We start from the raw sequence: 57,671 nt of genomic DNA, 5'->3' as shown, positions 1-57,671 counted from the left end.
CTGCGCGGGGTATTTGATGTGCAGGAAGCCCATGTTGAGTTGGTCGAGCGGGCAATGGCCAGGCTGAAACCGGGTGGGGTGCTCTATTTCTCCAACAACTTCCGACGTTTCCAGCTGGCCAAAGAACTGGAGCAGAAGTTCAGTGTTGAGGAGATCACTGCTACTACCATTGATCGGGATTTCCAGCGGAGACCGGGTATTCATCGTTGCTGGTGTATTCAGCGCTGAGTACTGAAGATGTGAGCATTTAATTCAGTAATATTTATAGTCCATATTAATCTTTGTGGTTATAAAGCCTCACTCTTATAGTGCATGCTGTTAAGTTATGGATTGATGGGGAAAATAATGAATCTGGAGATGATTAATCAGGATCTGTCGACTCTGAGCCCGCAGGCTATTATCCAGTGGGCCGTCCAGCGTGCTGATAAACCTGTGCTGACCACCAACTTCGGGCCCCATGAAGCGGCCATTATCCATATGGCCACCCGGGTCAAGCCGGATATCCCGGTGGTCTGGATCGATTCGGGCTACGGTACTGACGCGACGTACCGCTTTGCTGATCAGCTGATTCGGCGTTTGCAGCTTAATATCCGGGTTTTTCACCCACAATACAGTCGTGGTTTTCGTGATGCCATTTACGGTGGTGTGCCGGAGGTTGATACCCCGGAACATGATGAGTTTACCCGGCAGGTAAAACTGGAGCCTTTTGCCCGTGCCATGGACGCATCAGCACCGGATTACTGGCTGACCGCCATCCGTAAGGATCAGACTGAATTCCGGCAAAACCTTGATGTGGTCAGTCTGACCAACAATGGCTATTACCGGGTGGCACCACTCCTTAACTGGACGGAACTCGATGTTGAGGAGTACCTGGTTACTCACGATCTGCCCATCGAGGAAGATTACTACGACCCGACAAAAGTATACGGACACCGGGAGTGTGGTTTGCATACTTCTGTGGCGGGTTAGGAACTGGCATTCGGCATTTCTGGTAAGGAATAGTCCTTGAATAATTTACACATTTCGGAGCCTCCGAACTCCGTTCGTCCTGAGCCTGTCGAAGGGCGTTAACTCCGAGGCATGATAGATTGTGCCAGGCACCCTTCAACTCCGCTCAGGATGAACGGAGAGTGAGTTCTGAAAGTCGGAATTATTTAAGGACAATTACTAAGCGCTTCCCGTTACCCGCCACCCGAAAGAGACAGGCCGCTTATTTACTTTTTACTGCCGCCCCGGCAATCCGGTGATGTCGGGGCGGTCTGGTTTCTTGTCTGCCACTCAACGGGGGTGTAAGTGTGTAGCGCCAGCGCATGAATCTGCTCTCGCAGTTCGTCAGCCAGCAGTCCATAGATCATCTGGTGCCGTTTGACCGGCATTTTCCCTTCAAATGCTTCACTGACAATCACTACCTTAAAGTGTGACTCTGAGCCCGGTGGCGTGTTGTGCAGATGGCTCTCATTGGTTACATCGATTAAGTCATTCTGTAAGGACTCATTCAGCTTATCGATGATATTTTCTTTCATTCCCATACATCACCTCTTCAGTCCCGGCCCGAACGACAAGGAGTTTGTCTTACCTGGCAATTTCTTTCTGGCACATTATAAGTAGCTAACCCTGTGAAATCATATATTTCTAACGCCTTGCACTGGTTTATGGATGATTTTTTTTCATGGTCTATGCTCATACCACCTTATTGCAGAAGCCCTCCGCTCAGTTGTTTTCAGGCTATACGGCGAAGTTCTCCTTTTACATGATATTAAAGGTGCAGGTCTTATGGGAAATCCGGATAAAGGTTTTGCTGGCAGAACAGTGAAGTCAGCCATAACCTTTCTGTCTGCTGCAGTGATTATTGCCGCCTCCTCAACCATCGCCCATGCGCAAAAGGCAGAAGCCTCCGATAAGGACAGCGATGATGGTGTACCTCTCTATACGGTGCAGGCTGACGGGGAGTCCGGTGGCAAGCTCCAACAAAAAAGAAGGGCGAATATCAATCCACAAAACCTCAGTGTATCCAGGGATTTTAAATTCTATAACCAGGTTGCCGCCCTTGACCTTACCGACCCGGTGCAGGCAGAAACTTTTCTGAAGTTTATGGATATCCGGTTGGCAGAAAAGAACCTGAATGAAGAGGTGGTACTGGTCGGTAACAATGAGTCCGAAACCAGGGCAAAGGAAGTGGTGGTGCCGGTTGAGCAGACAGTAGTCACAGCAGAGCAGCAAAGAGCCTTAAAACCTGAGGTGGAAAATGAGACAGGTGTTGTACGTCAAATGCCTGTCAACACCGCCATTACCAGAGATTCAAAAGCCCGGGAGTCAAAAGTTGTCAGGCCTGCAAAACTCGATAAGGGGAGGGAACAGCAGGGGCCGCGTTCAAGGAGTGTACAAAAGGACAATAGCAAGGTCAGTGAAGCAAAGTCAGCACTGGTTAAAGAAAAGGACCAGGCAAGATTGGCCCGGGTAAATGAGGCCCGTCAGGCAAGGGAGCAGGCCAGAAAGAAAGCTGAAGAGCAGAGGCTGGCACGGGAAACGGAAGAGAAAGCCAAAGCGGAAGAGTTAAGGTTGGCTGAGGAACAGCGCAGGGCTAAGAGAAAAGCCAAAGCCGAAGAGTTGAGACTGGCTAAAGAAAAGCGAAAAGCAGAGGAAAAGGCCAAAGCCGAAGCGTTGAGAGCGGCTGAAGAAAAGCGGAAAGCGGAGGAAAAGGCCAAAGCCGAAGCCTTGAGAATGGCTGAAGAAAAACGGAAAGCAGAGGAAGAAAAAGCCAAAGCTGAAGCGTTGAGAGCGGCTGAAGAAAAACGCAAGGTAGAGGAAGAAAAAGCTAAAGCTGAATCGTTGAGACTGGCTGAAGAAAAACGAAAAACGGAAGAAAAAGCCAAAGCCGAAGCGTTGAGAGTGGCTGAGGAAAAGCGTAAAGCGGAAGAAAAGGCCAAAGCCGATGAGTTAAAAGTGGCTGAAGAAAAGCGGAAAGCAGAGGAAAAGGCCAGAGAAGAGAAAGTAGCCGAAAAGAAGAAAAAGCACGAAGCTGCCCTGGTGCAACAGGAATCAGATAAAGCAAAACCATCCAAAGAGGCCGCTGTCAGCATTCTACCCAGCCGCCCTGTGGCGTATCAGATTGCAGCAGAACAGGATCCCGGCATCATCAACTTTGATCAGGCCATTACCCGCCGCTTCAAGGTGGCAGGCTCATACCTGGATAAAGGTGAACACGGCAATAATATCGTCAAGGATCATAGAGGCCGGGAGTTTATCAATGTTATGGCCTTCTGGGATGTGCTGGTGGAACACCGGGACAACGGTGAGCATTATTACTACGGCAGCATTCAGTTCCCCCTGGGCAGTCGCCATCCGGCCATTATTAAAAGTACGGTAACCGGTGATGAAATCGCGCTGGGCTGTAAAACTGGTGAAGTTCTGGTATTGAAGGGCTTTGAGACAGAAGGGATTGATTATACCCATGGGCTGGTGGATGCCTACCTTGCCCACTCCGTGGTTATGCCAGATGGAACGATCGCCTTTCAGGAGGTGGTGCGTCAGCCTTCCTTCAGTCTGGTTAATGCAGAAACCGGCTGTATGTCCCGCGATATATTCTCAAGAAATCATGTGGATCCGGAAAGGATGGGGCATGACAAAACCCTTGATGCGTTACCGGTCAGAGAGTAATTAGCCATTCTTGATCACCATCAGGCGGTCGCCTGCTCTTGCCTCAGAGTGAATCCAGGCACTGAATGGGCTGCCCCCTGCGGAGCGAGCAATAATGCACTCCAGTGTTTGTGATTCGTCGTTGACGCCGGTAACCGGGTAAGTGGCTTCAAAACCTTCATTGGATACCAGGGTAATATGTTCGCCAATGGCAACCTCGAAAGGCAGGCGGGTGGATAACTTGATGATGACTTCCGTTGAGCTGAGTGATGTCAGCTCAGTAAGAATGCCGGGTACTTCATCCCGGGTAGGCAGTGCCAGGCTTAAATCACCAGTTACTTTGGTCTGACAGGCGAGAATATAGCCTTTTTTGATTTGCTCAGCAGTCAGTAACGACTGGGCTTCTGTCGGTACAGGCCCGGCTGTCACCCGAAGCATGCAGGAGTGACAGACCCCGGCCCGGCAGGACCAGGGTGCCCTGGCATGCTGGCGCAGTAATCCATCCAGAAGGTTCTCGTTCTCAACCATCGGGTAACTGTTGCCCTGAAATTGAATCTTCGGCACGGAAAAAACCTGACATGTTGCACAGTGAATTTGGTGTGCAAGTTTACAACCTGCAATCGATAATACCAGTTGTACTCATAGTACATGGTTTCAATGAGTTTGACGGGTTGTCGTGCCTCCGCACTCCGTTCGTCCTGAGTGCTGAGCTTGACGAAGCATCGAAGGACCCATAGGGCCTAAAGGCGGAAACTCCGGACTCTGATAGATCGTGCCAAGCACCCTTCGACTCCGCTCAGGGTGAACGGAGATCATACACGTCAAACTCATTGAAACCATGTACTAGGAGGCTGACCGAGAATAGCGCCCGTAGCGAGGATGGCAGAAAATTGAGGATAAAAATTCGGTTTTGTGAGGTGAATAGCGGGGCTATTTGCCGAACAAAAGCGGATTTTTAGACCAATTTGCTGCCACCGCAGTAGGGCAGTCTATTCTCGGTCAGCCTCCTAGGAGCCTGTCGGACTTAAGCGTCCGTAGCGACGCTTTTTGAGAAAACTTTACCTCTCCTGCGGTTAATCAATGTTATTAGCTTTTGGCGTTGGTATAATCCCCGTCAAAATAAGATGAGGTTTGCCTGCCGTTAAAACTGTGCAAATGTGCATAATGCTCTCAGTTTATTGCACAGGTTCAAATCGGCAAGGTCGGATTGCGCAATAAAATCGTAGAACAAGGGGTGAAAACCAATGAATGTTGTGATTCGGGAAGATGATTTAATTCTGAGTGTGGCGGACGCACTGCAGTTTATTTCCTACTATCATCCCATTGATTTTATTGATGCGGTTTATCAGGCCTACCAGAAAGAAGAGTCCAGGGCGGCGAAAGATGCCATGGCTCAGATTCTGGTGAACTCCAGAATGTGCGCCATGGGCAAGCGTCCTATCTGCCAGGATACCGGTATCGTTACTGTTTTTGTCCGTGTGGGTATGAATGTACGTTTTGATACTGACCGCTCCATTGAAGACCTGATCAACGAAGGTGTTCGCCGGGCCTATACCCATCCGGACAACGTACTCCGTGCTTCCGTCCTGGCCGATCCTGCCGGTGCCCGCACAAACACCAGAGACAACACGCCAGCGGTTATCCATATGACCCTGGTGCCGGGAGACACCGTTGAGGTGGAACTGGCTGCCAAAGGTGGTGGCTCTGAAAACAAATCCAAAATGGTTATGCTCAACCCATCCGACAGCATTGTTGAGTGGGTGAAAAAGACGGTACCGACCATGGGGGCTGGCTGGTGTCCTCCCGGCATGTTGGGTATCGGTATTGGCGGTACCGCTGAAAAAGCCATGCTGATGGCCAAAGAAGCCTTGATGGAACCCATCGACATTCATGAACTCCGTGCCCGTGGTCCGCAGAACCGGGTGGAAGAGCTGCGTCTGGAGATTATGGATGAAGTGAACAAGCTGGGCATCGGTGCCCAGGGCCTGGGTGGTTTGACCACCGTGCTGGATATCAAAATCAAGGATTACCCCACCCACGCCGCTTCTCTGCCTGTGGCCATGATTCCCAACTGTGCCGCCACTCGCCATGCCCACTTTACCTTGAACGGCAATGGTCCGGTATATCAGAAAGCACCGAATATTGATGACTACCCGGAAGTCAGCCTGGATATGGGCGAAGGGGTGCGCAAGGTCAATGTCGACAACCTGAGCCATGATGACATCAAAAGCTGGCAGCCAGGTGATACTGTGCTGCTGTCTGGCAAGATTCTCACCGGTCGGGATGCCGCCCATAAACGCATGGTGGATATGATCTCCAAAGGGGAAGAGCTGCCGGTTGATCTGAAAGGGCGCTTTATCTACTACGTAGGCCCCGTTGACCCTGTGCGTGATGAAGCCGTTGGCCCGGCTGGCCCAACCACCTCAACCCGTATGGATAAGTTTACCCGCACCATGCTGGAGAGCACCGGTCTTGCCGGTATGATCGGTAAGGCAGAGCGCGGCCCGGCAGCCATTGAGGCTATCAGGGATAATGAGTCTGTTTACCTGATCGCCGTCGGTGGTGCCGCTTACCTGGTCTCCCAGGCGGTGAAAAAGGCGGAAGTGCTGGCCTTCCCTGAACTGGGAATGGAAGCGATCTACGAATTTGAAGTGGAAGATATGCCGGTGACGGTAGCGGTAGACTGCCGTGGCGAATCGGTACACAACACAGGTCCGCAGATCTGGAAAAAGAAGATCGAAGAGCAGGTGCTGAAGATTCAATAAGCCAGACAATCCCCGCCCTGCCATTACTGGCAGGGCTGCAGGGGAAATTTTTCATTCAGGCGTACATTTCAGAAGTTCTTTTTTCAACAAATAAGGCAAGTTGAAAGAGGACATTGTTTGTTTATCAAACGCAGCCCTCAGCCTTCTCTTGCACAAAGTTTGCAGACCGGGAGGCTTTTCCAGAGGGTCGTAGCCTAATTTCTGAGTGACTGTTCGGATAACATCCGGTGTCGAGCTTCTTTGAGGACAGCCGCCGTGCTGGAGCAGGTCAAAAGCAATTTCATAAAACCTGTTTTCGTTGGCCCAGAACAGGGGGGTACCTTTACCCTGGTCACGGCTATGAACATCTGCCTTATGCTGCAACAATAACTTCACCACCTGGTTATGTCCTTGAGCTGCTGCCAGCGTCAAGGGCGTATACTTTCCAGTGGTCCTGCCGTGAACATCGGCCCCTGATTGCAACAGTAGTTCAACAAATTTAATTCGCCCGGATTGGGCCGCAATAGCCAGCGAAGTGCATGGAAAGGTATCACAATCGATGCAGTCAGGATTGGCTCCCGATTGCAACAGAAGTTTCACTAACTCCATATCCCACTTGGCGATGGCCGCTGAAAGTGGTGGAAATGTTCGGTTTTTAAGGCCGTTTACATCATTCGCATTATGCTGCAACAGCAATTTCACGATCTCGATGGGGGCTTTTTCAACAGCCAGTCTCAGCAGGCCTTTCCACGGGCCTTGCCATTGTGCACTATGTTCCAATAACAGCTTGACTACGTGAACATGCCCGTGCATGACCGCTTTGCTCAGGGAATTCTCCCCATAGCTGTTGTCACAGCTTTGAATGTTGGCTCCATAACTCAGCAGTAGCCTGACAATCTCAGTATATCCCCTGACCGCAGCCTTTCGCAGTGGTGTCCCACTTCCGGACGTTTGGCTATTAACGTCGGCCCCTCTATTTAGCAGCAGGCTTATCGCCCCAATCTGGCCATACTCTGCCGCCAGAGTGAGGGGCGTTGCTGCTCCGCTGGTATGGCTGTGAATATCTGCGCCGTGCTCCAGCAACAGGCTGATCGCTTCAACCTGCCCATATTTTGCCGCCTGAGCCAGGGGCGTTTCCTCTCCTCGGGTATGGCTGTAAATATCCGCGCCGTGCTTCAGCAACAGGCTTATCGCGCCAACTTGTCCATATTTTGCCGCCTGGGCCAGTGGCGTTTCCTCCCCGCTGGCATGGCTGTGAATATCCGCGCCATGCTCCAGCAACAGGCTTATCGCGCCAACCTGTCCCCGCCGGGCAGCCTGGGACAGTGGTGTTTCCCCTCCGCAGACATGGCTGTGAACATCCGCACCATGGGCCAGCAACAGGCTTATCGCCTTAATCTGTCCACGCTTGGCAGCCTGAGACAGCGGTGATTCCGCTGCGTGGGCATAGTAGTAGATATCCGTGTCATATCTCCGCCAGACAGCCATGGGGCGCAGTATTTTCCCCGCGCGGACATGGCGGTCAATATCCGCGCCATGCTCCAGCAGCAGGCTTATCGCCTCAACCTGTCCCCACCTGGCAGCCTGGGTCAGGGGAGTCCGTAAGCCGATGGTATTGCCGTTAACGTTTGCCCGGTAATCCAGCAACAGCTGCATTACTTTGATGTTACCCCGGCCAGCAGCCGTAGCCAGTGGTGTCAGGCCCTTGGCATCGCAGTGGTCAACAGGTGCCCCGGACTCCAACAGCAACCGGGTTATGTCAGATAACCCGTATATGGCAGCCCGGCTTAATGGAGTAAGCCTGGAGGGGGACTGGCAGGCAGGTCGCTTGAGCAATTGTTCGTTGCTGCCATCAACCTCTGCACCATTTTGCAGTTGCCACGCCACCATCCTGATATCACCGGACTCAACGGCGCAATTCAGTGGGAGTATGTTGGCAGAGTAGGCACCCACACAACGGTTGTCGTCGGTAACAGCCAGGCCGTTGGTCCTGACTCCGGACTGCATTGCCACAGACCGTTTGCGACCATTGGGTGGTGGTAATCCATTGCGATCGGATGTTGCCAGATCGCCGGGGCCAGAGCTTGGGGGAATCTGTTTTGCACAAGCCGATAAAGCAGTGTCGACTAATGCCTTTGACGCCGCTGAATTTTCAGCAGCACCGGTTGGTGGCCAGCCAGGATAGCCCCTGGCATTAAGTGGTTGCATGGTAATTACCATCAGTCCGAATATGTTTCAGGATCCTTAGAGCAATCACCCTGAAAAAGGTTCCGGCCTGTTACTCACCAGGCGACAGTTGCCTGATTGCTGGTACTTACGCGCATCTTGCCAACCCCGGGATCTTTTATGCCCAGTGTCAGCCGGATATCGTTGATCACCAACTCATCGATGGCCGTAAGATTGAGGCTGCTATCACCAAGGTAGGAATAATTGGACAGTGTGAAGCTGGTGGCCATTAACTTCCAGGCGCATTGTCGGCTATCCAGGGCTGGATCAAACAATCCTTGTTTTTGGCCGAGGGTAATCACACCTCCAATCAGGTCTGTCAGGCTGACCATGGACTCACAATAGACCGTTTTCAGCTGTTCATTGCGCCACATTTCATCGGCAGCACTGAGCCACACCCGGTTTTCAAACTCACGGTCCGGGAAGTTTGATGGCAGTAACATCTGCAGCAGGGCTTCGTAGGGTGGTAATCCCTTAATGGCCTCCAGGTCGGAGTCAACGGATGATGATATGGCATAACGGATTACTTCGGTTTTCAACTCATCCAGCGACGAAAAGTGATGGTGGATGGTTCCCGTAGCGGCACCCATTTCGGCGGCAACCTTGCGGGCAGTTATGCCGGCAAAGCCACAGGACACCACCAGGGAGAGGGTGGCCTCCAGAATAGCTTTGCGTTTTTCATCCTTTGGCCTGTGTGTCATGATGCTGGTAGGTGGTGCGGTGGTTGCCGGTAAAGCCCTGGGGGCCGGAGATACACGCAGGGCGTCCAATATTTTTACCAAATCCCTGACGGTGATTGTTATCTTTGCCCTCACTGTGTCCAGCCTGGCACACTTTTTCGCCGGGGATATCGCGGCTTTTGTGGGAGCCGACGAGGAAGCACTGCCTTTGACCACGGAATATATCCGTATAATTTCGCCTTTTATGTTGTTCATGGGGCTGGCTTACACCTTATCGTATTTTGCCCGGGTTGATGATGCGCCAAATTATGCCCTGGCCGGGCTGGTGCTTACCGCCTTCACGAACATTGTACTGGATGCGTTGTTTATCAAAATGTGGGGCTGGGGTGTCAGTGGCGCAGCATTTGCCAGTGGTATCGCTTATACGCTGGGTACTGCGTTTCTGATGGTACGTTTCTTTGGCAGGCAGGCCCGCATTCGGTTGATTAAACCCTATGGTTCCTGGTCTGAGTTGTTCCGGGCTGCTTACAATGGCTTTTCCGAGTTTATAAATGAGATGTCCGGTGGACTGCTCATGTTCGTTATTAACTGGATTCTGATTATTGAAGCAGGCACTACCGGCGTTGCCGCCTTTACCATTGTCAATTATATCCTGTGGCTCAGCATCATGGTGGCATACGGCACTGCAGAAGCCCTGGGGCCTCTTGTCAGCGTTAACTTCGGTGCCAGAAAGCCAGAGCGTATTGTCAGCTTTGTGAGACTGGCTGTTGGTCTTGCCATTATGGTGGGTATTACCTTTGCGATGGCTCTGCTGGTTTATCCTGAGGAGCTGGCCAGTGTCTTTATTCAGAGTGACGAAGTGGCCACGCTGGCGCTGACCATGTCGATCATTGCCGTCATCTGGCCGACGTTTCTGTTTAACGGTATCAACATTACCCTGTCCGGCTATTTTACCGGTATGCATGCGGCTACCCAGTCGGCCCTGATTGCTGTCAGTCGCTCTCTGGTATTGCCATTGGTGCTGATCATTCTATTCTGGAAAACCCTGGGGCTTGAAGGTGCCTTTCTTGCCCTGCCGGTGGCCGAACTACTGACGTTTGCCCTCAGTGTCACGCTGTTTTACCGGGCAACACCTGAAATGATGGTGGGTAAAGATGTGGCATCAGCGAATAATAAAGTGGGCAACTCAGGAGTCTGTCGTACTTAATACTGACGTTGTGTTTTGTTTCCAGAACCCACTGTGGTGCTTGCCTGTGGGCAGCCTTCCGAAAGGCTGCCTGAATTAAAACTGCCAACCGTTGCTCCGATAACCTGACTAAATATCACTGGGAAAAGGAAACGATTGATGGATGGCATGAATGGCATTGGCGGGCTACGTAGTGTTTACCATCTGGCAGGTAAACCCCAAGTTCAGGAGACGGCATCCGGGAAAAAGTTCGGACGAAAAGTCAGTAAAACGGATCCGGTCCCTAAAAGGGATCTTCTTCCCAAACAATACCGTAACAAAAAAATAGCTGGCTACGTGATAAATGGCGTGGTTATCCAGCCAGTCAACAAGAGTGGCATGATTAACCAGCCAACCAGTACAGCAATTCTTCGGCTGCAGTGGTTTAACTGGGCTACCCACCAATTCCAAGGCAAAGGTTATGCCCCCTCTGTTGCCAGAGTTATGGCAGAACGGGTGTTAACCCAGTGCGGCTATGATTATCGCTCGGTGGAAATCATGGTTAACACCACGCCATTGACCCCACAGTCTGCCTTTCGAGAACTGCAGCGGCAAAATTATCAATGGGCAATGGGGCAATTCACCGCCAAAGGCTACCGCCCGGACCGGTCCCATGAAGCCATTGTTAATGCGCTGAACATCGCTGGCTCAGACCTGAACCGGTTTCAGCAGTGGGTTTCTGATGCTCCTCATGCTCAAAGTGATAAAAATGCCAACACACTGCGCCCCTGGATGATTGAACAAATTGAGAAAAAAGGCTTTTCCCCGGAGGAAGCACGGGCAGTAGTGGATAACCTGATCAGAGAGTCCGATGGCAACGTAGATTATCTGCGCCAGTTGGTTGGGAAAATTCACCCAAAAGGTGCCCCGCGCAAACTCTCTGCAGAGCAGATGGTCCAAAAGAATCGACAGTCACTTAATGTATTGGGGTTGACGGAAGGTGCCAGCCTGAATGATGTAAAAAAAGCCTACCGGAAACTGGCACTAAGGTGTCATCCTGATAAAAACCCTGGGAACGTTGATGAGAGTAACAAAACTTTTCAAATAATTACTGAGGCAAACAGGCACCTGATCGAAGATTCAGATTTGTTCAAAGGTCAAAGCTGATAGCGCCCTGGTGGGGGAATTAATTCAGCAGAGCATCCATTTGAGTCGATTCCCACAAACTGAACGCTGTCTCGTCTCGTTTCAGGAAGGCGATGTGAAGATCACCCATCATCTTATCCCGATTGTATTTTAGTTCGTTTGCTTTGTGCATCGCCTCTTCCCACTCAAGCTGGTCCAGACGGGCACCCAGATCAAACAGGTCGTTAGCATAGTCAATAACGCAATCGTAAAGGGTGTTAGAGCAGGAACTGTTTCTCCCCAGGACTTCCTTCAGGGCTTTGGGCAGTTCTTCTGGTGTCAGGGAGCCATTTCTGTTTTTCAGGGAGCGAAAGAGCTTACTGCCTTCATCACTGTTGAGCGTCAGGGTGATTCTCATAATAATGGACTTTTGTTCCATATCCAGATCATTGCAAGCGGCATCAAGCAGGCGATGGGAGGATGGGTCGGACGCTATTCCCTGCAAGAGCGTGATATATCCCATACTGACTTCATCTTCAGAATTGAATATTGGTTGCATGATCCCGGACAACTGTTCACTGGGAATGGTCTCTGCGATCTGAACCAGTAATTTGATATGGTCTTCCTGAATCAGACGGCGATGGTTGCTTGGATCGCCGTCATCACTTTCAATTGATTGCAGCAAAACGATCAGAGCCTGATGCAGTTCTTCCGGCGAGAGGCTGACACCCATTTGCCATAAGGCGGTGGCATGTCTGGGCATAACCGGGTACATACCCATTGGCTTTGTAAGTGAATAGGGCAAAATCTGCAGGGCAATATGCTTCATGCATTCGTAACAAGACGCCTCATAGTCAGTAATCCCAAGAGCTTTTTTCAAGGCCCGGGACCGTTCTTCAAGAGGCAAAATAGCACCTTTACCCATCAGGTCCTGAATTACTGCGGCCGCCATCTGATCGTCTATGCTGAGGGCAACTCTCAGGTCATGGTATTGGTTTTCCCGGAGTTTGGAAATTTCATTGGCCAGGGTAACAGGAGAAAGATTTCGTGAATCAACGACTTTCTTGCATACCGGGCATTGTGCGGGATCTTCTGGAATCGTCCGATGCTCAGGCCTTCTTTGCACCAGATTGGCTTTTCTGCCCTGAAAACAAGACTCCTGACAGGATGGACAAATAATCACATCCCCTGAATCCGGGTGCTTGAGAGGCACTGAGGAAGGAAATGGTATACCAGGCGTGGAAGCTAAATTATCCATAATTGGGTTTCTCAAGACCAGATTGTGTATTTGGTGGAGAAATCGTTTTTTTCATTCCAACGTATTCATCTGGTGTGTTTGTTTCATTAATAAAAAACAAGGGAATACTGAGGCAGCTTGATACTGACTCTTATGACAGCGATTAAATTACAAAGTTCAGGAAACAGTTGGTTGGATATGAACAGATCCGTAAGTAACTATTCGCTAATACCGGCCACGCAAGTACACCACGCAGGGATACCCCGCCCCATAAGACCTTCAGACTGGATTGACATTAGCTGTCAGGCGGGTCATGGATTCGTAATTCGTTGAGGCGACTTTCATCCATCAGCCAAATCCACTGGCTTAAATCTACTGGCGGTTGCCGGTCATTGGCAATGCAAGCTTCAAGATAACCTGTCAGCCACAGTTTCTGATTTATTTTCCAGAGCTTAAGGGGCGTCAGAACAGTAAAGAGCCACGCAGCCAGTTCTGTACTCCACTCACTTCCGCTACCGTAGTAGTTTTTTCTTCCAACCACCGGGCCGCGTAATGTCTGCTCAGCGATATGGTTGTCCATAGGAACATCCGGATTCTGAATAAACCGGACAAGCCCTTCCCAATGATTTGCCAGGCTCTCGATCTCTCCCCAGCGAGCACCGGTAGACAGACAAATCTGAGTGAACAAACCTGATGAGTCAACTCCACGCCAACGAACCCAGCCGCAATGCCCACCTGTCTCTGAAGAAGATACTATTGCTCCTGGGGACATTCCAGAGGGTTCTGTTCGGCACGGTCGGGAGCCCTATACCGTTCAGGAGCTGGTATTCGGGTTAAGACCATTCGATACTGGCTTGAACAATGGTTGACCCCGGAGGGAAAGCCATCAGTGGCAAACCGCCAGCCAATCTGCATGGTCATCACTTTGGCCCACAGCTTCAGGCTTATGCGTTGGTCCAGCATCATGGCTGCGCCGTTACCCAGCCTCAATTACTGGAACTACTCTGGGATATCTACCTTAGTGAAAGCCAGATCAGGGAGCATGTAAAACGGAGGAAAATCAGCGGCGGGACGCGAAGCGATGCAGGACGGCAAAGTCGCGACACCTTTGCCCCTGAGACTTGCTTGCATGGGTTGGCGGGAGGTTCGTCCTCCCATCTTTTATGACCAGGGATGGTCGGTATACTGGCAATGCAAGGGCAATGCAGGCAAGCGTTGATATCCATACCGTTCGCACTGAGCGAAGTCGAAGTGCGGTGCTCCCATCCTTCGACTCCGCTCAGGAAGAACGGGGTGTAAGGGTATTAGTGTGCATCAACCTCCAGACGGAACTGTTCAGCCCTGGAGTTCTCCTGCTGAGTCTGTTGTTTCTGTCAGCAGTAAAAGCCACTGCGCCCCACTTGCACCACTTCGCAGAGTACCTGCACCGGATAGATCACCTTCTCCTTATCTACCTTGTCATCAACTGAACTATTGTGCTTAACGAGGTGTCCTAAGTCATTAAACCACTTCAGTTATAACTGGCCATGAGTTCAATACAGCTGAATTGTCCCTTTCCTTTAACCATCACATGGTAGTATGTGTCAGTTTTAAGTGGGCTGATATTGATTGATTTCCTGTCACCTTGGCTGAGCTCTGAAAATTCGTACTCGCTGTCGGTTGGCCACTGATCTGGTCGAATGAGTATTTCAAGCTCTCCGTTACCACTTCTGCCGTCTATGGTGAAAATCAAGCTTTTGGTTCCGGAGGGGATATAGATATAAAAATAACGGTTTTTATCAGAGCTTAGACCAATCTTGGGTATTTTATTATGTAACTGGGGGTTTTCAATATCATGGTCAGTGACTGGAGTATCAGGTAGAATAGGCTCATCATCACCATTGTCAGGGATAGAGTCATAATCCCGTGGACCATAACCTGAGAGTTGGTTATCTGTACTTTCATAGTCCAGAGTAATAGCATGTGCGTTGAAGATAAATGTAAGGTTAATAATCACTACTGTTAATAGGCTTGCTATAAGAGAGTGCTTCATCTGAAAACCTTTGAATACGAATTTAATCATTAAATGAATATTGGATGTGGGAAGATCTGAAGAGTTTGAATAGTAATAATCTACGTATAAAATACACCTCGAACAGGTAGACCAACGGATAAAGTGGGAGGTAGAAAGCAGTAGCGCATGAGTAATGAATGATCATTAAATCTTTATGATAGTAGCTCTCAATTTTTCTATTATTCTTTATCTACTAATAATACTTTTTTTTTATAACTGATATTCTTAGCCTGTTGAAGTTTTACATCGGTAACCAGACGTAAGCGCTTATTTGAGGACGTCTTCAAAGACCTGCCTTTGACTGCCACGCTTTCACCTGTTTCAAAAACAGGAGCGAGCCATGCATCAAAAAATATCGAATCGCCGCACTTCTGCACAGTGGCAAAACCTTATCGACCAGCAACAGGAAAGTGGTGTCAATCAAAAAGGCTTTTGCGAGTTAAATAATATTTGCCTGTCAACGTTCACCCTCTGGAAGCGCAAATTAGCACAGACCGCTGTTATATACACTGATTAAGTGGGCAAGTAATAAATACCGGATATCGACTCGGGAAGCGGAGCGAAGGCTCGGAAAACTGAGGAAGATGAGGCCGAACTTATTTGCTCACTGGGAATTACTTCGTGCATCAAATGTGTGACCAAGAGCCGTATGACAGGATACACGTACGGATCTGTGAGAAGCTTGGGGGGGAAATTCCCTCAGGCTAACTCGACTCTGCTGGACAGAAAAAGGCGCAGATAGCCGTGTTCCAGACGCTGATCACCAGTTGCCTGCTGGCGGGTATCGATCCTTACAAATACCTGGTTGATGTTCTACAGCGTATCAGCCTCCACCCGGCCCCGTGATATCAGGGAACTGATACCGCGACTCTGGAAAGAGAAATTCGGGGCCAATCCATTAAAAGCCGATCTTGACAAGTAGGGGGAGTCTGCCCCCTGCTTGGACGCTTACGACCACCTTCACCTTTTTACCTCGTCATCAACTGCACTATTGTGCTTAACGAGGTGTACTAAGTCATTAAACCACTTCAGTTATAACTGGCCATGAGTTCAATACAGCTGAATTGCCCCTTTCCTTTAACCATCACATAGTAGTATGTGCCAGTTTTAAGTGGGTTGATATTGATTGATTTCCTGTCACCTTGGCTGAGCTCTGAAAATTCGTACTCGCTGTCGCTTGGCCACTGATCTGGTCGAATGAGTATTTCAAGCTCTCCGTTACCACTTCTGCCGTCTATGGTGAAAATCAAGCTTCTGGTTCCGGAGGGGATATAGATATAAAAATACGGGTTTTTACCAGAGCTTAGACCAACCTTGGGTATTTTATTATGTAACTGGGAGTTTTCAATATCATGGTCAGTGACTGGAGTATCAGTGACTGGAGTATCAGGTATAGCAGGCTCATCATCACCATTGTCAGGGATAGAGTCATCATCCCGTGGACCATAATCCGAGAGTTGGTTATCTGTGCTTTCAACAGTATCGAGCCAACCGTACCACTCATCATCATGTAATTTTCCAATTCTGTCTATCCATGCCCGGTAAGCTTTGTAATCATTACTGCGTGTCAAGGATAGCATTTCAGAAATTTCAGATGGATGTCGCTCGAACATAAAGCGCACAGCGAGATAACCCCATCGATAGATTAGTGTTGTACCACTGCTATAGCTATTTCGAAAAACGGTACTCAATGGGTATTGTTTGGTTCGAGCAAGGGACACTGCTTCAGGATACTCATTCCGGTGTGAGATATATTCTCCCAGTCCTTCAATCCACCAAATGGTATCAGTGGAGGTTGAACGACGAAAATCACCTGCCATGTTGAATCGGCCATCCAGGTAATGTACATACTCGTGCCGAAGGTTCCAGACATGGAATTCAGGTCTCAGCCAGTCGGCCTCGTAGGCAATAAACCGGGCTTGGTTGTCAGGTTTCTCAGGTGCGCCTTCAAGGTACATTCCTCCATTATCGGTACTGATATTAAATAGTAAACCGGCATACATTTTATAATCTTTGGCAGTGTTGAAGATCACCAGCTCAAGGTCATCGTTCAGGTCATTCGCTACTGGCTGGAAGTTGGTCCGTAATTTGTTATGGAAATATTCCTCTTGCTCTGATAATTGATCGCAGATCCATTCTGCTTGAGCAACCGTCATATTTTGCGAGCGAACTTTCAGTGTTTTACTACAGGTATGATTGAAAACAAGAGCATTGTTTTCAACCTCTTCCTTGAAATTGCAAATGCCATAATGCTCACAGTTTTCATTGTCATAATATGAAGCTATTTCAGCGGCAACCAGCCATAATGGCGTGCCTTTTTCACTGTTATTTTGTTGACTCAGAATTGCATTTAGTTGTCCGCTTACCTTTGGCTGAAGCTTATTGTGCTGAACAAAGCGCCCAAGCTCCCGGACGACATTAACCAGAAGATATTCATTGTCTGTTCCAAGAAGATGTTGTTTCGTATTGTAAAAATTATACAAGTCATCAAGAAGTGTCGTATCCCTTTCTATAGCCGTTACAAATGGCTTCAGCTGGTGTCCACGAAACAAAACTGTCATACCATTATTAACTGCAATGGTCATATTTCTGCTGGCTTCAAACTCCTGATTATAGGATGTAAGTAGACGCTTTATGACAAAAATATAACGGGTATTCTGGGCGGAGCTATCAATTAATGTGACTGCTTCAGACAACACCTCACCATTTTTGTCAGAAACAGCAAAGGCATTTGGGTTGGCAAAGAATGAATCAAGAGCTTGCTGCATAGCACTGGCAAGACGGGAGTCATAATCCCCAACGGTGTCTGGCTGATAAAATTGCACATAATACCCAGCCCTTAAATAGAGGATCATTTGCTGTAAACCCTCAGAATTATCGCCAGTATAATTTTGTGAAAAACGAGTTACTTCATTAGCTACAGTTATCATTTTGTCCTGACTAAACAGTTGGCTACTAATGATTCCTGTTACTGAAAACAAGTTATTTATACATGCCAACTCAGCTTTACGAATAGCTTCCGTCAGTTGCTGTCCTCCGAGCGCGGCGAAACTCTCAGGGGTGCAGGTTAAACCTCTGGTAACTGCAAGTTGGCTCAACTTTTCCTGAATCAGAAAATCCCTGACTTTTTGATGGGGGTTATTGGGTGGCAGTGGCTTTCCATCCAGAATTTCCTCGATCTGTCTGCCATGTATCACTCTTGTTTCAAAGTCCAGAGTAATAGCATGTGCGTTGAAGATAAATGTAAGGTTAATAATCACTACTGTGAATAGGCTTGCTATGAGAGAGTGCTTCATCTGAAAAGCCTTTGAGAATACGAATTTAATCATTAAATGAATATTGGATGTGGGAAGATCTGAAGAGTTTGAATAGTAATAATCTACGTATAAAATACACCTCGAACAGGTAGGCCAACGGATAAAATGGGAGGAAGAAAGCAGTAGCGCATGAGTAATGAATGATCATTACATCATTATGATAGTAGCTCTCAATTCTTCTATTATTCTTTATCTGCTAATAATACTTTTTTTTTATAACTGATATTCTTATTAGGGCCTGTTGATGTTTTACATCGGTAACCAGACGTAAGCGCTTATTTGAGGACGTCTTCAAAAACCTGCCTTTGACTGCCACGCTTTCACCTGTTTCAAGAACAGGAGCGAGCCATGCATCAAAAGATATCGAATCGCCGCACTTCTGCACAGTGGCAAAACCTTATCGACCAGCAACAGGAAAGTGGTGTCAATCAAAAAGGCTTTTGCGAGTTAAATAATATTTGCCTGCACTGTACACGACAATTTTCATGAGGCCTTCTCCCAGCTGACCTCAAATAACAGTTCTACTGCTTCATATATTTCTTCCAGCCAAGTATTCACGTGATTGAGAATTCTGGCGAGATAATCCAGCCCTGCACGAAAAATGGACTGTGCTTTACGTCCATGACTTTTTACCTTGATCGGGGTTGCTTCATTTATCCAATCCCCCGTCTTGTATGCCCAGCAAAAGGCTAATGCCAGACTACAGAGCAATTTTGATATTTTATCCCGATCCTTCAGGCGAGTTTCCTCAAGGTTAACGCCTCTGCCTTTCATCGCTTGAAACATGGTTTCTATTTGCCATCTCCGGAGATAATCGTCAATGGCTCGCCAAGGCTCAGCATTGCAAATCACAACCATTGGATCCTGCTGACTTACTTCTGATTTTTGTCGTGTACAGTGCTGGAGTGTTTGTTTCATTAATAAAAAAATAAGGCAATACGGAGGCAGCTTGATACCCTGACTCTTAGGACAACGATTAAATTACAAAGTTCATGAAACAGTTGGTTGGATATGAACAGATCCGTAAAAACCGTATTTGACTCAACCCAATGAAATCTCTATAGTTTGTCTCCGTTGACGCAGGGCGCTCGTAGCTCAGCTGGATAGAGTACCTGGCTACGAACCAGGCGGTCGGAGGTTCGAATCCTCCCGAGCGCGCCAAGTCAACAAAAGTGATTGACGAATTGAATTGATTCAAATATCTTTCACGTCGCTTCAAACAACGCGCTCGTAGCTCAGCTGGATAGAGTACCTGGCTACGAACCAGGCGGTCGGAGGTTCGAATCCTCCCGAGCGCGCCATATTGAAACGGTGAGGTGGCCGAGAGGCTGAAGGCGCTCCCCTGCTAAGGGAGTATACGGTTTGTAGCCGTATCGAGGGTTCGAATCCCTCCCTCACCGCCATTTATCTTTTCTAGCGTTTTGCCAAGAAAGCTAAGACTATCGAATCAGATAGATAGTACGTATTAAGTTCGGTTAGTCCAGATCATTCCTAGAATATAATACACTCCTTTGGGCGGAATCTTGCGTAATATTCACCTTGTGTATCGTGTTGATGAGATTGTGGATTGTCTCTTATTTGCTTCCATTGCTCATAAATGTTTCCTTGATTTGGAGTTGATCCGATCCTTGCTTGGGCAAGTCTAATATCTTCTCTTGTACAAATACGCTCCTTTGAGTGGGATCTTGCTAGAGATGCATGTTGTGTATCGTGTTGATGAGATTGTGGATTGTCTCTTATTTGCTTCCATTGCTCATAAATGTTTCCTTGATTTGGAATTGGTCTGAACCTTGCATTGAAAAGTCCAGTATCTTCTCCTGTACAAAGACTCGTTATCAAATCTAAATCCTCATGGATAACGAACATTTCGATGAATTGCTCAAGTTTAATAGCTGCTTTCGTTCCTTTAAATTCACCATGCAAAAATTGTTCAACATTTGATTTGTTTTGTTCTGTATCGTACCAGTTTAAGACTGTGTCAACTTTTGCAAAAAGACGTGATCCATAACCCATATGTGCCATACCACCATATAATATGTTATCATGGTCAGCGAAACACTTAAAAACTTCTGCACCCATCAGTTTTTTTAGCTGACTATAAGCTGCCATTTGCTGTTTTTTAATTAATTCAGCAGATTGAATTTCAGTCCGTTTTTGTAAAGCATTCTCGTAATTTAGTTGGCGTGCAATTAAGTAAGCATCATAAAAGGCTGTTTTTCCACTGTATTGAATTCGAGGCATTCCAGTATTGTCAATTACCAATCCTTCAATAAGGTCGCTGCATGGTGTTTTCTCTGGCATTATCTTCCAGCCATCCGGGAGAGAAATATCAGCCGACACCTTTGACTCCATTTCTCTGGCAATATCCATGACGATAGCTTCTGATTCAGAATCAAAACTGGTTGTTTCTGATTCAGCACCTAAAAATGGATATGATGAAGATGGTAACAAAGAAGCTGAAGCGTTTGGTTCAGGATCGTGAGTAACCTTAGGCTCAATAACAGTAATCGTCTCATGCTCGGCTAGAGTTTTTTGTGTGTTTTTACCTGATCTTTCAGGTGAGCTGTAATTAATGTATTTATTTGTTGGGCTGTTGTTATCTGTGCGCTTATTATCTGAACACTTATTATCTGAGCTCTCTCCAGCCATTAAATAATTAGAAGGCTCAGCTAGTTTAGTTAGGGAGTTTACTGGCTGCATAATATAATCTCATAAATTTTCAGTTAATTTACAGGATAACCAGTCTTTTTCCGACTCGAAGATAATAATCCTTGTAGATCAAGGGTGACGTTACTCAGAGTATTATTAAGAAGTGGTAAACCGGCAACTTCGTTTGATAATCAAGTCAGCAATAAGTTCAATTTTAAGGAACGCTGGGGCTTTCTGTCTGGGTCGATCTCATTATCAACAAATATGCTTTTGGCATTCCGGTCAACAGACAACTTAAGTCAGGAGAGACTTTATCGATGCCTGTCGTGGCGACTCGGATCTGGATAAATGGAGCAATAGAATTGCTTCTTGTCAGGAATGGTAAGACTCAAAGTAAGGGTGCTCAAGCGCTTCAGTGGGGGACAGGCGCATTTTAGGGTCTGGTTCTGTTAAAGCCCTGAAAAAATCCGCAGCTTGTTCGCCTTCCACTTCCAGAAGTTTCTGGTAAGCATCCTCTCTCGCTTCTTTTAGCTGGGCTAAAGCCTCTTTATAAGACATCTTACGTTCCCACATATCTTGAGTAACAGGCATTACAGGATCACCACCTAAACACATTTCAGCAAAAGTACATCCCAGGGCCCAGGAGTCTGCTCTGACATTAGGTTTTTTGGTCAAATTATACATTTTTTCCGGTGATATATAATCTGGTGTTCCGCTGAGAACTGGAGTGGCCCTGTCCATTTTTGCTGAAAACCCGAAGTCGCATATCTTCACCAGACCTTTTCCATTGATCAGAATATTTTCTGGTTTAATATCATGGTGTTGGTAGCCGGCTTTAAATAGCGTGTTAATACCCCTGGTAGCCTGAAAAAAAGTGCTTTTCAGTTCTTCACCTCTAAAAAGACCATCCTGTTCTAATGAGTTCAGTAAATCATGACCGCCATATTCCATAAGAATGTATTTTTGATCGGATTTTCCACGACTCAGGCAAACAAGGTTGACAATATTCTCTGTGTTCTCACCGGTTGCTGCTATTGCCCGCTGAATTCTTACCATTTTTGCACACTCATCTCTGCGCTCAGTCTCATCGCCAACAATTTTAAGGGCGAATTGTTGATTGGTACGCTTGTGTTTTACAAGAACCACAGAGCCAAAACCTCCTTTGCCTAATGTCTTGCTCTTTTTTAATTCTTTTTTGGGTATGATTGCACAGTTGTACTCAGGATCGATTGGGGCACCCTGAAAAGTGATAGGTTCAGCTGGTTGAAGATCAAGAAGCACATTGGACTGCCCATCTTTTTGCACAAGAGGTGTTTCAGTGCTATCTGTTATCGAACTTTTACTGACTTTGTTGTTCAGGTTGCTTGTGTTGTCAGGGGTTATCTTGCGTTGATTTTCTAATTCCGTTATTGCTTTTTCTGTACTGCCTTGAATTTTCTGGTAGTGTTTTTCTGGATTTACGGCAACTGTCTTAAGAAATGGTTCTACTGTTTCCTCTCTTAAATTTTGAATGTTTTTTGATAATTGTTCACTCTCTTTCAGATTGTTCCGGGCAAGGCATAACTTTTTGATTTCACTTACATCGCTTGAGAATGTATTAACCATCATCTCACATATTTCTTTTTCAAGCCTGACAGCCAGGTTTTTATCAATATGCTCAGCGGCATTAAAGAGGTTTTTGATGGCATTACATTTTTTCATGGCCATATTAAAGTCTTTTTCCGGGTCTCCATCGTAGGGGATGCTTTTAAGATGGTTCGGCATAGCCTTCACCAGAACTGCCATCTGATCATGTATTTTTTGGTTGAGTGAGTCGATCACGTTGGCTGGTAGCTTATTGCCTGCCTTAAGCCGGTTGACTTCTTTTTTTAATGCAACAAGGCTTGCACCCGATTTGCAACGATTGATTTCATGGGAGAGATAGACTTCAGTATCTGATTCGATCAGCTTCCTGAACTGATTCTTGTCAAAAAAAGTACACTCTTCTGGTATTTCATCGGGAAGTTTTAAAATACTGTCAACGTGGTCTGATCTGTTTTTACCTTCCTGATCTTCTTGAACTTCTTCCATTAATACTTCGATACGTCTGTTGGTTATGCATTTTTCAAATTCATACATGTTGGCTTTCGGAACGGATTTTTTTTCGTCAATAAACGCTTTATTAAAGTGATTTTCAATACGTCGTCCCCATTTAGAGACCAGTTTTCCATCGCTATCCAGTATCTTGGTGCCTTTTTTTTCTTCGATCCCCGAATAATTTGCTGCTTTTGGTTCAGCCAGATTGATTTGTTCAGGGTTTATATATAAGGGCGAGGTTACGTTGAAACGTTCCATGTCATGATCCGATGCTATGTATCTTTCTGAATATATCAAGAATAGCAAGCAGCAAAGTAAGGGTGCTTCAGCGCCTGGGTGGTGGACAGCCGGTCACCAGGATGCAGCTTGGTTAATGACCTGAATAACTCAGCTGCTTGCCTGCCTTCCCGTTGCAGAAGCTGCTGGTATGCCTCTTCTCGCATCGTTTTCAGATGAGCTATTGTCTCACCAGGGAGCTTGTGACTTTCCCATATAGTGCGAGTACCGATCATGACAGGGTAACCTAAGCGCAGTTCAGCAAATGTACACCCCAGGGACCAGGAATCAGCTCTATCAATGGGGCCGCCGCGCAAATCATACAGTTTTTCCGGAGGCATATACTCTGGTGTTCCCCTGCCAATTTGAGTTCCCCTGCCCATTTTTTCTGCCAGGCCGAAATCGCAGATCTTCACAACACCTTTTCTACTAATCAGGATATTTGCAGGTTTAATGTCATGATGCTGGTAACCGGCTCTAAACAGGGTGTTAACGCCCTTAACAGCCTGGAAAAAAGTTCTTTTAAGCTCGTTCCCCCTGAAACGGCCATACTTTTTTGATGAGCCCAGTAAATCCCGCCCCCCATACTCCATAAGAACATATTTTCTATCTGACCTTCCTCGACTCAGGGAAATAAGGTTGACAATATTCTCTGTGTTACCATGGATTTTTGCTATTGCCCGTTGAATTCTTATTAACTGTGCACACTCTTGCCTGCGATCAGTATCGTTACCCACCATTTTCAGGGCAAGGTATTGATGGGTATATCTGTGTATCACAAGCACCACTGAGCCATAAGTCCCTCTGCCTAACTTCCTGACCTTAAGTAAATCTTTTTTAGGCACGATCGGGTAGTTGTACTCTTTATCGATAGTGGCCCCCTGAAAGGTAACAGGTGCTGCTTGCTGCAGATAAAGGGCTGCGTTGGGGTGAACGTTTCGTTGCAAAAGATGCCTTTGAGTTTTCCCATTGACGGCCCTGGCGGTGTCTGCGTTCACATAACGTTGTCCTGTCTCTGGAGTTACAGGGTGCCTGCCAAGGCAACCTTTTACAGGCTCAGGTTGTTTTGGTGGCAGATGCTGGAAATGATGTTGTCCCATTTCATCTGCAATTCTTTGAGGCATTGTGTCCCCCGGGCTCAAGCGTCCGCTAAAAACCTTCGAGCTGGTTTGTAAAGGTACTATACCTATATAGAACAGCTCGTCTTTCTAATCTGCAGGGAAGCAGCAAATGAATGATTCAGTGCTCAGCGCGCCTGATGCCCAGGCAATGGCCATTGTGGGGGACTATATGGCCAGGGGAGGGAGTCTTGCTGAAGCCAGTAATATCAGTGAGGAGGCGCAGGAAGCCATCTATGAGCTGGCGTATCTGAAATATAATAATGGTTTGTACGAGAAGTCTGCCCGCCTGTTTCAATTTCTCTGTCTCTATGATCAGTGGAATCCCCGCTTTTTCACTGGCCTTGGTGCCTGCCAGCAAATGGTGAACCTTTATGGTGAGGCCATTGATACGTATCTGTACGCCATTTCTCTTGATGCCAATGATCCGCATCCGATGATTTATGTGGGCGATTGTTATGTCGCCCTGGAGCAGTATCCAAAAGCGAGGCTTGCTTATCGGGCGTCGGTTTTAATGGCCCATGAATCCGGCACCACCAGTCCTGAGGTAAGCCGGGTAGAAAAAATGATTAACGAGTTTTGATGACACTGCAAGGAGTGAGGGTATGAGTGAGGTATCCGGGGATATACAGCCCAGCCGACTGGAACCTGTGCCGCCAGAGTTTCTGGCCGGGCAGCCTGCAAAAGAGAAGGTTGATAAGGTGGCTTCCGGTTACCAACAGTCGAACTCTGTCTCACAGGGTCAGGCAGCCAGGACTGAAGATTTCCCTGTTGCATCTGTGATTCCGGTTCCTGCCCTGCAACCGGCTCTTCCTGGCGCAATGGTGGCTCCCTCTGAAGAAATTAAGGGGCTCCTATCAACAGCCCTGGAGATCAGAGACTCTCTGGGGCAAAAATCTACAGGAGCAGCTGCCGAGCCTTTGCCGGGTGGCTTTTCAGCGTCTTTGTCAAAAGCGGCATCTGAACAGCCACCTCGGGAGCTATCGACCTCTGATAACCCAGCCGCAGGGACTCAACGCTCAACCGTCAACGTGCCTGCATCCACCCCATTACAGGATATGGTGACAAAGGTGCAGTCGGCACTGCCAGAAGCCACGGATACGGATGAAGTATTGGGCGTCTACGAAAGTAATGTCAGACAGCTGACAGAGACCATTCAGCAAGCTTTGGCAGCAGGATCATCAGCCCCTCTTCAGGTATTAAGCGTTGTTGCTGACGTGTTCCCATCGGATGCAAATACCGGCTCACTGGCGCTGCAAAGGGTGATTGATAATATTGTTTCGATCAATCGCAACAGTGGGGAGTCATCTGTTCATAGTGGCAGGGTCATTCAGCAGAACAGTGCATATCTTTATGGAATGCCGGAACATGTGCGGTTAAGTCTACTGTCCCAGAGGTTAGGCATTGATCTGCAGCCATTAATCAGAACCCGTGAAGAGTTCCTGGAGAGCATTCTGGTCGCCCAGAGGGGTATACTGCTTGCTATTGAAGCTATGTCTAATGCAGAATTTTTCGAGCTCTTGAAAGAGCGATTACGGGAAGAACAGATCAAAGAGGACCTGGTCAAAGAAGGCCAGCATAAAGAAGTGGTGGACAAACTGAAGCAGGCCATTGCAGCACTGAAAGCCGGTGAACCGACAGTGGCTGCTGAAGTACTGAACTCGGCAAGCCTGATCACCACGGCCATTGAGCAGATTGTTGATCGATATACATCCGATGAAACACCCGGGAGTCTCAGGCAGCATTTGCAAGAGCACCTCACCCGGGTTCTGGACAGTGTCACCCAACAAGGCTCATACCAGGATATGATGAATAAGCGGGTGGAACTGCTGCAATCCGCCAAAAAAGTCTGATAGCAATTTATTTTAATTTTTCCAAAATTCCTTTGCATATTGGCTCAATCATCGAAAATATTTTTGCGGAATCATGACCTGTATTTTCATAATGTAACTTGATAAGAAGTTTCGCGTAAATTGTGTTGAATTCACCTCTGCTTGGAATCCCTTCAACTCTGGTAATAGAAGATAGCTCTGGATAATCTGATAGCATGTAGCTAAGCCGGTCAAGTAATTGCACTTGAGTAAGCACGTCAATCGGCATATTACTGACTCTGAACGTTGTTCCTTCAGACATGCTTGATGACGACAGTGAGCTGAAGCTACTCACGGAGCTGCTTGAGGTTGTGTTTAAAGTGGAGTCACTATCCGGGCTGCTTACGGTTGTGGTTGAAGAGGAGGCACTCTCTGAGCTGCTTCCGGTTAACGCCAAGAATGAATCACCTAAGCTGCTTTCAGTTTTTGTTAAGGTGGTGTCACTCTCTGAACTGCTTTCTGTGATTGTTGAGGAAGAATCACTCTCTGAACTGCTTCCGCTGACAGTTGATGAGGAATCACTATCTGAACTGATTCCGGTTATTGTTAAAGATGAGTCACTCTCTGAGCTGATTCCGGATATTGAAGCAATTGTGCGCTCAACAAGGCCTGTTGTTGGTAAATGCTGATCATCACTGTCAGGTATTTCTTTTTTAATCGCTTTCTTTGCGGGCTCATCATCAGGAGTTCTTGGGGATGATGGTGTATCTCTTATACTTCCTATCTTGAGCATATTCTTTTCCTTTTCTTATTTAACGACATGAGTACTTGAGGCAGCGCATAAGTGGTTAATGGGTAGAAACGTAGAATCTCCATGCGCCGATGCGTTACTGTCCACCGAAAAGAGCGTGTTAAACGACATGTTATATGCTTCCTTCACGTTTAATCACCAGAATTCTAGCGTGTCCTGTGAGATGGGCAATGTTCTCCGTGACAATAAAACCAGCGAATATCCCTTGAGGTTTGTCTCATGTGATAGCCCAAAGTAAGAAATATTCGGATTTAGCGTAAAATCTGATAATTTACCGGGTGAACCCAAAGATGGGGTTCGTTATTTTTTCAACAAAATGATCAGGTGTAAACAATATGAGTACCGGTAGAGTCAGTGCCTTGATACTGGGCATTTCTGTTTTTCTGGGGCTTTCCTGTCTGGGGTATTTGTTGGCGAATGCTGCCATTGAGTACAAGCAGTATGAAAGAAGTGTCACAGTCAAAGGGTTATCAGAGAGGGAGTATCAGGCAGATGTCGTGATCTGGCCTATTCAGTTTTCAGCGGCCGATAATGATTTGAAAGCTCTCTATGGCACGATTGAAAACAATATTGACAGCATCAGGGAGTTCCTGGAAAAGGGTGGTATCGCGGCTGAAGACATTAGTCTGATGTCGCCTGATATTACCGATAAATCGGCTAATAACTATGGCAGCAGCAGTCGCCCGGAGTTTCGTTATACTGCCCTGCAAACCATTACTATCTATTCCAGTCATATTGAAGCGGTGCGCTCGGTGATGGGCAATCTGTCGGACCTTGGCCGGGAGGGCATTGTGTTTACCGGAGGTCATTACGGTTCACAGCCGGAGTACCTGTTTGCCCGCCTGAATGATGTTAAGCCGGAAATGATTGAGGAAGCGACCCGTAAGGCCAGGGAAGTGGCGGAAAAGTTTGCCTCGGATTCACAAAGCGAGCTGGGCAAAATCAAGAGAGCTTCCCAGGGGCAGTTTTCCATCAGTGATCGTGACCGGAATAACCCTCATATCAAGAAAGTCCGGGTGGTTGCGACGATTGAGTATTATCTCTCCGATTGATGATCACAGCAGGTTATCTGCTGACGTTTAACCAGTCGTTAGCAATTTATAACTGGGTTGAGAGGTGTTTAACCTCTCTTTCGACAGATTCTCTATTGCCATATTGAGAGAGTTCATATCTGATGTGTGCGTTCAATTCATCGGAATTAAGCCGGTCAAGTTTATCGTTGTCGTGGATATCCCTGCTTTGGAAATCCATAGATAAGAGTAAGAGGAATCGCTCCTTGGCTAACAATGAGTCACTGTCCAGGATTTGCCTGCAAAATTCTTCGGATGCAACCATTTTTTCTCTCAGGGGATTTCCTAGGTTATAAAACAATCCATTTGATAATTTATCAATGAAAATAGTTAGCAGGTTTTCGGCAGTTCCTTCGGGCTCTCCGGGATTCAGGTCCGGGCGGTCAAGTAGCGTAAGTGCTAAATCGGGGTTATTTAACAATATTGCCTGACCGATAAGGCTAACAGGGATCTTTCCTTCAGTCACTCCTTTACTTGTTTTATAAAATGATGATTCACGAGGAAATTCAATATGAAAGGAAGATTTAAATCCTCCATGATAGAAAAATTCTATTTTTGTATTTACCTGGGTTCTGGGATCGCTGGCAAGTAACGCACTGATTTTACCTCTGTTTTTGGCTCCTGCCTGGCTGTTTACTAATTCCGTTGGTGTCATCCACATAGAAACATATGAATCTTGAATATCATTGATACTGTTCAGGTCGATTTCCTTGCTTCGCAGTAACACCTTCATTGTTTCTGATGTGAAATTAGCAGGCGAATAGCTAGAGTGCCTGCCCCTTTGAGGGAACAGGAGTGGGAGGGGAGGTTTTTCATAACTCTTACTCGCCAACACTGTATTCGGTGATGCTCCATAGTTAATTAACAATTGAAATGCTTCAGTGTTGCCATGGACTGCAGCCTGAATGGCCGGGTTTTGATTTTGTTGCTTCAAGCAAAGTCGCAAAGATGTCGGGTGCCTGTCAAGAATACGGTTGATCAGTTTAGTATCGTTATGTTTGGCTGCTTCCATTAATGCTGAATCCGGTCCCCTTGTTTTCAGATGCAATTTGTCAACTTTATGCTGAGTCCAGGAGCAGGACCGTGCCTCACTGCTCTGTTGTCCACGAGTTGAATGACTACTGCCAGGCAGGCTGTAATTCCCAGGAATATGGCTATTGGTTGCTCCACCAGTGGCTATCATCTGTCGTCTCCATTTTTATATTACAGGGGAATGCTTTGATTATTTTTTTTAAAAAAAGTTCACAAGGCTTCGGACACTTTTTCTCGAAAATATCCTGTGACGTGTAAGTAAACGACTAATATATAGACATCAATATTCGTTTATTAAAGCTATTCATAAACGACACAGTACATAATGCTTTGGACGCTATGGCTATGCTGAAAAAAACACAGAATACCTTCATCCTACTACTCATTTTGGCACTTGTCGTATTTCAGGGAAAAGCTATCTTCCGTAATCTGAGCAGATACTCATCAATTAGTGAAAAGCGGTTTAGTCCTTGGTAGGTATCCCTGAATGATGTTAAGCCGGAAACGATTGATTATTTTCTCTCCGATTGATGATCACCACAGGTTGTCTGCTATCTGTTAAACAGCCGTTACCCCTGAGCAGGGAATATGCTATTTTATGCCGCCTATATAAGGCAGTAAGGGTTCGGCCCAGCGTGAAAATTCCGGGCGTTACGAATCCGAAGGAGCAAATGTGACAGGTTCCAATGAGTCCTGCGAAGGGCTGGTGTCTATTCGAGACTTTGTACGCTGGGGAGCAACCCGCTTTAATGAGGCGGGGCTGTTCTTTGGTCATGGCAGTGATAATGCGCTGGATGAGTCCCTGCATCTGGTTTTCCAGGTATTGCAGCTGCCCTGGGATCTTCCCGACCAATATCTTGACAGTCGTTTAACCCATCGTGAGCGTGAAAAACTGGCCAACCTGATTGAAGAGCGAGCGGTCAGTCGTAAACCCCTGGCCTATCTGGTCAATCAGGCGTGGTTCTGTGATATGCCATTTTATGTGGATGAGGGGGTGCTGGTCCCCCGTTCTCCCATTGCCGAGCTGATTCTCCAGCAGTTCCAGCCGTGGCTGGGGGATGTAGAGATCAGCCGTGTGCTTGATCTGTGCTCCGGTTCCGGGTGTATTGGCATTGGTGCAGCCCATGCTTTTCCTGAATCCCAGGTGGATCTGCTGGATATTTCTGAAGATGCACTGGAAGTGGCCAACATCAATATTGATCGCCATGAACTCTGGGGCAGGGTGCAGGCCATTAAGTCGGATCTGTTTGATTTTCTGGATGCTTTGCCAGAGCGTCCCAGGTATCAACTGATTCTGAGTAATCCACCCTATGTGGATGCTGAAGATATGTCCGATATGCCGGAAGAGTTCACCCACGAACCCGAGCTGGGTCTGGCCGCCGGAGATGACGGGCTTGATTTCGCCCGTACCATTCTGGCGCAGGCAGCTGATTACCTGGATGACCAGGGGCTGCTGGTGCTGGAAGTAGGCAACAGTCAGTGGGCTTTACAGGATGAGTATCCGGAAGTACCGTTTGTCTGGCCTGATTTCGAAAAAGGCGGTCATGGTGTTCTGGTGCTGTCCGCTGAAGATTGCAGAAAATATCAGTCTTTGTTCAAAAATCGGTTAAAAGCCCTGTAAGGGGCTTTTAGCCATTTTGGGAATTTTCTGAAAATAACAATGAGATCGCTCAAGTATGGCAGGAAATAGTATAGGACAATTGTTCAAGGTAACTACCTTTGGTGAATCCCACGGTCTGGCACTGGGCTGTATTGTTGACGGTTGCCCCCCGGGGTTGCCCTTAACAGAAGCGGATCTTCAGGTTGACCTGGATCGTCGTAAGCCCGGTACCTCCAAATTCACCACCCAGCGTCGTGAGCCGGATCAGGTCAGAATCCTCTCCGGCGTTTTTGAAGGGGTGACCACCGGTACCCCCATCGGCCTGTTAATTGAAAACCAGGACCAGCGCTCCAGGGATTACTCCAATATCAAGGATCTGTTCAGACCCGGTCATGCGGATTACACCTATGCCCATAAATACGGTGTCCGGGATTATCGCGGTGGTGGCCGTTCATCCGCCAGGGAAACGGCCATGCGAGTGGCTGCTGGCGCTATTGCCCGCAAGTTCCTGCAGTCCAGGGGGATTGAAGTGCTTGGCTGGCTGTCCCGGATCGGCGATATTCAGGTCGAGAAGCTGGACTGGGATGAAGTGAGAAACAACCCGTTCTTCTCGCCAGATGCGGACAAAGTCCCGGAAATGGAAGCGTTGATTACCAGCCTTCGTGCCGAAGGTAACTCCGTGGGCGCTCGTGTTTCCGTGATGGCAACCGGTGTTCCGCCAGGGCTTGGTGAACCGGTTTTTGACCGCCTTGATGCGGATCTGGCCCATTCACTGATGAGCATCAATGCGGTCAAAGGCGTTGAAATAGGTGACGGGTTTGCCAGTGTCAGCCAGAAAGGTACAGAGCACCGGGATGAGATTACCCCGGATGGCTTCCTTTCCAACCATGCCGGTGGCACCCTGGGTGGTATCAGTACCGGGCAGGACGTGGTTGCTCATATTGCCCTGAAGCCAACATCCAGTATTACCACCTCAGGAAAGTCGATTAATAGTCAGGGCGAGCGGGTGGAGGTCGTCACCAAGGGGCGCCATGATCCCTGCGTAGGTATTCGCGCAGTACCCATTGCTGAAGCGATGATGGCGATTACCCTGATGGATCATTTTCTGCGGCACCGGGCACAGAATGCCGATGTCGTTAGTCCTATACCGGTTGTTTAAAGCACCAAAAAGGCCAGTAACCGAACTGGACACTGGCCTGAATGTTCATGCTGAGTCTTTACACGGACAGGACTTTCAGATCATGGGCGAGCCAATTTGATAGCTCTCTCAATCTTAATAAATTTCAATACTTCTTTGAAAGTACTCTGGCTCTGGTTTGCTTGCCACTGTTTTAGAGTTTTTTCGACAGTTTCCAAACCATCAAGATCACCACGATCAAGGATTGCTTTGATATCATCCTGCCATTGCTCACCTTCTACATAACCAGGAGTGTTGAATTTTTCTAACAGTTTGCTGGCCCCATTTTCCATATCTAAGGGCATGACAGATGGTGTTGTGGCTTGTTTTGGTTTGATTAAGTTTTGTGCAACTTGTCGGTTCGTTGCGCGAGCTTTCTTGATTTCTTCCATACGAACTTTGTAAGCCTTTTTTGCGTTGGCAATATTTCTCTCTTTTCGATCCTTGAACAGATTCTTGTTCGCCTTGTACTTATCCAGACTGGAATTAACATGAACCGCTTTCTGGCCCCCTTTTTCAATATTCTGGTGATAACTCTGCTTAAGTTCTGCAATTCTATTTTTATAATCTGCTTCTTGCTTCGCTATGTCAGCTTTCATTGCCTTTTTGGCATTTGCCATTTCCTGTTGGTATTCTTTGCTCGCTGCCGCGCCCAGTTCCCTGCTTATCTTACCGTAAGCAGAGGAAATCTGTCCTTCCAGCTTGTGGAGAGCCTCTTTTGCTTCAGTCAACTTGTCCTTATTATCACAGTGCTTGTTAAAACAATCCTGTGTTTCGGAGTTCTGGAATTGCTCTTTAATATTATTGACTTGTGATTTTATCTGGCCTTTACCGCTTGAGTTGATTTTTATGTTTTTTGAACCGCTACTGGTTGGAATTTTTAGATTTTTTACTTTATTTAGGTCTTTATCATTAAAACTGCCTTTATTAAATAATTTCAAAGCATCTGAATATGAACTTTCAAACTCTTTGACCTTATTCTCAAGTGCCTCAACTTCTTTCTTACTTTCTTTTACTTTAGAAACCAGTTCATTGTATGCCTTTGCGGAATTTGCTGAGTCTGATTTTCCATCTTGACCTTGTATTTTACTGACTCTCTGCTGCTGAAAATAATTTACCCTTCCCCAATTGGTTTGTTGGATTTTTCGGCTAAACAACTTTGTAATTACTTTCTTTGGTTTAGATAGATAATCATTGTCATAAGCCCTGCTCAGACCTGGCTCTTTCGTACCTTTAAAGGTTGTCACTAACTTACCCAGAAAGGATTTTTTAACGGGAGTGGCACCGTTGATAGAAGCATCGGATGGCGGTACTTGAACATTTTGTAGTGTCGAACCAGCAACTCTCGAGCTATCCATAGTATTTCTCCAGCATTCCTTTGGACTTGATAAGTACTAACTGTAGTCAATAAAACCAACGCTTTGTGATTTGATGCTGGGATAGGGCGGAAATGATCAATATAATGACACAATCAATGGTTTTGATAATGAAAACACAAAAGGGTCAACCAATACGTCAAAGAGAGAATGTAAGAATCTGCACGGCAATAAGATGCCGCATGGTTCATTTTATTCGTTTAATACAGGCATGCTGCTCACCTGCTTAATTGTATAAGAAATATTGAACGGGAACTTTTGCGTCATTTAATGGACAAACACAATAATATTTGGTCGATTGTCCAGTATTTTACGTACTATCGTTCAAATTTTACTAATGCAACATGAGTTAAAAGTTATGCATGGCTTAGAATTAAACGTCTCTCTGCAGGGCGTGATGACACCCGCTGATTCGGTAGTCTCTAAAGGGGATAATCCGGAAATTGAAAAATGCAATTTCTGTTTTGGCAATCTGGGTGATCAGCGTACTGTTGTTATGTTTCCCTGTACCCATAGCTACCATAAGATGTGCATGGAAGAATTTCTGGAAGTCCCAAAGAATACCACTTGCCCGGGATGCAATCATAGCGTTACCCATTGTTTATCACCTGATGAGACGCCGCTCCTGGTGGCAGCTGCAAAAGGTCGGCCTGACGCTATCAGTGGCCTGCTTGCCCTCGGTGTAAATGTCAATGACAGCACCGAAGATGGGCTAACTCCCCTCCATTGCGCTGCCATCAAAGGTGATGTAGCGACTTTAGAGCATCTTGTCCGCCATGGTGCTAACGTCAACGCCCTCACAAGAGGTATGACTCCACTCCATTTTGCGGCGCAATTCGGGCATCTCGATACCATCTGGTTCTTGCTTGAAAATGGTGCAAATATCAATTACCAGGCAAATGTGATGGAAACGCCCAGTCAAATCCAAGACAGGCGTGATTGGAACGTTTTATTGGCTTCGGTGGAAAAGTGGCAGGGCCTCCCTTTGGGATCCACTCTCGAATACCATGGAAGCGATGCGCAAATAACAAGCTACGGGAAAACTCCCCTGCACTGTGCCATTGAAGCCGGGCAGGAACAGGCTGTTAACGATCTGGCCGTTGCCGGTGCCGACATCGAAGTACTCATTGGTGAAGGCAAGACACTGCTCAGCTGGGCAAAAAGTGAGGGGAAACTGACGAAATCCATAATTTGTTCTTTAGCCAATGCAACTTGTGATACTGAGGCCCCCTGCGAAGGGGCACGTGCAGAGCTGCTTAGTGCATTGATTGAAATCAATGACTGGGCTTTATTCGACAAATTGTTGGCCAATACCAGGGGGGTTGCTCTTCATAAACTTCAATGCCTGGGGTCCAGTCAGCTCGCCTTTTTCCGGTCGGTTGAATGCGGTCAGACAGATATTATCAAAGCCATGATTACCAGAGGCGCTGACGTTAACGGCCTTAACGATCGTGGTATGACTCCACTTTACCGTGCAGTCTGCGAATGCCAGCCTGAAAGCGTTGCAACGCTGATTGCAGCAAATGCTGATGTCAATGCCACTATGGGAGAATATAGGTGGACCGCCCTCCATCTTGCGGTTAAAAAAGGTGAGTCATCCATTGTTCAGCTCTTGATTGACGAAAACGCTAATGTCAATGCCTGTGTCTCAGACGGGGAGATCCCGTTCCCCCCCGATAAAGCGTTTGACAGATATACAACCAATAGTACAAACGGGGGTACCCCTCTTCACCTTGCAGTTGAAAGTTGTCAGCCAGAGATTGTTGAACGCCTGATTGCTGCAAAAGCTGATGTTAATGCCCTCAATACTGCAGTACATACCCCTCTTAAAGTTGCACAAGTCCTTCTCGACAGGGCAATTTATCATGTGGATCACCTGAATGACTTTGCCGCTATCAATAAGGTTGAATCTTACCAAACTATCATTCAACTCCTGCAAAGTGTAAACGCAGGTTCAGGTTTTGAATATTGAGTTTGTTTGGTAGTGCTATCACTGTTCCGGGGCAGTGATACAAGCACAATGGGGCGGTTGATTCAGGTTCGCACGATGCGTGAGGGAGTCAGTCCGTCGCCAATGGGCAGCAGATAGCCCGGTTGGTCATCGTTTTCAGCAATGGTTCCTGCCGCTGTCCAGTGAGAAGGAAAATCTTTTGCAGCACATAATACGCATAGCCGCTGTCTGGATTTAGGCATATTATACTGCGCCTTTCTTCTTCCTCTTCTCTTGAACAGGCCATTATCGTGCCACATCGAGCCCATCTGTTGTCACTGAAGCTTTGCCATGCCCTGAGTCAGGCCTGCATTGCCGACAAGTATACTGGCAAACGTTTTGCCAGCGACCTGCTGGCGGGACTAACCGTCGGAATTATTGCCATCCCGTTATCCATGGCGCTGGCCATCGCCAGTGGTGTTGCGCCACAGTACGGTCTTTATACGGCGATCATCAGCGGATTTATTATCGCCTTGCTGGGCGGGTCCCGTTACAGCATATCCGGCCCCACCGCTGCCTTTGTGGTGCTGTTATTTCCTATTGCAGAAAAATTCGGTCTTGCTGGCTTGCTGCTGGCAACGGTTATGTCAGGCATCATTCTGGTGCTGATGGCTCTCATGCGCCTTGGACGTCTGATTCAGTATATACCGGAGTCGATCACACTGGGATTTACCGCTGGTATTGGTGTTGTAATTGCCACACTGCAGCTGAAAGATTTCTTTGGTATGACCATCAGTGCCATGCCTGAGCACTATTGGGAAAAAGTAACAGTTCTGGTCAATGGAGTGGGCAGCACCCATTGGCCAAGCCTGCTGATTGCCATCGTGACACTGGCCGTGATGTTGTTGTGGCCCCGGTTAAGGTTGCCCATTCCCGCTCATTTACCGGCGGTGATTATTGGCAGTTTACTCGCTCTGATAATGGGCCATTATGGTTTCGATGTTGAAACGATTGGTAGCCGATTCCAATACCTGCTACCTGATGGCTCCATGGGTATGGGGATTCCTCCGGTCCTTCCCGAGTTTGCCAGGCCGTGGATGCAGGCGGGTGTCGATGGTCAACCATCCGGTATCAGCTGGTCACTGGTTCAGGCCCTGCTTCCTTCCGCTTTTGCCATTGCCATGCTCGGGGCTATCGAATCGCTGTTGTGTGCCGTCGTGTTGGATGGCATGACGGGTAAACGACACAGTGCAAACAGTGAGCTGTTAGGGCAAGGCATTGGCAACATGGTTGCGCCATTCTTTGGCGGGATTCCAGCCACTGCCGCCATTGCCCGATCAGCCGCCAACGTCAAGGCCGGGGCACAGAGCCCGGTAGCAGGGATGGTTCATGCCCTGGTTGTGCTGCTGGCGCTGGTAGCACTGACCGGTATTCTTGCCTGTATTCCCATGTCTGCGATGGCTGCTTTGCTGCTGGTGGTTGCCTGGAACATGAGCGAAGCACCTAAAGCGGTGCACCTGTTGAAAACGGCTCCGCGCAGTGATGTGCTGGTTTTTCTGGTCTGTTTTTTCCTGACGGTTGTCTTTGATATGGTCATTGCCATCAGCGTTGGTGTGGTACTGGCCGCATTGCTGTTTATGAAAGAAGTCGCTGAGATGATCCAGGTCAGGGATATCACCAGGGACAAACGCTATGTAGATACGCCAATAGTGCCAACAACGGCCGTCCTTCGCATCGAGGGACCGCTGTTTTTTGCCGCTGCTGATCATGTTTTTGGAGAGATCAGTCGTTTAAGCCAGGATAAACATACGATTATTTTACAGATGGAAAATGTCTATCTGCTGGATGCGGGCGGTCTCTCGGCCCTCACGCGATTGATTGAACAGTGCAGGAAGCACCATACCCGGCTATTGATCAGTGAATTACAGTTCCAGCCATTAAAAAACCTGGCCCGGGCCGGCGTTGAGCCTGTAGAAGGTGTGGTGAAATTTTATCCTTCATTGAATGATGCGTTGCTGGACGGGTGTCGGTCGGTTAAAAAATAACAGCGTTAAAAAAAGGCATCCGTTCAGATGCCTTTGTTGTGATATTTACAAGGGATAGTTATCAGGCTTTGCTGGGAGTGTACATGGCCTCAATCTCTTTCTTAAATCGCTTCATAATAATTTTACGACGCAGTTTCAGGGTTGGCGTGATCTCACCCAGCTCGATGGAGAACTCTTTGGGCAACAGCGTAAATTTCTTCACCTGTTCAAATTTAGCCAGCCCTTGCTGGATTTTATTGACCCGCTCCTGAATCAGTTCCTGAATGCTGTTGTGCTGAATCAGTTCCCTGTGGTTCTGGTATTTCAGGTTCAGCGCCTTGGCGTGTTCTTCCAGAGCTTCAAAGGCAGGAACAATCAATGCCGTTACGTAGTTTCTGGCATCGGCAATAATGGCAATCTGTTCGATAAAGCGGTCTTTGGTCAGCGTGCCTTCGATGTATTGTGGTGCGATGTATTTACCGTTGGAGGTCTTCATCAACTCCTTGATGCGTTCGGTCATACGCAGCGCACCGTTCTCATCGATCAGACCGGCATCGCCGGTGTGCAGCCAGCCGTCCGCAGTAAAGGATTTTGCGGTTTCTTCCGGCTTTTTGTAATAGCCGCGCATGACGTTGTCGCCTTTAACCTGAATTTCACCTTCTGCACCGATGCGCACCTGTATGCCCGGTAAAGGAATACCACAGGAACCAAACTCAAATTCAGTATCACGGAAACAGGTCACGGTTGCCACGGTTTCCGTCATGCCGTAACCCACTTTCACATCAATACCAATGGCATGGAAGAAACGGTTGATGTCGTCATCAAGACGAGCGCCGCCACAGGGCATAAACCGGATATTACCGCCCAGGCCCGCGCGAATTTTGCTGAACACCATTTTGTCGGCGATACGGTTGAGCTTCTCCAGATAAGCAGGTGCCTCAACACCTTTGCGGCGGTATTCCATGTGGGCGTTGCCAATGCTAACCGCAGTTTTAAAAATCATACGACGAATAAAGGGGGCTGTGGCAACTTTACTGTGAATGGTCGTATAGACTTTTTCAAAGAATCTGGGAACGGCACAAAGCACCGTCGGCTTAACGGTTTTCAGCGCTTCACTGACCTGATGGGGCTCTTTGAGATAGACATTGGTAACGCCACGGGCAAGGGCGTAAAAACTCCAGGCACGCTCAAAAATATGGCTCAGCGGCAGGAAGCACAGCGAGGTGTCCAGGCTGTCCAGGTGGATGATCTGGTCATGGCCACGGAAGCTGGCTGCCATATTGGCATAGTCCAGCATAACGCCTTTGGGCTCGCCCGTGGTGCCTGAGGTATAGATCAGGGTGAACAGGTCTTCCATGCAACGGGAATTCAGCCTTTCTTCAAGAATGGCCGGTTCAACACCGTGCTGGATAAAGTCGTCAAAGTAGATAGCCTGCGGGCAGCTGCTAATATCAACCGAGCGGTCAAAGATAACTATGGTCTTTAATGTGGATGACCGGGCCAGTAACTCAAGCGCACTATGGTATTGTGCCTGTTCACCCACAAACAGCAGACTGGCTTCTGTCTCATCCAGAATGTATCTGACCTGCTCGGTGGTGCTGGTGGGGTACAGCGGTACGGTAACCAGTCGTGCCTGAAGGCAGGCCAGGTCGGCTACGGTCCACTGAGGCATGTTCTGGGACCATATGCCCACTTTCGCCTGTACCTGCAGGTTTTGCTTTAACAGTGCGCGGGAAGCCTGGTCAATCTTTTTGCTGAGCTGATGCCAGCTGACTTCCTGCCACTGATGAGCATCCTGATCAGCGCTTTGAGTGACGAAGCGCATGGCAATATGTTCCGGGTTGCGCTGGGCACGATCACGGATCTGGCTGATCAGGTGCATATTCAAGGTGGAGTTCATCGGCACGGAACGTATTCTCAACAGCTGGATGAAATGTAGACAACAAGAAACCAAATGTTACAGGATGGCTTGGAAGACCAAAATTGATCCAGATCATTTTTGGTGAAATTCTGAGCAGGAAAATGTAACGGTTAGTAACGATAATTGCTGGATGTAAACACATCCCGCCATTATTGTCAGATTTGTGTAGATTATACCATCACTGAGTCTGCAAAATCTGTTTTTATATGCGTTTATTGGCCAGTGCGTTGTGCTTGGCACAGCTGATGATGAGCCATTACCTAATGGATTAATGAATTATTATGATTCCCTCAGAATATAACTTGTTCCGCTGTGAACCTGCGTCCTCAGGTGCCGGGATTAACAAGTCTGAAACACATGACACGCTTTTACAAAGCCAACAGGATCCAGCTCACGCTACGGTGACTGACAGCCTTTCCAGACGCACTGTAGAGCCCAAATTCACTAATAATTACCTTGGTTCTTCAGGTTTCAGTTCTGCTTTTTTTGATACCGGGTCTCAGGAATACCTTCTCCTGGTAAAAGCCATCGGTGTTATGGAAAAAGGGCCAGCGTTTAATGAAGATAAGCTGGGTCCTGTTTCCAGGAAAAAAATGACCGTTGCCCAACTGAGAAAAAAGAAGAGGGAATTAAAAGCTGAAGAAGATAAAAAGTTGAGTGAGCTGGAGTATCTTACGGTGCGAATCTTATATGCAATCAATACTGGAAAAGAAATACGGCAGCAGGATATTGCTTGCATTCTTGAGATATTGTCTGATTTTTACAGCTCTCGATATTTTATGAATTGTATGTTTTTCATTATTCATAAAGTGTTAAGTGATCAGTGTGCTGAAACAAATATGGTATTAACCGAAGTCGTAAAGAATCAGTGTGGAGGAATTATTGAGCTAATCTACAAAATTGTACTTAGCAGGGATGATGTGGGGCTTGTATCAGAGTTTTGGTACGTAGGGTGGGATCTTTATTATGTTTTTAATATTATCGCCTGCTGCGTGAATTTGGATGGCAGTGAGCGTTGTGCTCCATTCTTTAGCCCTGAGCTACCTGTGAAGTTGGCATTGAAATGTTTGCAGCAAATGCCTGGTGTAACTGAACAGGAAAAACAATTTCTGGAAATGAAAAAGAAGCGTGGGGATGATGAATCAGATATTCATACTTTACAATTCAGTTTGCTGGCAGGAAAAGATGTTGACCTGGAAATACTGATTTCCCGTGTAAAAAACGGTTGTCAGAGATATCAGCAAACGGGTTTGAGTGATATGAAAAAATATACCGAGTATCTTGGGCTGTTGCAGTTTTTGTTTTCTGCAACAGTGTGTGCCTTGGAAAGATCCGGGGAGGATGCTCGCAAATTGCTTGATTGTTACGATTGCTTTTCCTTTCTACAGCCTTCCGCAGATGTATTGAAACAATATATGCTGGCCAGGTGCGAAGAAAAATCCGGCGCTATTGATGCAGCAAGCCGAATTTACCAGTCTTTGGTCAGCGGGGAAAGCCAGGTACCCGTATACGAAGAATGGATTAGCTGTCTGGAAACGTTGGGCGATAACGGTGCTATTGTTCAGGGCTGCATAAGTGCTGCTGACTATTACAGAGCCAAAGATATTAAATGGCGGGAGGAGTACTATGAGCACAAGGCTGCCGACTATATGCTGGTTATGGCAAACATGGATGATATTGATGTCAGCTCCAATCAGCCTGATGTTGAACCACAATCTAAAGCGGCCAGCAGTAAAAAGCAGAAAGTTAATCGAAAAAACAAAGCTAAACCGGGGGGCGAACATCATGCAACGCCTTCCCGTTCTTCCCAACCTGCTGCAACAACAGAATCTGTTCAATCCTGTCCAGCTGCCCGAGCTTACCCGTCAATAAAAGCCAGAAAGGACGCGGCTCATGCTATACCTTCAGAGTCAGGAAGCACGAAAAATGGGCGGGATTACTGGCGAGAGTTGAATGCGCTGTTTGTGGATTATTATCACCTTCCTCACCGATACCGGGATACCGTCGAGAGTTTTTCCCGGGAAGCCTGTCGGTGTTTCCCAAATGATATATGGGTTCTTCATTCTGCCGGTTGGGGATTTCATCTTATTGGCGATGAAATAAAAGCCGCTGAGTTGCTATTGAAAGGTTTGCGTCACTCTCTGGGCCGTTTCCCTGAGGTCAAAAGTTTTATACCGGTTAATATTTATGGCAATTTCGAACAGGGTCTGGATAGACTTAAAGCGCATCCTGAGATAACCCCCGGTTCATCCGCAGGTCTCAATGTGGCTGCTTATTTAAGCTCTCTGGCCTATGTGTATCGAAATCTTAATAAACATTGCGATGATCAGATGCGCTCTTTGGCTAATTGGCTGAACCCTTCCAGGGATGTACGCAAAAAAGAAAAACAACGCGTATCTTTCGCGGCAAAGGTGAATGTGATTCCTGCAGAAGTTGAGCAGGTTACCAGGAGGTTTATGGCTTTTGGCCATGGTTGTCAGGAGTAAATCCCTCAGCGCTTCCAGAAAGCAGGTGTAAAAAGTACCAGGACGGTAATCACCTCAAGCCTGCCCATCAGCATGCCGACACTTAATAGCCACTTGGCGGCATCCGGCAGAGAACTGAAGTTGCCGGCAGGGCCAATGATGTCTCCCAGGCCGGGGCCGACATTGGCAACGGCTGTCGTGGCTCCGGAAAGACTGGTGATGAGGTCGAGATCGCAGAGGGACAGTAACAGACTTATTAAAGCAATCAACAGGACGAAGAAGAAACTGAAACCGATTAACGAACGGAGTATGTCACTGCTGATTTGCTGGCCGTTATAGGTTTGAACAAAACAGGCCCTGGGATGAACCAGTTGCTTTAACTGAATGTTCAGAAGCTTGCCGCCAATTTGAAACCGGAAAATTTTGATACCTCCTGCAGTTGACCCCGAACAACCGCCCACCAATAACAGGAAGAAAAAAGTGAGGTTGGCAAGACCACCCCACAGGGTATAGTCACCGTAGGCAAAGCCGGTGGTGGTGATGGTTGAGGTGGTATTAAAGGAGACCAGGGTGAGTGACTGGGGAAAGGTGTAGTCAGAGTGGCAGCATAACCAGACACTCAGAACCAGCCAGACTATCAGCAGAAAACCGATAAAGGCCTGTACCTGGGTATCCTGGTAAAAGCAGTTAACGTCACCCCGCATACAGCGAACAAAAAGAACAAAAGGGAGGCTGGCAAGTATCATGAAAATGGTGCTGGTCCAGATAATAAACGGGTTTTTAAATAACCCCATGGACGCATCTGAGGTGGAATACCCGCCGGTTGAGACTGTGGTCATGGCATGGTTTATGGCCTCAAAGCCGGTCATGCCACCCAGGAAATAAAGGTACGCGCAGATAGCCGTCATGATCAGATAGACAGTAACGATACCCTTGGCAATGCTGCCTGAACGGGGCATGGCTTTCTCGGACCAGTCAGACGATTCGCTCTGGAACAACCTCATACCACCCACTTTGAGAAAGGGCAGAACGGCAACCGCCATCACAATAAAACCGATGCCGCCAAACCATTGCAGCAGTGACCGCCAGATCAGCACGCTGGGGGGCATCTGATCCAGACCCGTCAATACGGTGGATCCGGTGGTGGTAATACCTGACATGGTTTCAAAAAAGGCATCGGTGAAACTGACGGGAAGTTTGAACCAGAAGGGCAGTGCTGCAAAAGTGCATACTGCCACCCAGCAGAGTGTGGTCAGTACAAACACCTGCCTGGGCTTCATATTGAAGTGTTCTGGTTTGAAATTGATGGTCAGGGCTGCGCCGCTAATCAGCGTAATGGCCGCAGCGGCGACAAATTCCCAGATATTCGATTCACCGATCAGCAGATCATAGATGACCGGAATCAGCATAAACTTGGCCAACGCTGTCAGGAACAGGCCAATCACATAGAATACCGGACGGTGTTTCATTACTTTTCAATGGCAGTTACTGAGAAATAAAAAAGTTGGTACGCATCGTTTGGAGGGAAGTCAGATGCTTCTCGGACAGCCTCCTAGGATCGCATCTGACTTGAAGAAGTTTAGAAGGTGAGAGCGTTATTACAACTTAATCAGTGTTCTGCCGGTGACTTGTCCATTAGTGATGGCCTCTGCGAGTTCAGGCACGGCATCCAGTGACACTTCTTTGGCCGCGTCGCTGTAGAAGGACTCTGGCAGCAGCTCAACAATACGGTTCCATGCCTGCGTACGTTTTTCAATCGGACACATGACCGAATCAACACCCAGAAGCTTAACGCCTCTGAGAATAAAAGGCATAACCGTGGTTGGCAGATCAAACCCACCGGCCAGGCCGCAGGCGGCAACAGCCCCCTGATAATCAACCTGTGCCAGTACCTTGGCCAGAACCTTGCTGCCGACGGTGTCAATGGCACCTGCCCAGAGCTGTTTTTCCAGCGGACGTGCGGGTTCAAGCAATTCTGCACGATCAATCACCCGGTCAGCCCCGATGGACTTTAACCAGTCACTGTTTTCCGGGCGACCGGAAGCGGCAACCACCTGGTAACCCAGCTGATCCAGCAGCGTTATGGCAACACTGCCGACACCACCGCTGGCACCGGTGACCAGAATCTCACCTTTCTCAGGAGTAATACCTGCGTCTTGCAGCGCCATGACACACAGCATGGCTGTCAGGCCGGCAGTACCGATAATCATGGCCTTGCGGCTGTCCAGTCCAGCAGGCATGGAAACCAGGTAGTTAGCAGGCACGCTGGCTTTTTCGGCCATACCACCCCAGTGGTTCTCACCAACACCCCAGCCGGTGAGGATAACGGAATCACCTGGCTGGTAGCGGTCATCGCCTGAGGAAATGACCTGACCCGCGTAGTCGATACCCGGAACCATCGGAAAATCACGGATAATTTTTCCCTTTCCGGTGATGGCCAGGCCATCCTTGTAATTCAGTGATGAATAGTCAACAGCAACAATAACATCCCCGGCTGGCAGGGTGGATTCATCCAGTTGTTCTATGGAAGCGACAGTGTTGTTGTCCTGCTGGTTCAGTACTAGCGCCTTGAACATAAACGATAATCTCTAAAAAGGTCGGGGCGTAAACTATACTCCTGCAATTGGCAGGTGGCGAGGATTGATTATTGCTGCTTTTATCCTGATTCAATTGGAAAGGTTATATTTTTTACCCGGGCAGCCATGAATGCATTAAGAAGTTCGTTTCCCTGTTCCCCGTCTTCCGCTGTTGCTTCTGGGAATAACCATGTCACTGGTCAGAAGGTTCGGGTGAAGGTACTTGTGGTTGGCGCTGGCCCTATCGGCCTTTTTGCCATGCAGCAATTGGAAGGGTTGCAGTTTTACCATAACGAAAGACTGTGTACTGGCAGTAATAAAAATTCATTTCTCGCTCGAAAAGTGCTGGTTCATGATATGTCTCCCCAGGGCCATAACCCTAATGACGTTAAAATGATATCGGGGCAGAAGTTTGCATCCCTCTACGATAAAAAAACGCACAGCTATGAACGTTGTCTGGAATGGCATTTTGATAGTGGGCAAAAACTGGACTGGATGATGTGCTCGGACGAACCCGTGGGAGGGAGTTGGAACACTTATCTACCATCACAGCAAACATTGAGCGATTACCGTGAGATGGGATTGCCTGACTATCCCATTGAACAATGTGATGTACGCAAAATTCCCTTGCCACCTCCACCACGCCCTTGCCAGCGGGTGGTGACCGACGGTGAATCTCTGCTCAAGTATTACCAGGACTATGGAAAAAAAATATTGACGGAATCCCGGGCAGTTCCGGGGCGAGTGGTCTCTGCAACTCAGGCCGGTTCTGTCTGGCAAAGTGGCCTTTTCTGGGAAGTTATCGTTCGGGGAGCGGCCGGGCAGGAGACCCAGATCCAGTGTGATTATTTAATGCTGGCGATCGGCAAGAAAAAGCCAAACTTGTTAAATATCCCCGGGGAGCGGGATAATCCCCATGTCTCTCATTGGACCCATGAGGCCTGCCGGGCGATGGATAAATTAGCACCGGGCAGTAAAGTTTTAGTGGTTGGCAACAGTTATTCAGCCAGTGATACGATTTATGAGGCCTGGCAAAAAGGCATGAAAGTTATCCATCTGCTGCCTGCCAAAATTAAAGAAGAAGCCTTAAGTGTGAAAAACCAGCCGGGTAAATGGGGAAGACATCCGTTGATCCAGCATCTGAATTATAAAAGATCAAAGCGCCATTACTCGGTGGCAGAGGCAATGGCATGCCCTGAAAAATATCAAGTCGGTTATGAACAGGGATTGAATTGCAGGCTGGTCGGCATTGAAAACAAACGGTTGTGCCATATCGTTCAGGAATTGGCAGGGAGGGAGGCACAGCGCTTCCAGTTAGAATTTGATCATATTGCTCTGTTGACCGGGATAAAAGTGGATTATCCCTTCTTTCCTGATACTTTAAAGTCTTCTCTGACTCAAAGTAATGGCTATCTGGATCTTTGTCCTGAGACGATGGAAAGTAATGCCTGTCAGAATTTATTTTGTATTGGCTTCAGCGCCGGTGAGTCATTTTTAAGCCACTCGTTGGGTCATGCCGTGGCGGCCGTTGAAACCATCAGGAAGAGGGAACAGGATAAAAAGGCGCAAATGATGAAACGTGATGAGGTGGTTCCCATGGAATGGGATTAAGGATGATCCGTCAACAGGAAAACGACGGAGACATACGATGTGCATCAACATTTTGGGCAGTCACTGAACAGAGCAACCCCAACCCCAGCGTTGCTGGGATGCATCAGTCAGCAGCTGCTGACAATGGATATTGTCATTTTTTATGGCCAGATGCAGCGGCGTCATCCCATTCTTATCGGTACTGTGGATATCCGCATGGTGAGCGATTAACAGTTGCACCACCTCGAGACGCCCCCAGTCAACCGCCCGGTGCAATGGGGTTTGGCCAGAGATATCTTTGCTTTCCAGATCCGCCCCATGGTCTATCAGGTACAGCATCTTCTCCCTATTTCCCATGACAGAGCTGTAAACGACGGCATGGTGCAGAGGCGTGCACAGGGACTCATTAACGGCATTCACGTTCGCCTGGTGGGTGATCAGCAGTTGCAAGCAGTCTATGCTACCTTCCGAGGGACTCAGGGCAGAGTGGTGCAGAGGCGTCTTGCCCGACTTGTCAGCGGCATTGATGGCCACCCTGTTATCCTGCAGAAGCTGTTGCAGGTTATGGATGTAGCTTTTTTTCGCAGCCAGGTGCAGAGGGGTGAGACCATCATCGTCGGCAACCGTCGGGTCTGCGCCGTAATCCAACAATAGTTTCAGAAACTCGCCATTATTATTTTCGATGGCCAGATGCAGGGGGGTGGAGCCGATATTGTCCCTGCAATCAAGTTCCGGCCCATGCTTCAGTAACTCCCTCAGGCACTGGTCATGGCCTCTGGCAGTAGCCAGGTGCAGGGCCGTATTGCCCCGGTAATCGGCGGCATTGATATCGGCAGAATACTTGAGCAGAAGTTGCGTGAGTTCCGCCTGGCCTGCCTTGACAGCAACCTGTAACAGCCGGACACCCTGACCGGTCACGGCTTCACGAAAATCCTGTCGGGCAATGCCGGGTTCCTGCGCCAATAGTGTCTTGAACGTGTCCATATCCCCACGGCAAGCTTGTCGGCAGGCACAAAGTGCCAGAGGTTCGCAATAGGGTGAGGTTTCAATTTTCAGAGCCCCGGCCAGACGCTCCAACGGCACTGCCGGTTTCAAGAAGGGTGGACATTGACAACAGTTTCTTTCTGCAATTTCATGTTCACGGCCCGGCCTGCATTCCAGGATTTCAGCAATGCACCCAAGGTGAACGGTGCGCCCGCAGCAATTAGTCCTGACCAGAGAGCGCCCGTCGAAATCACCGGTTGCTGAAGCATCGATGGCGTCTGCTGGACCGGTTTGCTGTGAGCAGTACATGGAGCATGGGCCGATAGTATTCATAGTGGTGTTTCCTGACTTTTCAGTTACCAGCACACTAAGGCATTAATGTTCAAACTATTTTCAGCCAGCCTATTCTAGGCATAAAACCGTCAACCTGTTCGCAAAAGTAGTAAAGCTCTTTAATAAGACGCTTCTGAATCAGCAATCTGGGTGTCCTTTGATTCCAGAAAGTTATCAAAACCAGAAAAAAGATGAATTTGAGTAATTTTCTATGAGCGACTAGGATAGGCATTTTTAGGGATAAGCTGAAATTATTGATAAAAATACCAGGGTTTGTTGACGTATCGTTGCGGGCCTATCGGGAAGCGCAGTCTGGTTCACATAAACGTGTCATGTGCGCGAAAGAAATCGTAATAAAACTGCACATAAATCAAACAAAAAACAGTCTTTTTCTGTTTATTGCAGCAATGAGGGTGGTTCAATGGCTGGCCAGGCTTTCGATGTGAAAAGCAGGGGTAAAACGCTTTATGACAAGTTGTGGGATGCCCACCTTGTACTTCAGCGTGACGATGGATCCGCGTTGATTTATATCGACCGGCAGCTGCTCCATGAGGTGACATCACCACAGGCGTTTGAGGGACTGAAGCTGGCTGGTCGCCAGCCATGGCGGCTGGATGCCAACCTCGCCACACCTGATCACAATGTACCCACCACGTTAAATGAGCGCCAGCACGGTATCGAAGGGATTGCGGATCCGGTGTCAAAAATCCAGGTCAAGACGCTGGATGACAACTGTGATCATTTTGGTATCACCCAATTTGATATGCAGGATCAGCGCCAGGGCATTGTTCATGTGGTTGGCCCGGAGCAGGGCGCGACTCTGCCGGGCATGACCGTTGTCTGCGGTGACTCGCACACCTCAACCCACGGTGCTTTTGGTGCACTGGCCCACGGTATCGGAACCTCGGAAGTTGAGCATGTACTGGCGACCCAGTGTCTTGTGGCCAAGAAGATGAAGAACATGCTGGTTCGGGTTGATGGTTCCCTGGGCGCCGGAGTCACCCCGAAAGATGTGATCCTCGCCATTATCGGCCGTATCGGTACAGCGGGGGGTACCGGCTTTGCCATCGAGTTTGGGGGCGACGTCATTCGTAATATGACCATGGAAGGGCGAATGACGCTCTGTAATATGGCCATTGAAGCCGGAGCCCGGGCAGGCATGGTGGCGGTTGACCAGACCACCATTGACTATGTGCAGGGCAGGCCGTTTGCTCCGATGGGAGAACAGTGGCAGCAGGCGGTCAAGGTTTGGGAAACCCTTCATTCAGACAGTGATGCAGTGTTTGATCAAATCGTTGTGCTCAATGGTGATGAGATAAAGCCACAGGTCAGCTGGGGAACCTCCCCGGAGATGGTGTTGCCGGTGGATGCCCGGGTGCCTTCCCCGGAGGATGCGCCGGATGAAACCCGTAAAGAGGGCTACGCCCGTGCCCTGGAGTATATGGGGTTAACCGCAGGCCAGAAGATTACCGACATTCCTGTTGATCGGGTGTTTATCGGCTCCTGTACCAATTCGCGCATTGAGGACTTGCGTGAGGCGGCAGCTGTCGTAAGGGGCAAGCAGGTGGCTGACACGGTTAAAGAGGCTCTTGTGGTGCCGGGCTCGGGTCTGGTCAAGGCCCAGGCGGAGGCAGAAGGGCTGGATAAGGTGTTTCTGGCCGCTGGCCTTGAGTGGCGTGAGCCGGGGTGTTCCATGTGTCTGGCCATGAATGCCGACAAGCTCGGGCAGGGCGAGCACTGTGCATCCACCTCTAACCGGAATTTTGAAGGTCGCCAGGGCTTTGGCGGGCGAACCCATCTGGTCAGTCCGGCCATGGCCGCTGCGGCGGCCATTGCGGGCCATTTTGTCGATGTCCGTCATCAGACATCCGTAGTGTAAGGGGAGAATCATGCAGGCTTTTACCGTTCATCAGGGTTTAGTGGCTCCCCTGGATCGTGCCAATGTGGATACGGACATGATCATCCCCAAGCAGTTTCTCAAGTCCATCAAACGCACCGGCTTTGGTGTCAATCTGTTTGATGAGCTTCGCTATCAGGACGAAGGTTATCCGGGGCAGGATTGCACCAAACGTCCACTGAATCCGGAGTTTGTCCTGAATCAGCCCCGTTACCGGGGCGTGTCCATCCTGCTGGCCAGGCAGAATTTTGGCTGTGGTTCCAGCCGGGAACACGCCCCCTGGGCCCTGGATGATTTTGGTTTCCGCTGCGTTATTGCGCCAAGCTTTGCGGATATCTTTTACAACAACTGCTTTAAAAACGGCATTCTCCCCATCACCCTGTCGGACGAGGTGGTAGAGCAGCTGTTCAAGGAAGTGGAAGCGAATGAAGGGTATCAGCTGACGGTGGATCTCCAGCGCGAAGTGGTGGTTAAGCCTGATGGTACAGAGTTGCCATTCAGCATTGATGCATTTCGTCGTCACTGCCTGGTCAATGGTCTGGATGATATTGGCCTGACCTTGCAGGATGCGGATCAGATCCGCCATTTTGAACAGCGTTATAAAGCAGATAACCCCTGGCTGTTCGCCAGTAAAAATAATTAACAGCGGAGCTTTTCATGAGCAAGCAGATGTTATGTCTTCCAGGTGATGGCATCGGCCCTGAGATTATGGCTGAGGCCCTGAAAGTACTGGATGCGGCCAAACTGCGTTTTGGGCTCGATATTGAAGTCAGTCATGGTCTGGTGGGCGGTGCGGCCATTGATCAATATGGTGTTCCGCTGAGTGATGCAACCCTGGCGCTGGCCAGGAACGCCGATGCGATCCTGTTCGGTTCGGTGGGTGGTCCGAAGTGGGATGATCAACCCATGGCGAACCGTCCTGAAAAAGGGCTGTTGCAACTTCGCGCTGAACTGGACCTTTTTGCCAACCTTCGTCCGGCCATACTTTTTCCGCAACTGGCCGAAGCTTCCAGTTTGAAGCCAGAGCTGGTGGCTGGTCTGGATATTCTTATTGTGCGGGAGCTGACCGGTGGCATCTATTTTGGTGAGCCCCGTGGCGTCCGAACCCTGGAAAATGGCGAACGGGAAGGTTATAACACCTATGTCTATCGGGAGTCTGAAATCCGTCGTATCGCCAGGGTGGCTTTTGAGGCAGCCCGAAAGCGGGGTGGACGACTCTGTTCGGTGGACAAGTCCAACGTGCTTGAAGTGACCGGTCTCTGGCGGGAAGTGGTTATTGCCGAGTCTGCCGGTTACAGCGATGTTGAGCTGAGCCATATGTACGTTGATAATGCCGCCATGCAGCTGGTTCGGGCTCCGAAACAGTTTGATGTGATGGTGACCGGTAATATGTTCGGCGACATCCTCAGCGACTGTGCGGCAATGTTGACCGGCTCGATTGGTATGTTGCCATCAGCCTCCCTGAATGAAAAGAACCAGGGAATGTATGAGCCGGTGCATGGTTCGGCACCGGATATCGCCGGGGAGAACAAGGCGAACCCTCTGGCGCAGATTTTGTCCCTGGCGATGTTGCTTCGCTATTCATTGGCCGAAGCTGCCGCAGCGGATGCCATTGAAAAAGCGGTCAGCGATGTTCTGGATAAAGGCTATCGTACCGGGGATATCGCCTCTGAAGGTTGTCAGTTGGTGGGCACCGCTGCAATGGGTGATGCGGTTGTTGACTGTTTGTTAAATGCATAACAAATATATAATGTTGGCGGCTTCTGTTGTCTGTTTTGAGCAGGGGCCGTTTTTTCGGGGGAGCGCAGTATGAAAAAAGTAGGTTTTGTTGGCTGGCGAGGCATGGTGGGCTCCGTATTAATGGAGCGTATGCAGGAAGAAAACGACTTTGTCCGTTTACAGGGCAAGGGTGTCGAGCCGGTCTTCTTCACCACCTCGCAACTGGGTCAGCCCGGACCCGATGTTGGTGTGCCTGTGGGCGACCTTCAGAATGCCCATGATATAGACGCTCTCAGAGAAATGGACGTTATTATTTCCTGCCAGGGTGGTGATTATACCGGCAAAGTCTTCCAGCCATTGCGTGACAGTGGCTGGCAGGGGTACTGGATTGATGCCGCTTCCTCTCTGCGGATGAACGACGATGCTGTGATTATTCTTGATCCCGTCAACCGTGCTGTGATTGACCGTGCGCTGAATGATGGTGTTAAAAATTTTATCGGTGGTAACTGCACCGTTTCCCTGATGTTGATGGCCATCGGCGGGCTCTTTCAGCACAATGCCGTGGAGTGGGTCAGTGCCATGACCTATCAGGCCGCCAGTGGTGCCGGTGCCAGAAACATGCGTGAGCTGATCAGCCAGATGGGCTCTATCCAGAGCAATGTTGCTGCCGAGCTGGCTGACCCGGCCAGTGCCATTCTGGATATTGATCGTAAGACCTCTTCCTTATTAAGAAGTGCTGATCTTCCGCAGAGTGAGTTTGGTGTGCCACTGGCAGGCAGCCTGATTCCTTACATTGATAAAGAACTGGAGAATGGCCAGAGCCGCGAGGAGTGGAAGGCTCAGTCCGAGACCAACAAGATTCTCGGGCTCCAGGCTTCACCGGTTCCTGTGGATGGTATCTGTGTTCGCATTGGTGCCATGCGCTGTCACAGTCAGGCATTGACCATCAAACTGCGTAACGATATTCCCATGGCGGATATTGAGGCGATGATTGCCGGTGCGAATGACTGGGTATCCGTGGTTCCAAACCACCGGGAAGAGACCATGCATCAGTTGACACCCGCAGCGGTTACCGGCCGTCTGGATATTCCGGTGGGCCGCCTGCGCAAATTGAATATGGGACCTGACTATCTGACGGCATTTACTGTGGGTGATCAGCTGTTGTGGGGAGCGGCAGAGCCACTGCGTCGTATGTTGACCATATTGCTCTGAGTGTCTGCTTCTGTATTGAAATAGCGTTCTATAGACAACAGAGGTTTCATACTAGTACATGGTTTCAATGAGTTTGACGTGTTCGATCTCCGTTCACCCTGAGCGGAGTCGAAGGGTGCTTGGCACGATCTATCAGAGTCCGGAGTTTCCGCCTTTAGGCCCTATGGGTCCTTCGACAGGCTCAGGACGAACGGAGTGCTGAGGCACGACAACCCATCAAACTCATTGAAACCATGTACTAAAAGACATGAAGCATTCCCGTTACTTCGTGTCTTACTGCCTATGTATAAATAACAAATAATCAGAAAAAATGAATTATGTTAACGGAACAACAGCTAACAGACTTTGCCAGCAACTTTGTCAAAGTTATTCCCCACTGCCTGCATTTGAATATGTCATTGGTCAAATCGGATCGTAACGGCATTGAGCTGGAAATGCCCTACGACAACCGACTGATAGGGAACCCGGAAACCGGCGTTATTCACTCTGGTGCCATTACCACCCTGATGGACTCCTGTTGCGGCATTTCCGTGTACACCCGTATGGAGCAGCTGGAAGCCTGCCCGACACTGGATCTGCGTATTGACCATATGACCACCGCTCAGCCCGGTAAGCCGGTCCGGGCATTTGCCGAGGCTTATCATATAACCCGTTCCATGGTCTTTACCCGCGGTTTTGCCTACCAGGAACACCGTGATCATCCCATTGCCCATGCCGTAGGCACCTTTATGCGAATAGGACAACACTCTATGAAGGCAGTGCAGGAGCATATGCAATGAAGGGCCAGATCGAACAACCGCCCGGGGACATTTCAAACTTTCCAGGGGAACGGCCTGAAACTGCTTGCCTGATATCTACGCCCTGTATAAAGTCGATGGTTTTTTATCATTTATGTGGTGCTGGCTGACACAAGGTCAACGATGCCCATACTTTCTCTGGCTTGCGGGGCCTTTTATCCATGAACCGAACATACAATATTGCTATTTACGCTGCCGACACACTGGCTGGTGAAACTCTGGTTCGGCAACTGGAAGAATCACTGTTTGATGGTAAGCCGCTACCGGTAATGAGCCTTTATCCGCTTGTGGAGTCTGCACAGGCTTCAGGTTCCGTAGAGTTTCATGGTGAAACGCTGGAATTTATTCCCGCTGATGAAGCCGACTTTTCCGCCACTGATTTTCTGGTGATGCCCGCCGGGTGTCAGCGAAATGCCCAATTGATGACCCGGGCAGTTGAGAGTGGCTGTGTTATTATTGATGCGGCAAAGGGGGCTGCATCCCAGGGCTATACCGTGCCGGTGATGGTTGACTTGAACAGGCATTTTATCGAAGAGGCGATAGATAACCGTTACTTTGCCGTACCCGGATCTGCTGTTGCCTGCTTACTCCCTCTGCTGCAAAAGCTGCACCAGCGGTTTACTCTCAGCCGTATCAATCTGGTGGTTATGCAGCCGGTGGCGGCCCTTGGTAAAAAGGGTGTCGATGCCCTGCGTAAGCAAACCATTGAGCTGCTGAATGGCAAGCCGACAGAGCAGGGTGATTTTTCCGCTCGCCTGGCCTACAACCTGATTCCGGAAGTTGATGCCGGAGAGGGTGAGAAAATCGGCAATGAAGCCGATATGCGCAATGAGCTGCTGGTGGCTTTGGGAGAGGAGTTGGACATCCGTGTGACCTGCATCACAGCCCCGGTATTTTTCGGTGACAGTTATGTTGTTGATCTGGATACTGTCCAACCGGTTGATTTTCAGGAAATACAGTCTTTACTATCAGAACTCCCTGAAATAGTAGCGGCTGATGGCCCTGGCATGCCTACCCTTGAAGACGCTGCGGGAAGCGATCAGCTGCATATTGGCAAACTCCGGCAGCAATCAGATTATGCAACCGACTTGAGTTTCTGGATGGTGGCCGATAGCTTCAAGAGAAGTGCTGTTCATGCTGTTGAATTGATTGGGTTATTGATCAAAGACTTTGCTAAGTGATAACTTAGTTTAACTGCTTGGGGTTCCTCGCTGTATCGAGAAAGGGGGGCTGCTTTCTCTACAGCTGAAGGCAGAAGGGGCTCAAACAGTCTACGCATAAAACAAGGATTCATGATGAAACTGCAAAAACTTGTCGTAGTGATGTCAGCGCTGGCAGGGGGAATCGCTGCAATGAATTCCCATGCGCTGGGTCTGGGGGAGGTTAAGCTGTATTCAGCTTTGAATCAGCCCCTGGTGGCTGAGATAGAGTTAATGCAGGTCAATGATCTCACTCGCAACGAGATCCTCTCTAACCTGGCCAGTAAAACAGACTTTGAGCGGGCCGGTGTTGAACGTCCTTTCATTTTGAATAATCTGCGGTTTACCACCAAAGTTGGCCCTGATGGCAAAGGTTTGATCAAGGTCACCAGTGACAGCCCGGTCCATGAGCCTTATCTTAATTTCCTGGTGGAGGTGCACTGGCCGAGTGGTCGCCTGTTGAAGGAGTATACGCTTCTTCTTGATCCTCCGGCCTTTAATGGTCAAACGTCAGCCCCTGTTGTCAAGCCATCCATTCCGCCCCATTATGGGACTAACCCTGTGTGGGACCAGCCGCCCAGGGCCAATGGTAACCGGATAAACCGCAACTATGCACCGTCACAGGAAGCCGTTGAATATCGTGACTCCATTCAGCGGCAACCGGTCCAGCGGGTCTCCTCCCGTCGTGATGATGCCTCTTCAGATTTGAGCAGCGCACCCGGGACTTACCGGGTGAACAGAAATGACAGCCTCTGGGAAATCGCTGAGAAAGTGCGCCCCGACTCCGAAGTGTCGGTACAGCAAACCATGCTGGCGATTCAGCGTGGCAACCCACAGGCATTTATTGATAACAATATTAATCGCCTCAAGAGCGGGCAGGTCCTGCGGATTCCGGGTCGTAATGAGATGACCAGTCTGACGGTCCGTGAAGCCGTTGCCGATGTATCCAGGCAGAATCGTGAGTGGCGGGGGCGCAGCCAGGTTGCGCAACTGGATGCTACCAGGCGAACGTCATCCGTCGTCTCGGATTCCCGCAAGTCTCTGGATGGTCAGCTGGCCATCGTTTCCGGTGATGCCGCCAGCGGTCGTGGGCAGGATCTCGGTGGCGATGCCGCCGGTGGCAATGCCGTGTTGCAGACCGAGCTGGCCATGACCCGTGAACAGCTTGATAAGCTGAGCCGGGAGAATGCCGAGCTCAAGAGCCGGTTGAAAGATCTGGATGATCAGATTGCTACCCTGAAGCGTCTGGTTGCCTTAAAAGACGATCAGATGGCGGCCTTGCAAAACCAGTCCCGGTCGTTACCCACCCAGCGCCAGGCAGAGACAGCATCCCCGGGCATGATGTCTACGCTCTTTGGCAACCCTCTGATCATGCTCCTGCTGGCTTTGATACCATTGGGAGGCGCTGGCTGGCTCTTTTATCAGCGGCGCAGGAAACAGCAGGAAGCGCTGGACGACGAAGATGTTGACATTCAACCTGTCAATTTGAATAAGGAGGTACCGATTGATGCCTCCCCAAAGCCAACAGCCTCTCCCAGCGCAGAGGATGAGCTTAAGTTTGATGAAGCGCTGGCCATCGATGATTCGATCATTAATGAAGTAGACGCTGATGGGGAAACCGCTGGGCAGACCGAAGACCCGCTCAGTGAAGCCGATATTTATATTGCCTATGGTCGCCTGGATCAGGCTGAGGAACTATTGACTCAGGCAATCTTCAATGAACCGGGAAGATCTGACCTTAAGCTGAAGCTTCTTGAGGTTCATTCAGAAAGTGGCGATCTTGAAAAGTTCAACCAGGCCTTAGCCGATCTGGAGGCAACCGGCGATCCGGCTGCCATGCGTGCAGCGGAGGAGTTCAAGGCCCGATTCCCTGACGCATTTGAAGGTGTTTCAGCACCGGACGAAATCGCCGGGATGCCAGACCTTGATCTGGATGGCCTTGGGCTGGATGGTGATGAGCAGGGATTAGACTCTCTGGATGACCTGGACTTTGACCTGGATGATTTTGATCTGGATGAAGAGCCTGAAGCCGCTGAACAGTTTGAGACCAGTGGGCTTGATGATCTGGATGACCTTGATTTTGGTGTTGAGTCAGACGATGTGCTTGCCCGGGATAGTCAGGCCGCTTTCTCCGATGAAGGTGGTTCCAGCCTTGAAGCTTCTCTGGATGATGACCTGGACTTCCTCTCCGATGGCGATGAGGTTGCCACCAAGCTTGATCTGGCCAGGGCTTATATGGATATGGGAGACAGCGAAGGGGCCTCGGCAATCCTGCAGGAAGTTATGGAGCAGGGCAGTGATGAACAGAAGCAGGAAGCGATCTTACTTATGCAGAATGCCGGAACCCATTGATCGGGTTGATCAACCCTCTACTTCTGAAAGAGCTCTTGTGAGCTCTTTTTTTTGAGACCTTTCCTGAAGGCAGCCTACTGATGAGGGTTCAGGTTGTCCGCTGGACTTGATAAAGACTCATTCACCTGCTGCACCTTGCCCAGGTTATTAAGCAGGGTTGGATCATTAGGGGTGAGGGTCAGTGCCTCCCGATAAAAGCGTTCTGCCCGCTGGTAATCTTTGCTCAGATCAGCAAGAACGCCAAGACCATTGAGTGATCGTATTGGCTGATAGCCAGTCATCGCATTACGTTCAGAATGCTCGCCAATATTTTCAGACTGCTGTCGCCAAAGTGACACCGCCCTGTGGAGCAGTGCTGCTGCCTGCTCATTTTGCCTGCCTTGCAGCCTGATAAGCCCCAGAGCTTCCAATGCCGCAACAGGATAGGGATGATCGTTCACTATCTGTTGGTAAATACGCTCTGCCAGTGCTTGCTGTCCGGTCTGCTGGTAAAGTCCTGCCAGTTTCAGGCAGGCCAGATAACCCTGATCCCTGGCGTTATCTGTCTCTTTTATTTCCGCATTCTCCATTCCGGGGTTGAGTGCATCCTGTAATTCAGCCTTTATTGCATTGTTTGCCAGCTCAATGGTTCTGACATAGTAGGCCGCTGCCCGATCTGTTTCTCCCCCGGACCAGGCAATATCCCCCTTCATTAGAGCCTGCTCCATGGTCAGGCTCTGTTCAATACCCAGCATCTCTGCTGTCAATGTACCCTGATAAAGTTCTGGCGTCTGAGCTGTTGCAGCAACGGAGTCCGTCGATGTCTTTTGCGGCAGTCCCTGACAGCCAGCCAATAACAGAGTAGATATCAGTAATGGGTAACCGTATTTTTCGGTTGGTAAGCAGCGTTGCAGTAAAGCGGGTATGGATAACGGCATGGTAACTTCCCGATGCATATCTTCTATTGGTAGGGTGTCGGTTAAAACTGGCTGAATGATTCGATCAGCTGCATGATTGTCGGCCCAACCGCCACCAGGAAAAAGGCGGGCAGCAGAAACAGAATCAGGGGAAAGATCATTTTGGTGCCAATTTTGGCTGCCAGCTCTTCCGCAGACTTAATCCGCCGGTCCCGGAAATCTTCCGAAAATGTTCTGAGAGTATCGGCAATACTGGATCCATAGCGGATACTGTCACTCAGTGTGCTGATCAGGCCATCCACCTCTTTCAACCGGATGCGCATGCCCATATCTTGCAGCGCCTTATCGGACGGAACACCCGCACGCATGGCCGCATTGACCAGTTCCAGCTCATTGGCCAGTTCCGGATGGCTGATGTAGAGATCATCAGACAGACGTTGTATAGCACTGCGCAGACCAAGCCCTGCTTCCAGGGAAACCACCAGTAGTTCCAACGCATCCGGAATGGCCAGGCGTATCCGCTGCTGCCGCCGTTGAATCAAGCCAGTGAGTATCCGGTTGGGTAGCATCATGCCCAGCCAGGCACTGCCCGAAAAG

The 57,671-nt window shown here is 48.6% G+C and carries 48 protein-coding genes, 3 tRNA genes and 1 pseudogene (2 of these 52 cut by a window edge); 29 read left to right on the top strand and 23 right to left on the bottom strand.

The features are described 5' to 3' along the window. On the top strand, positions 1-228 hold the end of the coding sequence (gene rlmKL / locus ACO6UX_RS06030) for a bifunctional 23S rRNA (guanine(2069)-N(7))-methyltransferase RlmK/23S rRNA (guanine(2445)-N(2))-methyltransferase RlmL (protein WP_422445788.1). Its footprint begins 1,944 nt before the window's first position; 228 of the gene's 2,172 nt are visible here — the last part of the coding sequence; its start codon lies off the left edge, out of view; the stop codon is at positions 226-228. A 117-nt stretch (positions 229-345) separates the two neighbouring features. Continuing rightward, positions 346-969, top strand: coding sequence for a phosphoadenosine phosphosulfate reductase family protein (locus tag ACO6UX_RS06025; protein ID WP_422445786.1), 624 nt, complete (start codon positions 346-348; stop codon positions 967-969). A 245-nt stretch (positions 970-1,214) separates the two neighbouring features. Here ACO6UX_RS06025 and ACO6UX_RS06020 read toward each other — a convergent pair whose 3' ends face one another. Next, a complete protein-coding gene (locus tag ACO6UX_RS06020) occupies positions 1,215-1,523 on the bottom strand; it encodes a BolA family protein (protein ID WP_420810395.1) in 309 nt (102 codons plus the stop codon). Positions 1,524-1,773: 250 nt separating this feature from the next. Between ACO6UX_RS06020 and ACO6UX_RS06015 the strand changes: the two genes are divergently transcribed. After that, positions 1,774-3,657: a hypothetical protein gene (locus ACO6UX_RS06015; RefSeq protein WP_422445784.1), complete on the top strand. Its 1,884-nt coding sequence runs from the start codon at positions 1,774-1,776 to the stop codon at positions 3,655-3,657. Here the strand turns inward: ACO6UX_RS06015 and ACO6UX_RS06010 are convergent, their stop codons facing one another. Next, positions 3,658-4,200, bottom strand: coding sequence for a 2Fe-2S iron-sulfur cluster-binding protein (locus ACO6UX_RS06010; protein WP_422445782.1), 543 nt, complete (start codon positions 4,198-4,200; stop codon positions 3,658-3,660). 680 nt (positions 4,201-4,880) lie between these two features. On the opposite strand from ACO6UX_RS06010, the gene ACO6UX_RS06005 reads away from it, so the two are divergent. Further along, positions 4,881-6,401 (top strand): fumarate hydratase, encoded by a 1,521-nt coding sequence (locus ACO6UX_RS06005; protein WP_422445780.1) that lies wholly within the window; start codon positions 4,881-4,883, stop codon positions 6,399-6,401. Positions 6,402-6,452: 51 nt separating this feature from the next. Here the strand turns inward: ACO6UX_RS06005 and ACO6UX_RS06000 are convergent, their stop codons facing one another. Together ACO6UX_RS06000 and ACO6UX_RS05995 are read right to left on the bottom strand one after the other, a co-directional pair. Continuing rightward, positions 6,453-8,588, bottom strand: a complete 2,136-nt coding sequence (locus ACO6UX_RS06000; protein ID WP_422445778.1) for an ankyrin repeat domain-containing protein — start codon at positions 8,586-8,588, stop codon at positions 6,453-6,455. Positions 8,589-8,662: 74 nt separating this feature from the next. Beyond that, entirely contained in the window at positions 8,663-9,307 is a 645-nt protein-coding gene (locus ACO6UX_RS05995; RefSeq protein WP_422445776.1) for a TetR family transcriptional regulator, read from the bottom strand. Between ACO6UX_RS05995 and ACO6UX_RS05990 the strand changes: the two genes are divergently transcribed. Together ACO6UX_RS05990 and ACO6UX_RS05985 are read left to right on the top strand one after the other, a co-directional pair. After that, complete coding sequence (locus ACO6UX_RS05990) at positions 9,306-10,493, top strand: MATE family efflux transporter (protein ID WP_422445774.1); 1,188 nt, start codon at positions 9,306-9,308, stop codon at positions 10,491-10,493. The two genes, ACO6UX_RS05995 and ACO6UX_RS05990, sit on opposite strands and share 2 nt — an antisense overlap. Before the next feature lie 138 nt (positions 10,494-10,631). Next, the gene (locus ACO6UX_RS05985; RefSeq protein WP_422445772.1) at positions 10,632-11,618 is read left to right on the top strand and encodes a J domain-containing protein; all 987 of its coding nucleotides are present in this window, start codon (positions 10,632-10,634) and stop codon (positions 11,616-11,618) included. Positions 11,619-11,637: 19 nt separating this feature from the next. On the opposite strand, the gene ACO6UX_RS05980 is transcribed toward ACO6UX_RS05985, so the two are convergent. The 3 genes from ACO6UX_RS05980 to ACO6UX_RS05970 all read right to left on the bottom strand — a co-directional run bounded on the left by ACO6UX_RS05980 (position 11,638) and on the right by ACO6UX_RS05970 (position 13,779). Next, entirely contained in the window at positions 11,638-12,834 is a 1,197-nt protein-coding gene (locus ACO6UX_RS05980) for a hypothetical protein (RefSeq protein WP_422445770.1), read from the bottom strand. A gap of 274 nt (positions 12,835-13,108) precedes the next feature. Then, positions 13,109-13,501, bottom strand: coding sequence for an IS66 family transposase (locus tag ACO6UX_RS05975; RefSeq protein WP_422445768.1), 393 nt, complete (start codon positions 13,499-13,501; stop codon positions 13,109-13,111). A 65-nt stretch (positions 13,502-13,566) separates the two neighbouring features. Then, positions 13,567-13,779 carry a hypothetical protein gene (locus ACO6UX_RS05970; RefSeq protein ID WP_422445766.1) on the bottom strand — a complete coding sequence of 71 codons (213 nt, stop codon included), beginning with the start codon at positions 13,777-13,779 and terminating at the stop codon, positions 13,567-13,569. Positions 13,780-14,015: 236 nt separating this feature from the next. Between ACO6UX_RS05970 and ACO6UX_RS05965 the strand changes: the two genes are divergently transcribed. Then, positions 14,016-14,282 carry a hypothetical protein gene (locus ACO6UX_RS05965; protein WP_422445764.1) on the top strand — a complete coding sequence of 89 codons (267 nt, stop codon included), beginning with the start codon at positions 14,016-14,018 and terminating at the stop codon, positions 14,280-14,282. 41 nt (positions 14,283-14,323) lie between these two features. Here the strand turns inward: ACO6UX_RS05965 and ACO6UX_RS05960 are convergent, their stop codons facing one another. Continuing rightward, positions 14,324-14,845, bottom strand: a complete 522-nt coding sequence (locus ACO6UX_RS05960) for a PPC domain-containing protein (RefSeq protein ID WP_422445762.1) — start codon at positions 14,843-14,845, stop codon at positions 14,324-14,326. 361 nt (positions 14,846-15,206) lie between these two features. Here ACO6UX_RS05960 and tnpA (ACO6UX_RS05955) point away from each other — a divergent pair, with 361 nt between their 5' ends. Further along, a complete protein-coding gene (gene tnpA / locus ACO6UX_RS05955; RefSeq protein WP_422445760.1) occupies positions 15,207-15,383 on the top strand; it encodes an IS66 family insertion sequence element accessory protein TnpA in 177 nt (58 codons plus the stop codon). 199 nt (positions 15,384-15,582) lie between these two features. Then, positions 15,583-15,788, top strand: a pseudogene (locus ACO6UX_RS05950) (transposase domain-containing protein); the annotation flags it as partial. A gap of 106 nt (positions 15,789-15,894) precedes the next feature. Here ACO6UX_RS05950 and ACO6UX_RS05945 read toward each other — a convergent pair. Continuing rightward, complete coding sequence (locus ACO6UX_RS05945) at positions 15,895-18,162, bottom strand: collagenase (RefSeq protein ID WP_422445758.1); 2,268 nt, start codon at positions 18,160-18,162, stop codon at positions 15,895-15,897. A gap of 369 nt (positions 18,163-18,531) precedes the next feature. Between ACO6UX_RS05945 and tnpA (ACO6UX_RS05940) the strand changes: the two genes are divergently transcribed. Next, positions 18,532-18,672, top strand: coding sequence for an IS66 family insertion sequence element accessory protein TnpA (tnpA, locus tag ACO6UX_RS05940; protein ID WP_422445756.1), 141 nt, complete (start codon positions 18,532-18,534; stop codon positions 18,670-18,672). On the opposite strand, the gene ACO6UX_RS05935 is transcribed toward tnpA (ACO6UX_RS05940), so the two are convergent. Then, positions 18,667-19,035 (bottom strand): hypothetical protein, encoded by a 369-nt coding sequence (locus ACO6UX_RS05935; RefSeq protein WP_422445754.1) that lies wholly within the window; start codon positions 19,033-19,035, stop codon positions 18,667-18,669. The genes tnpA (ACO6UX_RS05940) and ACO6UX_RS05935 overlap by 6 nt on opposite strands. Positions 19,036-19,267: 232 nt before the next feature. Here ACO6UX_RS05935 and ACO6UX_RS05930 point away from each other — a divergent pair. The 3 genes from ACO6UX_RS05930 (at position 19,268) to ACO6UX_RS05920 (ending at position 19,586) form a co-directional block, all read left to right on the top strand. Continuing rightward, positions 19,268-19,344: transfer RNA gene (locus ACO6UX_RS05930), tRNA-Arg, on the top strand. A gap of 63 nt (positions 19,345-19,407) precedes the next feature. Then, positions 19,408-19,484 (top strand) — tRNA-Arg (locus ACO6UX_RS05925). Positions 19,485-19,493: 9 nt separating this feature from the next. Then, positions 19,494-19,586 (top strand) — tRNA-Ser (locus ACO6UX_RS05920). Positions 19,587-19,674: 88 nt separating this feature from the next. On the opposite strand, the gene ACO6UX_RS05915 is transcribed toward ACO6UX_RS05920, so the two are convergent. The 3 genes from ACO6UX_RS05915 to ACO6UX_RS05905 form a co-directional block, all read right to left on the bottom strand. Beyond that, positions 19,675-20,883: a hypothetical protein gene (locus tag ACO6UX_RS05915; protein ID WP_422445752.1), complete on the bottom strand. Its 1,209-nt coding sequence runs from the start codon at positions 20,881-20,883 to the stop codon at positions 19,675-19,677. 321 nt (positions 20,884-21,204) lie between these two features. After that, a complete protein-coding gene (locus ACO6UX_RS05910) occupies positions 21,205-23,166 on the bottom strand; it encodes a serine/threonine-protein kinase (protein WP_422445750.1) in 1,962 nt (653 codons plus the stop codon). Between the two features lie 35 nt (positions 23,167-23,201). After that, complete coding sequence (locus ACO6UX_RS05905; protein WP_422445748.1) at positions 23,202-24,308, bottom strand: serine/threonine-protein kinase; 1,107 nt, start codon at positions 24,306-24,308, stop codon at positions 23,202-23,204. Positions 24,309-24,414: 106 nt separating this feature from the next. On the opposite strand from ACO6UX_RS05905, the gene ACO6UX_RS05900 reads away from it, so the two are divergent. Continuing rightward, entirely contained in the window at positions 24,415-24,885 is a 471-nt protein-coding gene (locus ACO6UX_RS05900; protein ID WP_422445746.1) for a SycD/LcrH family type III secretion system chaperone, read from the top strand. A 22-nt stretch (positions 24,886-24,907) separates the two neighbouring features. Next, positions 24,908-26,155, top strand: coding sequence for a hypothetical protein (locus tag ACO6UX_RS05895; protein ID WP_422445744.1), 1,248 nt, complete (start codon positions 24,908-24,910; stop codon positions 26,153-26,155). A 7-nt stretch (positions 26,156-26,162) separates the two neighbouring features. Here the strand turns inward: ACO6UX_RS05895 and ACO6UX_RS05890 are convergent, their stop codons facing one another. Next, a complete protein-coding gene (locus ACO6UX_RS05890) occupies positions 26,163-26,906 on the bottom strand; it encodes a hypothetical protein (protein ID WP_422445742.1) in 744 nt (247 codons plus the stop codon). A 353-nt stretch (positions 26,907-27,259) separates the two neighbouring features. On the opposite strand from ACO6UX_RS05890, the gene ACO6UX_RS05885 reads away from it, so the two are divergent. Beyond that, complete coding sequence (locus ACO6UX_RS05885) at positions 27,260-27,976, top strand: SIMPL domain-containing protein (RefSeq protein WP_422445740.1); 717 nt, start codon at positions 27,260-27,262, stop codon at positions 27,974-27,976. A 46-nt stretch (positions 27,977-28,022) separates the two neighbouring features. Here ACO6UX_RS05885 and ACO6UX_RS05880 read toward each other — a convergent pair whose 3' ends face one another. Further along, positions 28,023-29,177 carry a hypothetical protein gene (locus tag ACO6UX_RS05880; RefSeq protein WP_422445738.1) on the bottom strand — a complete coding sequence of 385 codons (1,155 nt, stop codon included), beginning with the start codon at positions 29,175-29,177 and terminating at the stop codon, positions 28,023-28,025. 522 nt (positions 29,178-29,699) lie between these two features. Between ACO6UX_RS05880 and prmB the strand changes: the two genes are divergently transcribed. Together prmB and aroC are read left to right on the top strand one after the other, a co-directional pair. Continuing rightward, complete coding sequence (gene prmB / locus ACO6UX_RS05875) at positions 29,700-30,647, top strand: 50S ribosomal protein L3 N(5)-glutamine methyltransferase (protein ID WP_422445736.1); 948 nt, start codon at positions 29,700-29,702, stop codon at positions 30,645-30,647. Positions 30,648-30,702: 55 nt separating this feature from the next. Continuing rightward, entirely contained in the window at positions 30,703-31,785 is a 1,083-nt protein-coding gene (aroC, locus tag ACO6UX_RS05870) for a chorismate synthase (RefSeq protein WP_422445734.1), read from the top strand. Positions 31,786-31,865: 80 nt separating this feature from the next. On the opposite strand, the gene ACO6UX_RS05865 is transcribed toward aroC, so the two are convergent. Continuing rightward, positions 31,866-33,161, bottom strand: coding sequence for a hypothetical protein (locus tag ACO6UX_RS05865; protein ID WP_422445732.1), 1,296 nt, complete (start codon positions 33,159-33,161; stop codon positions 31,866-31,868). A gap of 376 nt (positions 33,162-33,537) precedes the next feature. Here ACO6UX_RS05865 and ACO6UX_RS05860 point away from each other — a divergent pair, with 376 nt between their 5' ends. Then, a complete protein-coding gene (locus tag ACO6UX_RS05860) occupies positions 33,538-35,151 on the top strand; it encodes an ankyrin repeat domain-containing protein (protein ID WP_422445730.1) in 1,614 nt (537 codons plus the stop codon). Positions 35,152-35,213: 62 nt separating this feature from the next. Here the strand turns inward: ACO6UX_RS05860 and ACO6UX_RS05855 are convergent, their stop codons facing one another. After that, positions 35,214-35,372 carry a hypothetical protein gene (locus tag ACO6UX_RS05855; protein ID WP_422445728.1) on the bottom strand — a complete coding sequence of 53 codons (159 nt, stop codon included), beginning with the start codon at positions 35,370-35,372 and terminating at the stop codon, positions 35,214-35,216. A gap of 48 nt (positions 35,373-35,420) precedes the next feature. Between ACO6UX_RS05855 and dauA the strand changes: the two genes are divergently transcribed. After that, positions 35,421-37,154 carry a C4-dicarboxylic acid transporter DauA gene (dauA, locus tag ACO6UX_RS05850; RefSeq protein ID WP_422445726.1) on the top strand — a complete coding sequence of 578 codons (1,734 nt, stop codon included), beginning with the start codon at positions 35,421-35,423 and terminating at the stop codon, positions 37,152-37,154. Between the two features lie 61 nt (positions 37,155-37,215). Here the strand turns inward: dauA and ACO6UX_RS05845 are convergent, their stop codons facing one another. After that, positions 37,216-39,033, bottom strand: coding sequence for an AMP-dependent synthetase/ligase (locus ACO6UX_RS05845; protein ID WP_422446155.1), 1,818 nt, complete (start codon positions 39,031-39,033; stop codon positions 37,216-37,218). A 302-nt stretch (positions 39,034-39,335) separates the two neighbouring features. Here ACO6UX_RS05845 and ACO6UX_RS05840 point away from each other — a divergent pair, with 302 nt between their 5' ends. Next, positions 39,336-41,540 carry a hypothetical protein gene (locus ACO6UX_RS05840; protein WP_422445723.1) on the top strand — a complete coding sequence of 735 codons (2,205 nt, stop codon included), beginning with the start codon at positions 39,336-39,338 and terminating at the stop codon, positions 41,538-41,540. A gap of 5 nt (positions 41,541-41,545) precedes the next feature. Here the strand turns inward: ACO6UX_RS05840 and ACO6UX_RS05835 are convergent, their stop codons facing one another. Both ACO6UX_RS05835 and ACO6UX_RS05830 read right to left on the bottom strand, forming a co-directional pair. Continuing rightward, positions 41,546-42,988, bottom strand: coding sequence for a TrkH family potassium uptake protein (locus ACO6UX_RS05835; protein ID WP_422445721.1), 1,443 nt, complete (start codon positions 42,986-42,988; stop codon positions 41,546-41,548). 129 nt (positions 42,989-43,117) lie between these two features. Continuing rightward, the gene (locus ACO6UX_RS05830; RefSeq protein ID WP_422445719.1) at positions 43,118-44,095 is read right to left on the bottom strand and encodes an MDR family oxidoreductase; all 978 of its coding nucleotides are present in this window, start codon (positions 44,093-44,095) and stop codon (positions 43,118-43,120) included. Between the two features lie 213 nt (positions 44,096-44,308). Here ACO6UX_RS05830 and ACO6UX_RS05825 point away from each other — a divergent pair, with 213 nt between their 5' ends. Then, the gene (locus ACO6UX_RS05825; RefSeq protein WP_422445717.1) at positions 44,309-45,706 is read left to right on the top strand and encodes an NAD(P)-binding domain-containing protein; all 1,398 of its coding nucleotides are present in this window, start codon (positions 44,309-44,311) and stop codon (positions 45,704-45,706) included. Between the two features lie 60 nt (positions 45,707-45,766). Here ACO6UX_RS05825 and ACO6UX_RS05820 read toward each other — a convergent pair whose 3' ends face one another. Beyond that, positions 45,767-47,002 carry an ankyrin repeat domain-containing protein gene (locus tag ACO6UX_RS05820; protein ID WP_422445715.1) on the bottom strand — a complete coding sequence of 412 codons (1,236 nt, stop codon included), beginning with the start codon at positions 47,000-47,002 and terminating at the stop codon, positions 45,767-45,769. Positions 47,003-47,423: 421 nt separating this feature from the next. Here ACO6UX_RS05820 and leuC point away from each other — a divergent pair, with 421 nt between their 5' ends. From leuC to ACO6UX_RS05785, 7 genes are all read left to right on the top strand, one after another. Then, the gene (gene leuC, locus ACO6UX_RS05815) at positions 47,424-48,881 is read left to right on the top strand and encodes a 3-isopropylmalate dehydratase large subunit (RefSeq protein WP_422445713.1); all 1,458 of its coding nucleotides are present in this window, start codon (positions 47,424-47,426) and stop codon (positions 48,879-48,881) included. A gap of 10 nt (positions 48,882-48,891) precedes the next feature. Next, on the top strand, positions 48,892-49,542 hold the full coding sequence (gene leuD / locus ACO6UX_RS05810) for a 3-isopropylmalate dehydratase small subunit (protein ID WP_422445711.1): 651 nt from the start codon (positions 48,892-48,894) through the stop codon (positions 49,540-49,542). A gap of 14 nt (positions 49,543-49,556) precedes the next feature. Then, positions 49,557-50,639: a 3-isopropylmalate dehydrogenase gene (leuB, locus tag ACO6UX_RS05805; protein ID WP_422445709.1), complete on the top strand. Its 1,083-nt coding sequence runs from the start codon at positions 49,557-49,559 to the stop codon at positions 50,637-50,639. A 69-nt stretch (positions 50,640-50,708) separates the two neighbouring features. After that, positions 50,709-51,830 (top strand): aspartate-semialdehyde dehydrogenase, encoded by a 1,122-nt coding sequence (gene asd, locus ACO6UX_RS05800; protein WP_422445707.1) that lies wholly within the window; start codon positions 50,709-50,711, stop codon positions 51,828-51,830. Between the two features lie 317 nt (positions 51,831-52,147). Further along, positions 52,148-52,609, top strand: a complete 462-nt coding sequence (locus ACO6UX_RS05795; RefSeq protein WP_422445705.1) for a PaaI family thioesterase — start codon at positions 52,148-52,150, stop codon at positions 52,607-52,609. Between the two features lie 179 nt (positions 52,610-52,788). Beyond that, entirely contained in the window at positions 52,789-53,808 is a 1,020-nt protein-coding gene (locus ACO6UX_RS05790) for an Asd/ArgC dimerization domain-containing protein (protein ID WP_422445703.1), read from the top strand. A gap of 111 nt (positions 53,809-53,919) precedes the next feature. Beyond that, on the top strand, positions 53,920-56,178 hold the full coding sequence (locus ACO6UX_RS05785; protein WP_422445701.1) for a FimV/HubP family polar landmark protein: 2,259 nt from the start codon (positions 53,920-53,922) through the stop codon (positions 56,176-56,178). 74 nt (positions 56,179-56,252) lie between these two features. Here the strand turns inward: ACO6UX_RS05785 and ACO6UX_RS05780 are convergent, their stop codons facing one another. Together ACO6UX_RS05780 and ACO6UX_RS05775 are read right to left on the bottom strand one after the other, a co-directional pair. Beyond that, positions 56,253-57,095 carry a hypothetical protein gene (locus ACO6UX_RS05780; RefSeq protein ID WP_422445699.1) on the bottom strand — a complete coding sequence of 281 codons (843 nt, stop codon included), beginning with the start codon at positions 57,093-57,095 and terminating at the stop codon, positions 56,253-56,255. Positions 57,096-57,136: 41 nt separating this feature from the next. Next, positions 57,137-57,671 carry the 3' portion of a type II secretion system F family protein gene (locus ACO6UX_RS05775; RefSeq protein ID WP_422445697.1) on the bottom strand. It continues 428 nt past the right edge of the window, so 535 of the gene's 963 nt are visible here — the last part of the coding sequence; the start codon falls outside the window, past its right edge — the gene reads right to left on this strand; it ends in the stop codon at positions 57,137-57,139.

Origin of the sequence: Endozoicomonas sp. ALB091, assembly GCF_049310265.1 — a bacterium.
In the GTDB taxonomy this organism is placed as follows: domain Bacteria; phylum Pseudomonadota; class Gammaproteobacteria; order Pseudomonadales; family Endozoicomonadaceae; genus Endozoicomonas.
Note: the sequence above shows the minus strand (reverse complement) of the source record. Positions and strands in the feature narration are given on the sequence as shown.

Excerpts from the sequence above, each read along its gene's own strand:
- ACO6UX_RS06025 (WP_422445786.1), top strand. The coding sequence starts at position 346 with ATGAATCTGGAGATGATTAATCAGGATCTGTCGACTCTGAGCCCGCAG.
- ACO6UX_RS06020 (WP_420810395.1), bottom strand. The coding sequence starts at position 1,523 with ATGAAAGAAAATATCATCGATAAGCTGAATGAGTCCTTACAGAATGAC.
- ACO6UX_RS06015 (WP_422445784.1), top strand. The coding sequence starts at position 1,774 with ATGGGAAATCCGGATAAAGGTTTTGCTGGCAGAACAGTGAAGTCAGCC.
- ACO6UX_RS06005 (WP_422445780.1), top strand. The coding sequence starts at position 4,881 with ATGAATGTTGTGATTCGGGAAGATGATTTAATTCTGAGTGTGGCGGAC.
- ACO6UX_RS06000 (WP_422445778.1), bottom strand. The coding sequence starts at position 8,588 with ATGCAACCACTTAATGCCAGGGGCTATCCTGGCTGGCCACCAACCGGT.
- ACO6UX_RS05990 (WP_422445774.1), top strand. The coding sequence starts at position 9,306 with ATGATGCTGGTAGGTGGTGCGGTGGTTGCCGGTAAAGCCCTGGGGGCC.
- ACO6UX_RS05995 (WP_422445776.1), bottom strand. The coding sequence starts at position 9,307 with ATGACACACAGGCCAAAGGATGAAAAACGCAAAGCTATTCTGGAGGCC.
- ACO6UX_RS05985 (WP_422445772.1), top strand. The coding sequence starts at position 10,632 with ATGGATGGCATGAATGGCATTGGCGGGCTACGTAGTGTTTACCATCTG.
- ACO6UX_RS05980 (WP_422445770.1), bottom strand. The coding sequence starts at position 12,834 with ATGGATAATTTAGCTTCCACGCCTGGTATACCATTTCCTTCCTCAGTG.
- ACO6UX_RS05970 (WP_422445766.1), bottom strand. The coding sequence starts at position 13,779 with ATGATGCTGGACCAACGCATAAGCCTGAAGCTGTGGGCCAAAGTGATG.
- ACO6UX_RS05965 (WP_422445764.1), top strand. The coding sequence starts at position 14,016 with ATGCAGGCAAGCGTTGATATCCATACCGTTCGCACTGAGCGAAGTCGA.
- ACO6UX_RS05960 (WP_422445762.1), bottom strand. The coding sequence starts at position 14,845 with ATGAAGCACTCTCTTATAGCAAGCCTATTAACAGTAGTGATTATTAAC.
- tnpA (WP_422445760.1), top strand. The coding sequence starts at position 15,207 with ATGCATCAAAAAATATCGAATCGCCGCACTTCTGCACAGTGGCAAAAC.
- ACO6UX_RS05945 (WP_422445758.1), bottom strand. The coding sequence starts at position 18,162 with ATGAAGCACTCTCTCATAGCAAGCCTATTCACAGTAGTGATTATTAAC.
- tnpA (WP_422445756.1), top strand. The coding sequence starts at position 18,532 with ATGCATCAAAAGATATCGAATCGCCGCACTTCTGCACAGTGGCAAAAC.
- ACO6UX_RS05915 (WP_422445752.1), bottom strand. The coding sequence starts at position 20,883 with ATGCAGCCAGTAAACTCCCTAACTAAACTAGCTGAGCCTTCTAATTAT.
- ACO6UX_RS05910 (WP_422445750.1), bottom strand. The coding sequence starts at position 23,166 with ATGGAACGTTTCAACGTAACCTCGCCCTTATATATAAACCCTGAACAA.
- ACO6UX_RS05905 (WP_422445748.1), bottom strand. The coding sequence starts at position 24,308 with ATGCCTCAAAGAATTGCAGATGAAATGGGACAACATCATTTCCAGCAT.
- ACO6UX_RS05900 (WP_422445746.1), top strand. The coding sequence starts at position 24,415 with ATGAATGATTCAGTGCTCAGCGCGCCTGATGCCCAGGCAATGGCCATT.
- ACO6UX_RS05895 (WP_422445744.1), top strand. The coding sequence starts at position 24,908 with ATGAGTGAGGTATCCGGGGATATACAGCCCAGCCGACTGGAACCTGTG.
- ACO6UX_RS05890 (WP_422445742.1), bottom strand. The coding sequence starts at position 26,906 with ATGCTCAAGATAGGAAGTATAAGAGATACACCATCATCCCCAAGAACT.
- ACO6UX_RS05885 (WP_422445740.1), top strand. The coding sequence starts at position 27,260 with ATGAGTACCGGTAGAGTCAGTGCCTTGATACTGGGCATTTCTGTTTTT.
- ACO6UX_RS05880 (WP_422445738.1), bottom strand. The coding sequence starts at position 29,177 with ATGATAGCCACTGGTGGAGCAACCAATAGCCATATTCCTGGGAATTAC.
- aroC (WP_422445734.1), top strand. The coding sequence starts at position 30,703 with ATGGCAGGAAATAGTATAGGACAATTGTTCAAGGTAACTACCTTTGGT.
- ACO6UX_RS05865 (WP_422445732.1), bottom strand. The coding sequence starts at position 33,161 with ATGGATAGCTCGAGAGTTGCTGGTTCGACACTACAAAATGTTCAAGTA.
- ACO6UX_RS05860 (WP_422445730.1), top strand. The coding sequence starts at position 33,538 with ATGCATGGCTTAGAATTAAACGTCTCTCTGCAGGGCGTGATGACACCC.
- ACO6UX_RS05855 (WP_422445728.1), bottom strand. The coding sequence starts at position 35,372 with ATGCCTAAATCCAGACAGCGGCTATGCGTATTATGTGCTGCAAAAGAT.
- ACO6UX_RS05845 (WP_422446155.1), bottom strand. The coding sequence starts at position 39,033 with ATGAACTCCACCTTGAATATGCACCTGATCAGCCAGATCCGTGATCGT.
- ACO6UX_RS05840 (WP_422445723.1), top strand. The coding sequence starts at position 39,336 with ATGATTCCCTCAGAATATAACTTGTTCCGCTGTGAACCTGCGTCCTCA.
- ACO6UX_RS05835 (WP_422445721.1), bottom strand. The coding sequence starts at position 42,988 with ATGAAACACCGTCCGGTATTCTATGTGATTGGCCTGTTCCTGACAGCG.
- ACO6UX_RS05830 (WP_422445719.1), bottom strand. The coding sequence starts at position 44,095 with ATGTTCAAGGCGCTAGTACTGAACCAGCAGGACAACAACACTGTCGCT.
- ACO6UX_RS05820 (WP_422445715.1), bottom strand. The coding sequence starts at position 47,002 with ATGAATACTATCGGCCCATGCTCCATGTACTGCTCACAGCAAACCGGT.
- leuC (WP_422445713.1), top strand. The coding sequence starts at position 47,424 with ATGGCTGGCCAGGCTTTCGATGTGAAAAGCAGGGGTAAAACGCTTTAT.
- leuD (WP_422445711.1), top strand. The coding sequence starts at position 48,892 with ATGCAGGCTTTTACCGTTCATCAGGGTTTAGTGGCTCCCCTGGATCGT.
- leuB (WP_422445709.1), top strand. The coding sequence starts at position 49,557 with ATGAGCAAGCAGATGTTATGTCTTCCAGGTGATGGCATCGGCCCTGAG.
- asd (WP_422445707.1), top strand. The coding sequence starts at position 50,709 with ATGAAAAAAGTAGGTTTTGTTGGCTGGCGAGGCATGGTGGGCTCCGTA.
- ACO6UX_RS05795 (WP_422445705.1), top strand. The coding sequence starts at position 52,148 with ATGTTAACGGAACAACAGCTAACAGACTTTGCCAGCAACTTTGTCAAA.
- ACO6UX_RS05790 (WP_422445703.1), top strand. The coding sequence starts at position 52,789 with ATGAACCGAACATACAATATTGCTATTTACGCTGCCGACACACTGGCT.
- ACO6UX_RS05785 (WP_422445701.1), top strand. The coding sequence starts at position 53,920 with ATGATGAAACTGCAAAAACTTGTCGTAGTGATGTCAGCGCTGGCAGGG.
- ACO6UX_RS05780 (WP_422445699.1), bottom strand. The coding sequence starts at position 57,095 with ATGCCGTTATCCATACCCGCTTTACTGCAACGCTGCTTACCAACCGAA.